Annotated in this window: 57 protein-coding genes (1 of these 57 cut by a window edge); 28 read left to right on the forward strand and 29 right to left on the reverse strand. The window is 63.0% G+C overall.

The features are described 5' to 3' along the window. From IF809_RS27055 to IF809_RS27070, 4 genes are all read left to right on the forward strand, one after another. The coding region (locus IF809_RS27055) for an alpha/beta fold hydrolase (RefSeq protein ID WP_462839014.1) at positions 1–817 on the forward strand (817 nt) is incomplete at its 5' end. 9 nt (positions 818–826) lie between these two features. Continuing rightward, a complete protein-coding gene (locus IF809_RS27060; protein ID WP_462839015.1) occupies positions 827–1,690 on the forward strand; it encodes an alpha/beta fold hydrolase in 864 nt (287 codons plus the stop codon). A 39-nt stretch (positions 1,691–1,729) separates the two neighbouring features. Beyond that, the gene (locus IF809_RS27065) at positions 1,730–1,906 is read left to right on the forward strand and encodes a hypothetical protein (RefSeq protein ID WP_462839016.1); all 177 of its coding nucleotides are present in this window, start codon (positions 1,730–1,732) and stop codon (positions 1,904–1,906) included. A 16-nt stretch (positions 1,907–1,922) separates the two neighbouring features. Beyond that, positions 1,923–2,378 carry a potassium channel family protein gene (locus tag IF809_RS27070; RefSeq protein WP_128964337.1) on the forward strand — a complete coding sequence of 152 codons (456 nt, stop codon included), beginning with the start codon at positions 1,923–1,925 and terminating at the stop codon, positions 2,376–2,378. Here IF809_RS27070 and IF809_RS27075 read toward each other — a convergent pair. Beyond that, positions 2,359–3,039, reverse strand: a complete 681-nt coding sequence (locus tag IF809_RS27075) for a helix-turn-helix domain-containing protein (protein ID WP_453982127.1) — start codon at positions 3,037–3,039, stop codon at positions 2,359–2,361. The two genes, IF809_RS27070 and IF809_RS27075, sit on opposite strands and share 20 nt — an antisense overlap. A 341-nt stretch (positions 3,040–3,380) precedes the next feature. Between IF809_RS27075 and IF809_RS27080 the strand changes: the two genes are divergently transcribed. From IF809_RS27080 to IF809_RS27095, 4 genes are all read left to right on the forward strand, one after another. After that, positions 3,381–4,004, forward strand: coding sequence for a response regulator transcription factor (locus IF809_RS27080; RefSeq protein WP_128964339.1), 624 nt, complete (start codon positions 3,381–3,383; stop codon positions 4,002–4,004). A 117-nt stretch (positions 4,005–4,121) separates the two neighbouring features. Then, positions 4,122–4,568, forward strand: a complete 447-nt coding sequence (locus tag IF809_RS27085) for a response regulator transcription factor (RefSeq protein WP_128964340.1) — start codon at positions 4,122–4,124, stop codon at positions 4,566–4,568. A gap of 113 nt (positions 4,569–4,681) precedes the next feature. Continuing rightward, positions 4,682–4,963, forward strand: coding sequence for a hypothetical protein (locus IF809_RS27090; protein ID WP_128964341.1), 282 nt, complete (start codon positions 4,682–4,684; stop codon positions 4,961–4,963). A 151-nt stretch (positions 4,964–5,114) separates the two neighbouring features. Further along, the gene (locus IF809_RS27095; RefSeq protein ID WP_244659268.1) at positions 5,115–5,327 is read left to right on the forward strand and encodes a hypothetical protein; all 213 of its coding nucleotides are present in this window, start codon (positions 5,115–5,117) and stop codon (positions 5,325–5,327) included. A gap of 125 nt (positions 5,328–5,452) precedes the next feature. On the opposite strand, the gene IF809_RS27100 is transcribed toward IF809_RS27095, so the two are convergent. Beyond that, positions 5,453–5,887: a L,D-transpeptidase gene (locus IF809_RS27100; protein ID WP_462839017.1), complete on the reverse strand. Its 435-nt coding sequence runs from the start codon at positions 5,885–5,887 to the stop codon at positions 5,453–5,455. A 366-nt stretch (positions 5,888–6,253) separates the two neighbouring features. Here IF809_RS27100 and IF809_RS27105 point away from each other — a divergent pair, with 366 nt between their 5' ends. Then, positions 6,254–6,919, forward strand: a complete 666-nt coding sequence (locus IF809_RS27105) for a helix-turn-helix domain-containing protein (protein ID WP_128964343.1) — start codon at positions 6,254–6,256, stop codon at positions 6,917–6,919. A gap of 23 nt (positions 6,920–6,942) precedes the next feature. On the opposite strand, the gene IF809_RS27110 is transcribed toward IF809_RS27105, so the two are convergent. From IF809_RS27110 to IF809_RS27120, 3 genes are read right to left on the reverse strand one after another with little or no spacing between them, the layout of a single operon-like run. Beyond that, positions 6,943–7,518, reverse strand: a complete 576-nt coding sequence (locus tag IF809_RS27110) for an invasion associated locus B family protein (protein WP_128964344.1) — start codon at positions 7,516–7,518, stop codon at positions 6,943–6,945. A 27-nt stretch (positions 7,519–7,545) separates the two neighbouring features. Next, the gene (locus IF809_RS27115) at positions 7,546–8,439 is read right to left on the reverse strand and encodes an alpha/beta hydrolase family protein (RefSeq protein ID WP_462839018.1); all 894 of its coding nucleotides are present in this window, start codon (positions 8,437–8,439) and stop codon (positions 7,546–7,548) included. Positions 8,440–8,449: 10 nt separating this feature from the next. Further along, a complete protein-coding gene (locus IF809_RS27120; protein ID WP_128964346.1) occupies positions 8,450–10,138 on the reverse strand; it encodes an aspartate:alanine exchanger family transporter in 1,689 nt (562 codons plus the stop codon). 140 nt (positions 10,139–10,278) lie between these two features. Between IF809_RS27120 and IF809_RS27125 the strand changes: the two genes are divergently transcribed. From IF809_RS27125 to IF809_RS27145, 5 genes are all read left to right on the forward strand, one after another. Then, positions 10,279–10,962 carry a YoaK family protein gene (locus tag IF809_RS27125; protein ID WP_462839019.1) on the forward strand — a complete coding sequence of 228 codons (684 nt, stop codon included), beginning with the start codon at positions 10,279–10,281 and terminating at the stop codon, positions 10,960–10,962. Then, a complete protein-coding gene (locus IF809_RS27130; RefSeq protein ID WP_462839020.1) occupies positions 10,959–12,656 on the forward strand; it encodes a SulP family inorganic anion transporter in 1,698 nt (565 codons plus the stop codon). The genes IF809_RS27125 and IF809_RS27130 overlap by 4 nt, the downstream gene beginning before the upstream one ends. Positions 12,657–12,791: 135 nt before the next feature. Beyond that, positions 12,792–15,545, forward strand: coding sequence for a decarboxylase (locus tag IF809_RS27135; RefSeq protein WP_462839021.1), 2,754 nt, complete (start codon positions 12,792–12,794; stop codon positions 15,543–15,545). A gap of 12 nt (positions 15,546–15,557) precedes the next feature. Next, a complete protein-coding gene (locus IF809_RS27140) occupies positions 15,558–17,258 on the forward strand; it encodes an aspartate:alanine exchanger family transporter (RefSeq protein WP_462839022.1) in 1,701 nt (566 codons plus the stop codon). A gap of 24 nt (positions 17,259–17,282) precedes the next feature. Then, positions 17,283–17,708 carry a hypothetical protein gene (locus tag IF809_RS27145; protein ID WP_128964351.1) on the forward strand — a complete coding sequence of 142 codons (426 nt, stop codon included), beginning with the start codon at positions 17,283–17,285 and terminating at the stop codon, positions 17,706–17,708. A 73-nt stretch (positions 17,709–17,781) separates the two neighbouring features. On the opposite strand, the gene ppk2 is transcribed toward IF809_RS27145, so the two are convergent. Next, entirely contained in the window at positions 17,782–18,582 is an 801-nt protein-coding gene (gene ppk2 / locus IF809_RS27150) for a polyphosphate kinase 2 (protein WP_453982139.1), read from the reverse strand. Positions 18,583–18,660: 78 nt separating this feature from the next. Next, entirely contained in the window at positions 18,661–19,116 is a 456-nt protein-coding gene (locus IF809_RS27155; protein ID WP_462839023.1) for a hypothetical protein, read from the reverse strand. Positions 19,117–19,267: 151 nt separating this feature from the next. Between IF809_RS27155 and IF809_RS27160 the strand changes: the two genes are divergently transcribed. The 11 genes from IF809_RS27160 (at position 19,268) to IF809_RS27210 (ending at position 28,717) form a co-directional block, all read left to right on the forward strand. Then, a complete protein-coding gene (locus IF809_RS27160) occupies positions 19,268–19,720 on the forward strand; it encodes a hypothetical protein (protein WP_462839024.1) in 453 nt (150 codons plus the stop codon). After that, positions 19,713–20,948, forward strand: coding sequence for an HlyD family secretion protein (locus IF809_RS27165; protein ID WP_462839025.1), 1,236 nt, complete (start codon positions 19,713–19,715; stop codon positions 20,946–20,948). The genes IF809_RS27160 and IF809_RS27165 overlap by 8 nt, the downstream gene beginning before the upstream one ends. 88 nt (positions 20,949–21,036) lie before the next feature. Beyond that, on the forward strand, positions 21,037–21,393 hold the full coding sequence (locus IF809_RS27170) for a hypothetical protein (RefSeq protein ID WP_462839026.1): 357 nt from the start codon (positions 21,037–21,039) through the stop codon (positions 21,391–21,393). Positions 21,394–21,486: 93 nt separating this feature from the next. Continuing rightward, positions 21,487–23,376: a sensor histidine kinase gene (locus IF809_RS27175; protein WP_462839027.1), complete on the forward strand. Its 1,890-nt coding sequence runs from the start codon at positions 21,487–21,489 to the stop codon at positions 23,374–23,376. A gap of 104 nt (positions 23,377–23,480) precedes the next feature. Further along, entirely contained in the window at positions 23,481–25,115 is a 1,635-nt protein-coding gene (locus IF809_RS27180) for a DUF3300 domain-containing protein (RefSeq protein ID WP_462839028.1), read from the forward strand. Next, positions 25,112–26,026 carry a DUF2950 domain-containing protein gene (locus IF809_RS27185; RefSeq protein ID WP_462839029.1) on the forward strand — a complete coding sequence of 305 codons (915 nt, stop codon included), beginning with the start codon at positions 25,112–25,114 and terminating at the stop codon, positions 26,024–26,026. Before IF809_RS27180 ends, IF809_RS27185 begins: the two co-directional genes overlap by 4 nt. Further along, entirely contained in the window at positions 26,010–26,474 is a 465-nt protein-coding gene (locus IF809_RS27190) for a hypothetical protein (RefSeq protein ID WP_128964359.1), read from the forward strand. The genes IF809_RS27185 and IF809_RS27190 overlap by 17 nt, the downstream gene beginning before the upstream one ends. Before the next feature lie 641 nt (positions 26,475–27,115). Continuing rightward, positions 27,116–27,283, forward strand: a complete 168-nt coding sequence (locus IF809_RS27195; RefSeq protein WP_373291540.1) for a DUF2934 domain-containing protein — start codon at positions 27,116–27,118, stop codon at positions 27,281–27,283. A 448-nt stretch (positions 27,284–27,731) separates the two neighbouring features. Then, positions 27,732–28,046, forward strand: a complete 315-nt coding sequence (locus IF809_RS27200; RefSeq protein WP_164938472.1) for a hypothetical protein — start codon at positions 27,732–27,734, stop codon at positions 28,044–28,046. 119 nt (positions 28,047–28,165) lie between these two features. Next, positions 28,166–28,432 carry a hypothetical protein gene (locus tag IF809_RS27205; protein ID WP_128964363.1) on the forward strand — a complete coding sequence of 89 codons (267 nt, stop codon included), beginning with the start codon at positions 28,166–28,168 and terminating at the stop codon, positions 28,430–28,432. A 3-nt stretch (positions 28,433–28,435) separates the two neighbouring features. Further along, the gene (locus IF809_RS27210; RefSeq protein ID WP_128964364.1) at positions 28,436–28,717 is read left to right on the forward strand and encodes a hypothetical protein; all 282 of its coding nucleotides are present in this window, start codon (positions 28,436–28,438) and stop codon (positions 28,715–28,717) included. A gap of 133 nt (positions 28,718–28,850) precedes the next feature. Here IF809_RS27210 and IF809_RS27215 read toward each other — a convergent pair whose 3' ends face one another. The 15 genes from IF809_RS27215 to IF809_RS27285 form a co-directional block, all read right to left on the reverse strand. Further along, a complete protein-coding gene (locus tag IF809_RS27215; protein ID WP_128964365.1) occupies positions 28,851–29,915 on the reverse strand; it encodes a UDP-glucuronic acid decarboxylase family protein in 1,065 nt (354 codons plus the stop codon). Positions 29,916–29,927: 12 nt separating this feature from the next. Then, positions 29,928–31,052: a CgeB family protein gene (locus tag IF809_RS27220; protein ID WP_128964366.1), complete on the reverse strand. Its 1,125-nt coding sequence runs from the start codon at positions 31,050–31,052 to the stop codon at positions 29,928–29,930. Continuing rightward, the gene (locus IF809_RS27225; protein ID WP_128964367.1) at positions 31,049–32,137 is read right to left on the reverse strand and encodes a CgeB family protein; all 1,089 of its coding nucleotides are present in this window, start codon (positions 32,135–32,137) and stop codon (positions 31,049–31,051) included. Before IF809_RS27225 ends, IF809_RS27220 begins: the two co-directional genes overlap by 4 nt. After that, positions 32,134–33,264 (reverse strand): CgeB family protein, encoded by a 1,131-nt coding sequence (locus tag IF809_RS27230; protein WP_128964368.1) that lies wholly within the window; start codon positions 33,262–33,264, stop codon positions 32,134–32,136. Before IF809_RS27230 ends, IF809_RS27225 begins: the two co-directional genes overlap by 4 nt. After that, on the reverse strand, positions 33,261–34,373 hold the full coding sequence (locus IF809_RS27235) for a glycosyltransferase family 4 protein (protein ID WP_128964369.1): 1,113 nt from the start codon (positions 34,371–34,373) through the stop codon (positions 33,261–33,263). Before IF809_RS27235 ends, IF809_RS27230 begins: the two co-directional genes overlap by 4 nt. Next, the gene (locus tag IF809_RS27240) at positions 34,370–35,656 is read right to left on the reverse strand and encodes a TIGR04295 family B12-binding domain-containing radical SAM protein (RefSeq protein WP_462839030.1); all 1,287 of its coding nucleotides are present in this window, start codon (positions 35,654–35,656) and stop codon (positions 34,370–34,372) included. Before IF809_RS27240 ends, IF809_RS27235 begins: the two co-directional genes overlap by 4 nt. Then, positions 35,653–36,717, reverse strand: coding sequence for an NAD-dependent epimerase/dehydratase family protein (locus IF809_RS27245; protein ID WP_128964371.1), 1,065 nt, complete (start codon positions 36,715–36,717; stop codon positions 35,653–35,655). Before IF809_RS27245 ends, IF809_RS27240 begins: the two co-directional genes overlap by 4 nt. Beyond that, positions 36,717–37,829 carry an NAD-dependent epimerase/dehydratase family protein gene (locus IF809_RS27250; protein WP_128964372.1) on the reverse strand — a complete coding sequence of 371 codons (1,113 nt, stop codon included), beginning with the start codon at positions 37,827–37,829 and terminating at the stop codon, positions 36,717–36,719. Before IF809_RS27250 ends, IF809_RS27245 begins: the two co-directional genes overlap by 1 nt. Positions 37,830–38,040: 211 nt before the next feature. Beyond that, complete coding sequence (locus tag IF809_RS27255) at positions 38,041–39,246, reverse strand: phosphopentomutase (RefSeq protein WP_128964373.1); 1,206 nt, start codon at positions 39,244–39,246, stop codon at positions 38,041–38,043. Then, positions 39,234–40,175 (reverse strand): glycoside hydrolase 5 family protein, encoded by a 942-nt coding sequence (locus IF809_RS27260; protein ID WP_462839031.1) that lies wholly within the window; start codon positions 40,173–40,175, stop codon positions 39,234–39,236. Before IF809_RS27260 ends, IF809_RS27255 begins: the two co-directional genes overlap by 13 nt. Continuing rightward, entirely contained in the window at positions 40,175–40,939 is a 765-nt protein-coding gene (locus IF809_RS27265) for a TIGR04290 family methyltransferase (protein ID WP_453995514.1), read from the reverse strand. Before IF809_RS27265 ends, IF809_RS27260 begins: the two co-directional genes overlap by 1 nt. Next, on the reverse strand, positions 40,936–41,745 hold the full coding sequence (locus IF809_RS27270; RefSeq protein ID WP_462839032.1) for a sugar phosphate nucleotidyltransferase: 810 nt from the start codon (positions 41,743–41,745) through the stop codon (positions 40,936–40,938). Before IF809_RS27270 ends, IF809_RS27265 begins: the two co-directional genes overlap by 4 nt. A gap of 2 nt (positions 41,746–41,747) precedes the next feature. After that, entirely contained in the window at positions 41,748–42,851 is a 1,104-nt protein-coding gene (locus IF809_RS27275) for a CgeB family protein (RefSeq protein ID WP_462839033.1), read from the reverse strand. Beyond that, positions 42,848–43,444 carry a histidine phosphatase family protein gene (locus IF809_RS27280; protein WP_462839034.1) on the reverse strand — a complete coding sequence of 199 codons (597 nt, stop codon included), beginning with the start codon at positions 43,442–43,444 and terminating at the stop codon, positions 42,848–42,850. Before IF809_RS27280 ends, IF809_RS27275 begins: the two co-directional genes overlap by 4 nt. After that, the gene (locus IF809_RS27285; RefSeq protein ID WP_462839035.1) at positions 43,444–44,544 is read right to left on the reverse strand and encodes an inositol-3-phosphate synthase; all 1,101 of its coding nucleotides are present in this window, start codon (positions 44,542–44,544) and stop codon (positions 43,444–43,446) included. The genes IF809_RS27280 and IF809_RS27285 overlap by 1 nt, the downstream gene beginning before the upstream one ends. 332 nt (positions 44,545–44,876) lie before the next feature. Here IF809_RS27285 and IF809_RS27290 point away from each other — a divergent pair, with 332 nt between their 5' ends. Together IF809_RS27290 and IF809_RS27295 are read left to right on the forward strand one after the other, a co-directional pair. Further along, positions 44,877–45,164: a hypothetical protein gene (locus tag IF809_RS27290; RefSeq protein WP_128964380.1), complete on the forward strand. Its 288-nt coding sequence runs from the start codon at positions 44,877–44,879 to the stop codon at positions 45,162–45,164. A 36-nt stretch (positions 45,165–45,200) separates the two neighbouring features. Then, entirely contained in the window at positions 45,201–46,091 is an 891-nt protein-coding gene (locus IF809_RS27295) for a glycosyltransferase family 9 protein (RefSeq protein WP_462839036.1), read from the forward strand. A gap of 6 nt (positions 46,092–46,097) precedes the next feature. Here IF809_RS27295 and IF809_RS27300 read toward each other — a convergent pair whose 3' ends face one another. After that, complete coding sequence (locus IF809_RS27300; RefSeq protein ID WP_128964382.1) at positions 46,098–46,880, reverse strand: Crp/Fnr family transcriptional regulator; 783 nt, start codon at positions 46,878–46,880, stop codon at positions 46,098–46,100. Between the two features lie 632 nt (positions 46,881–47,512). Between IF809_RS27300 and IF809_RS27305 the strand changes: the two genes are divergently transcribed. Then, positions 47,513–49,279, forward strand: a complete 1,767-nt coding sequence (locus IF809_RS27305) for an SDR family oxidoreductase (protein ID WP_462839037.1) — start codon at positions 47,513–47,515, stop codon at positions 49,277–49,279. A gap of 18 nt (positions 49,280–49,297) precedes the next feature. Here IF809_RS27305 and IF809_RS27310 read toward each other — a convergent pair whose 3' ends face one another. The 6 genes from IF809_RS27310 to IF809_RS27335 all read right to left on the reverse strand — a co-directional run. Then, a complete protein-coding gene (locus IF809_RS27310) occupies positions 49,298–51,685 on the reverse strand; it encodes a glucose/quinate/shikimate family membrane-bound PQQ-dependent dehydrogenase (protein ID WP_462839038.1) in 2,388 nt (795 codons plus the stop codon). 14 nt (positions 51,686–51,699) lie between these two features. Beyond that, the gene (locus IF809_RS27315) at positions 51,700–52,080 is read right to left on the reverse strand and encodes a c-type cytochrome (protein ID WP_462839039.1); all 381 of its coding nucleotides are present in this window, start codon (positions 52,078–52,080) and stop codon (positions 51,700–51,702) included. 12 nt (positions 52,081–52,092) lie between these two features. Then, positions 52,093–52,731: a c-type cytochrome gene (locus IF809_RS27320; protein ID WP_462839040.1), complete on the reverse strand. Its 639-nt coding sequence runs from the start codon at positions 52,729–52,731 to the stop codon at positions 52,093–52,095. Next, positions 52,728–53,567, reverse strand: a complete 840-nt coding sequence (locus IF809_RS27325; RefSeq protein ID WP_462839041.1) for a substrate-binding domain-containing protein — start codon at positions 53,565–53,567, stop codon at positions 52,728–52,730. The genes IF809_RS27320 and IF809_RS27325 overlap by 4 nt, the downstream gene beginning before the upstream one ends. After that, on the reverse strand, positions 53,551–55,398 hold the full coding sequence (locus tag IF809_RS27330; RefSeq protein ID WP_453995536.1) for a methanol/ethanol family PQQ-dependent dehydrogenase: 1,848 nt from the start codon (positions 55,396–55,398) through the stop codon (positions 53,551–53,553). Before IF809_RS27330 ends, IF809_RS27325 begins: the two co-directional genes overlap by 17 nt. A gap of 105 nt (positions 55,399–55,503) precedes the next feature. Continuing rightward, on the reverse strand, positions 55,504–56,101 hold the 3' portion of the coding sequence (locus IF809_RS27335; protein ID WP_462839042.1) for a heme-binding protein. It continues 191 nt past the right edge of the window; the window shows 598 of its 789 coding nt (coding positions 192–789); its start codon lies beyond the right edge, outside the window — the gene reads right to left on this strand; its stop codon occupies positions 55,504–55,506.

Consider the following 56,101-nt stretch of genomic DNA (forward strand, 5'->3'; position numbering starts at 1 on the left):
ATTTGTGATGGGGTACGCCTTGACCTGGCCGGATGCCGTCCAGGGCCTCGCTCTCGAGGCTCCCTCCGGCCTCGAGGAATATCCGCGCGACATCACGATTGCCAAGGACAAGAAGGCGAGATTGTTCGATCAGTCCTTCGACCACGACTTCGACAAGTGGAAGGCAGCCTGGGGGCCGACCGGAATCCTCGACGCCGAGATCAAGCGCTCGGAGCAGAACGTCCGCGACTTCTTCTATTTCAAGAAGCGCGATCCCGAGACCAACGCGGTCTCTGCGGCCAAGAGCGGCTACTTCTTCAGCGACAGCGAGTACGCCCGTTTCCACACCGAGCAGCGCGTCGGCCTGATCAAGGGCAACCCGAGGGAGCTCGAACAGTGGTGCAACGTGTTCATCTACGACATTTACACTATCGGCGCAGAGCTTCAGCAGGATGATCCGAAGAATCTCTACGAGCGGCTCACCCAGATCAAGGCACCGATCTTCCTCGCCTTCGGTGACAAGGAGCCGTTCATTCCGACGCCCGCCTTCAATGGATTGACCGATCTGGGCCGCGACGCGATCACGCCGTTCATGTCGCGCATGACCAATGCGGGCAATCGGCCGATTTTGAAGATTTACCCAGAGACCGGGCACTTCATCCACACGGACAATCCTGTGGAGTTTCCGGCCGACGTCGTCGATTTCGTGATCAAGGGGACGGTCGACACGTCTTCTCCGATGGGCACGGATCGCATGATCAAGGGTGCCGTGGTCTCGGCCTTGCCGGTGGCGCCGACGCCCCCGGGCGCCGCTCCGACGGCTGGCTTGAACAAGTAGGCCCGGATCATGCCCAGAGTGCAGGCGGGTGAAATCCAGCTGGGTTGGCGGGAGTGGGGACGAGGCGACGTCACAGTCGTGTTCGTCCATGGCAATCTCGCCAGCAAGGACTGGATCGAGCTCGCCGCACCGCTGTTCCCCTCCGGGGTTCGCGTGATCGGCATCGACTGGCGCGGTTGCGGCGACAGCGACCGGCCGAAGCCAGCTGCGGACTACGTCAACTACGCGATGCAGCAGCATGCGCAGGATCTGCTGGCCGCACTCGATGCGCTCGGGATCGAGTTCTGCCATCTCGCCACCCATTCCACCGGCGGCATCATCGCCGCGCGGATGCTGCTGATGCAGCCGCAACGGTTCGGGCGGGTGTTCGCGCTCGATCCGGTTACGCCGCTCGGGATGGCCTTCAATGCTGATCAGATTGGCGTGTTTCGCGCGATGATGGCGAGCAAGGAGGTGACGCGGGCGGTGATGGCCACTGCGGCGTCCTCCCTGTTCGTTCCCGACAGTCTTGCACCAAACGCCGTGCCGCGGTTTCGAGAGGGGCTTGGAGATATCCAGCGCCTGTTCGAGCGTATCCTCGAGCAGACCTTCAGCGTCTCCGAGGGGATTTGGATCGGCACGCCCGTCAATCTCAATCGGGAGTGGGAAAGCAAGGAACTGGAGCGCCGGATGACCGAAATCCGGCATCCGCACCTGGTGCTCTGGGGAGAGCGGGACGGGTGGATCCCGCCGGCGGACTTGAGGGCCATGGCGGCCGCCATGCCGGACTGCCGGCTCGTGATCGTGCCCGGTGTCGGCCATTCGATGAATCTCGAAATCCCGGCGCTCTATGCCGGCTATTTCGGTGCCTGGTTCGGAGGACTAGCGAGGTAGCGGCATCGCTATCGGCAACGGCGGGAAGAGGACAAGATTATGGCCGGCACGACCAAGCTCTCGGTTGAGAAGGCGCTCGAAAAGCTGCGCCGCGACGAATTGCAAAAGACCGGGACGGAACAGCGCGACGAGAAGACCGAGGCGCTGCAGAAGGAGATCAAGCGCATGAGAGCGCAAAGGAAGCGTCTCGACCCGATCTCGCGCGAGCGCAGTTGAGCTGCGTTCGGCCCGGATGGCAGTCCAATTTCTGGCTGGCAGCTTCGTCAGCGCGATCAACATCATGATCCACGCGATTGTGACGGTCGGTGCAATCGGCATCGCTCGCGCCGCCGGGTTGAGGCACACGGGCCGACCGAGGCTGCATCTGATGGCGGTGATGGTCGCGACGGCAGCGGTGCTCATGCTCGCGCACACGCTGGAGGCCCTGGTCTGGGCGCTCGCCTATTTGATGCTCGGCGCTGCACCAATCGGATCCGACCTGCTCTATTTTGCCTTCGTCAATTACACCACGCTGGGTTACGGCGATATCACCCCAGTTCAAGCATGGCGCTTGACCGGGCCGATGACCGCCATGAACGGCATTCTTCTGTTCGGCTGGTCGACCGCCGTGCTGTTCGAAGTCCTGCGCAAGACGCTGGAGCACCTCGCCGCGATCGGCGCCGGCGGATTCAGCCCTGCAGATCGATAGTGGCGAGCTTTTGACGGTCCGACAGCACGATCTGGCGCTGCGTGTTGCCGAGAAAGGCAATGGTGCCAAGCTCGTGCAGCCGCGACAATGCGCGCGAAACAGTTTCGAGCGTCAGGCCCAGATAGTCTGCGATATCGCGGCGCGACATCGGCAGAGCGATCACGTCGGCTCCTGTCAGCCGCTGGTCCATCTCGAGCACGAAGGCAGCGACACGCTCCAGCGATGTCTTGCGCCCCAGCAGCAACATGTGATCCTCGGCGTGCTGAAGATTGCTCGTCGTCATGCTGAGCAGGTTGTTGGCAACGACTGGATCGCTGTCGGCCACCAGCTCCAGGGTTTGCCTGCGGATCAACCGGACGGTGGTGTCTACGATCGCTTCCGCCGTGAAGCGGTGCAAACCGCCATTTTCGAGACCGAAGATATCACCAGCAAGATGAAAGGCGCCGATTTGGCGCCGCCCGTCCGACAGGAGCTTGTAGCTTCGCACCGCGCCCGTCTTGACTTGATAGACGTACTCGGCAGGCTCCTTCTCGCCATAGATCTCCGTTCCCTTCTTGTAGCTGAATTCGCTCAAGCTGACCGCGGGGTTTAGATCGCTGGTCATTCCAAGGTCGCGAAGGGAACTGGAGCGGGAGGTCACATCGCTGTTGCGCACAAACATGGGCCAACTCCTCAACGAAATCGCTGAATTGGTCTCAGATCAGAATTCCATTGCCAGGAATGCGCCGCGCAATCCCACTCCCGCCGAGGTTGATTTACGGCTAAAGAGGATATTCCTGTCCATTGTCTCAAGGGACAATGTACCTTCGCACGGGGGGGCGAAGCTTCGTGCGTGGGATGAGAAGCCGAGAGCGAAATGTATGATTTGAAGCAATGTTTCGTTTGAAAGTTCTGCTAAGCACAATGTCATTCATATGGATGGAATTGCCTTCAGATCTAAACGCTTTGGGCTGCCGTCCGCTCAAGTGGGCTCTGCGGCGACATAGCGGCTGAGAGGTGGAATTGCCCGGCCTGGTTCATGTGGTAGACGACGATGCTTCGTTTCGCACCGCGATAGAGCGCCGGCTGCGATTGGCAGGTTACGACGTCGTCGTACATTCATCGGCGGCGGAGTTGCTCGATCACCTTCCACGCGGTGAAACACCTGCGTGCGTGCTGCTCGACGTGAAGATACCGGGCCTCAGTGGTCCTGATCTGCAAAGCCGGTTGAACGAGCTCGGTTCGACATTGCCGATCATCTTTGTCACCGGGTATGCCGATACGGCAACGACTGTGCGCACGATCAAGGCCGGTGCGGAGGATTTCCTGACGAAGCCGGTATCGTCTGAACAGCTGATTGATGCGATAGAGCGCGCCTTGGCGCGTCACAATGCCGCACAGAGCCAGCGGATCAAGCTCGGCATGTTTCGCGCCCTCCTGGCATCGCTGACGCCGCGCGAGCGGCAAGTCTTCGATCTCATCGTACGCGGCAAGATCAACAAGCAGATCGCTCACGAGCTCGGAACGACGGAGCGAACGATCAAGGCACATCGCCATCAGGTGATGGAGAAGATGCGGGTGAGTTCGTTCGCAGAACTCGTATCGCTCGCTGAGCGACTTGGCATGCTGGATCCGAATAGCCACTGAAAGGTCCTGATGTGCGGCCTCTTGAGGCCGAGAAGTCGTCGCGCCCTGTCCAAAGGGACAATATCGCATGTTATTGACGGACTGGCTTTCCAGGCGCGCAATGCCTCCCGATCTTGGATGGTCAAGCGGATCGTAGCGAAGGTTGCCCGCCCTGATCCTCCTGCCAGGCTCGAAGGAAAGCTGGTTATCTTGCCCGAGTACAAGTCCGTTTACGTCGTCGACGATGATCCCTCCATGCGACGAAGCATGAAGCGGCTGCTCCGCGAGCATGGGTACGAGACGGTGTTGTTCGACTCGGCAGGAGCGTTGATCCGGCACGGCAGATTCGAGTGGGCTCTTTGCATCGTTCTCGACATCGATCTCAATGGCAGCTCCGGAATCGATTTGCGACGTCAGCTTGTGACCCAAGGTATTGCCGTGCCGATCATTTTTGTGACCGGCAACGACAGTGAGGCCTGCCGCTCGGCGGCGGTGGAGTCGGGGTGCGCCGCTTACCTCAACAAACCGTTCATGCCGCAATCATTCATTGCGTCCATACAGGCGGTATGCGGGCGTGCAAATTAGCGAGATATCGGTCTTTCGGCGACAATCGACATTCCATTGATTTTAATCAACGGCCCGATCAAGCGTTTGGGCTCACGTCGTGTTCGATCACCATCAGATCGGGAGAGACGAGCATGACGGGAATTGCCAAGTTCTTCGGACTGATCGCGGCTGCGTCGTTCTTTGCGGCAGCTCCGCTGTCACTCCAATCATCGCAAACAAACCTGCTCACCGTATCGGTGGATCAGGCTGAAGCCAGGGTCGGGCGGCCGCTGACGCCGATGAGCGTGGCCGGCGTCCATCGCCGGGTCCACCGCCGCGCCTATTACGGCGCTGCCGCGGCGGGCGCTGCCGCTTACGGTGCGTACCGTTATCAGCGAGCCTGCGGGTACTATCCCTATCCGCCTTGTTACTGAGGCCTAGTGTGGGGCTCGCCGCAGCATGTCCACAATCGATATGCGCGCTGAGCCTCACGTCCTGCCTTTCGTGTTATGAAAACAGGAGGTGTTCGTGAATTTGTTCTCCAGACCAATCACATCGAGGACGCTTGGCGCGTTCGCGCTTGGCTTGTCACTCGCAATTCCGGGCGCCGTGGTCGGCAGTAGCCCCGCAGGCGCGGTGGTGTACTGCCAATACGTCGACTATCCGCCGAGTTGCATCGCCAGGCCCGGCGTCGTGCTGCGACCGCGCCCGGTCGCCCGTGCGGCGGCTCGAGAAGCGGTGCGGCCCGGAACACCGATGAATCGCGGCGGCCCGGTCGATCGTGTCGGGCGTCGATGAGTTCTCGTTGATAACTTGCACAACATAGCCCCGGCTTCTCAGCCGGGGTTTTGTTTTGTCGGGCGGAGCGAGCAGGCAGCTCAGGAGAATTTCTGCAGCTATCGAGGTGACGCAACGGGTCTGCATCAAGGCGAGATCTCGATCGTTGTATTCTGAGGTCCCTGAGCCTGGATCAATTCGAACAGCGATTGCGCTTGTTCTGGCGCCAATCGGATGCAGCCGTGAGACACGGGGCGCCCGAGATTGCGGACGTCGAATGTCCCATGAATTGCATATCCTCCGTTGAAGAAGATCGAATAGGGCATCGGCGTGAAATCGTAGAGCCTCGAATAATGCATGCTCTGGAGAGAATAAGGCCGGTATGTGCCGATGGGAGTGCGGTATCCCCGCCGGGCCGTCGACACTGGCCAAGTCGCAAAATCGACTCCGTCGACGGCGACCAGCATTGTCTGGGTGGAAAGCTGCACCCGGATTGTCACTGATGCGTGCGCATTTTGAACGTTGAGGCCGAGGAGCAGCAGTACGGCCAAAATCAGGGCCGAGGGTGATCGTGCAGGCATTTCGCTTCTTCCAACTGTTCGCTGGCCCGACGGAAAAGTTGCGCCGGATCTGCGGCCAGGCCGGCCGCCTTCCAGCGTCGAGCATCACGATGGCTGGGAGTGTCCCCACCCCAGCTTTGCTGCAAATTAGGTGAGTTTCGGCGTGCATTGTTGATCCCGCGCAACACATTGCCTCTGCAATTCCTATCGGCTTTCGGCAATCCGGAACTTCTGAGGTGCTTTGGATGGGGGCTTCGCGCAGCCTATGCGACCGGGCCGCTTACGGGCAAATACGTAGGCGGGACCTAAGTTGCTGCAGATCAAATTCGTTCGGCCGCGGCGTGCCTAGCATTCATGCATCGTTAATTCAGTCGGAGTCTTTCCACGATGCTGCTCAGGACCCACACCTCCAGCAGCCGTCCGGTTGACGGGCATCTCGCAGCTCTCGCTGGCGAGCGCGTGTTCTGCAGTGAATTCAGATATCGCAGAGGCACCGAAATCTTCGGAGAAGGAGAGGAGACGGAGTACGTCTACCAGATCATCTCTGGCGCAGTACGCACCTACAAGCTGCTCTCCGACGGCCGTCGTCAGATCAATTCGTTTCATCTGCCAGGCGACATGTTCGGGCTCGAGAATGGCGCAATGCATCGTTTTACGGCGGAAGCGGTGATTGAGACGAGGGTTCGCATCACCAAGCGGCGCAGCCTGCTCGAGACGATGCAAAGCCGGGAATCGGGCGCTTCCAGTTTCCTCGGCCTCGTCACGCGAAGCCTGCAGCACGCGGAAAATCATATGCTTCTGCTCGGGCGGAAGACGGCGCTGGAGCGCGTAGCCGCATTTCTGCTTGAAATCGACGAGCGGCTCGGCCATCCCAAGGTCATGGCGCTGGCCATGAGTCGTCGCGACATCGCCGATTATCTCGGATTGACGCTCGAGACGGTGTCGCGCGCATGCTCAACGCTGCGTGACCGGAAGATGTTGATGTTCGCGGACGCGACACAGCGAAAGATCGTGCTGCTCGACCGCGAGGGTCTCGCGGAGTACGATGCGTGATCCTGGCGGCTCGATGAGCCCGCTCACTCCTCGATGTCCTGCTCGAGCGTCTGCGCCGGCGGTCCAGTGTGAGCGGTGTTGAATTGAGCGAGTGGCAGGGACGTCGTCAGCGACAGCAGATTGGAATCGACGACTTCCAACGTCAGCGTTTTTCCCGCGTCCATTTCCTTGATCAGCTTCGAGCTTGCCACGCCAGCTGCGATGCAGCTATTGCTGAGGCACCAATTGTAGGGAATGGGCTGGTAAGTGCCGTCATCGACTTTCAGCTTGGCGGGTATTCGCAGGTACATGCCTGAGGGCACGAAGATCTGCACGCGTGCGTTGCCGGCTTTCTCTCGCTCGATCAGATCGATGCGAACCGCCATTTGTCCGGTTTCATAGGTTCCCGAGATCGAGGTCCTGCAAAGAAGCGGGGCGCCGGCAGCCTTGAAGCAAAGCTTCTTCCATTCACCGTACGTGATGTCGTTGGCGGCCCGCTGCCCGCGTGGCGCGATTTCGGCAAGCGCGGGCGCTGCGATCGTGAAAGCGATCGATACCAGCGCGGCAAGTGAGATCTTGGCAGTCCGGCTCGATACCAAATTGCGATGGCAAAGAAGCATAGCGTCCTCCTGGCCCAAACAATGCATTCACTTCAGCGCTGCGAGAAATCCGGTCACCAGGGGCGACCAGATCGGAATGGCATCGGGCGAACCAATGAAATAGTGCCCCTCATTGCCGAATGGCGGCATCAGGTGATACTCGGCGCGGCCGCCGGCGGCGGTAAAGGCTTGGTGCATCCGCTTCGACAGATCCGGGCCGAAGAACGTATCGTTCTCGATGTAGATCCACAGCATCGGCACCCGCGAGGTGCGGCCGAACTCCTCTGTTGTTTCGACTAGCCTGTCCGGTGCGCAGTTGTTGTTGGGCTTGCCGCCGACCCGGCCGCCGCGACCGGCGGCGAAGGTGATGATCGCTTTCACCTGCGCCGGGTTCAGGCTCGACAGCGCAATGGAAGCCCAGCCTCCCGCGGATTGTCCCACCACGATCACGCCGTCGGGCAGGACGCGCTTTTCGGCAGCCATGTACGCGATGATCCAGAGGTCGACCTGGGCGACAGCGAGGCCCGCATCGCGGAAATTCGGATTGGTGCACTTGCCGACCTTCGAGAAGAACGGGCCATAGATGCCGCGCTCGGGGATGTCGATCGCGGAAGCGCCGTATCCGGTGCCGACGGGCGCCACCACGAGATAGCCTTGCTTGGCGAACCATTTGGCGGCATCGCGAAACTCGACGAGGGGAAAGAAGCTGCGATCGGTCGGGTTGAGCGAGACGCCATGGTTCATGATCACCAATGGAAACGGACCGTCGCCTACCGGGCGCACGAGATACGCAAACATCGGGAGCGGCAATGGCAGAGCCCAGATCTCCTCTTGAATGCGTCGTGGGGCCGCCTGATCATCGGCATGGGCGGCTCCGATCGACCAGATCAGAACGAGCGGCGCCGCCAGCAACAGCCGTCGCACCGAGGAATTGAAGCGCATCGCATCCTCCTCATCCGGCAAACGTGGCCGCTACGATGATGGGGCCAAGCACCGTCAGGACAACGTTTCCGACGGCATAGGGCACTGCGACGCCGAGCACCGGCGTTTGGCTTTCGGCGACCTCGCAGGCGCCGGTTACGGCGGCATCGACCGTCATCGCGCCGGCCAGCGCACCGCAGGTAACGACAGGGTTCATGCGCAGCACATGGTAAGCGAACAGCGTCGCCACGATCAGCGGCACCAGAGTGACGACGAGACCCATGCCGACCAGGAGCAAGCCATGCGCCTGGATCGCGATCCAGGCGGCATGGCCGTTGCCGAGGCCAATGGCGGCAATGAAGCCGCCGAGGCCAAGGTCGCTCAGTGTTTGCTGCGCGGCGGGCGGCATGGCGCCGAGCGTCGGCCGGCGCGAGCGTAACCAGCCGCAGACGAGGCCCGCGATCAAGGCGCCGCCTCCGCCGCCAAGCGTCAGCGCGATGCCCCCGACCTTGAAGCTGATCAAGCCGGCCAGCAGGCCGGCGGCAATGCCGGCTGCGAGAAAGGCGATGTCGGTACGATCGCCGGCACGCAGGATCTGTCCGACATGCGTGGCGGCGCGCTCGATGTTGCGACTGGTGCCGACCAGCGTCATCACGTCGCCGACATAAATGCGTGTGTCTGCGCTCAGCGGCACCTCTCGCCCCATCCGAGTCAGAGCCCGCAGGAAGACGCCACGTGCATTGCTGCCGACGCGGTCGGCGACATCCTGGACCGAGCGGCCGTGGAGATTGCGGTTATCGACCAGCACGTCGACCACATTGCCCGGCATGGCCTTCAGGATCTCATCGGCGTCGATCTCGGTGCCCAGCACGGGGCGCGCGGCGACGATGGCGGCCGTCCGGCCGGCGATGACAATGTCGTCGCCGGACTCGAGGATCGTGTCGAGATGCGGCTCGATATCCGCGCCTTGACGCACGATGCGCTCGATCACCGTGCGGCTGCCGATCTCGTCCTCGATCGCCTTTACAGTCCGCCCGGCTGCGGCAGAGACGCGGTAGGCGCGGGCCTGGAATTTTCGATAATGCAGGTTCTCTGACTTGGGAGGCTCGCCGCCAGACAGCTCGATCTCGAGCTTTTTGGCCTCGTCCTTGAGATTGACGCCCATCAGCTTGGGCGCGACGAACGGGACATAGATGAGCGTCAGAATATATCCGAGCACATAGGTGACCGCATAGCCGGCTGCGATGTTCGCCTCCTGCTGCTCGAGCAAAGCCTTCGGCAGGCCAATCTGCGCGAGCGCCCCCGAGGCGGTACCAATGACCGAGGATTGCGTCAGGGCACCGGCGGCAAGACCGGAGGCGGTGCCTGGATCAAGCCCGAAAGCGAACGCAAAGGTAAGCACGATGAGGAGACCCGTGCCGCCAAGCACGAGCGCCATGGCAACCTGGGCGAGGGTGCGGAGGCTCAAGGAAGCGAAGAACTCGGGACCGGATTTGTAGCCGATCGTGAACACGAACAGGCTGAACAGGATGACTCTCAACACCGACGGAAAGGCGAAGCTGCCGAGTTGACCGATCAGCACGGCCACGATGAGCGTGCATGCCGTGGTGCCGATCGAAAAGCCCCGGATCTTGACCCGGCCCAGCACGGTCCCGAGGGCGACGGCGATCAGCAGAAAGATTTCCGGAGCGGTGGAGATGATCCACCTGACGGTGTCCATGGTCGCTATTCCCCAGCGCATTGTTCCCCTGGAATTGAATCCCCGAAGCCGCCTGGAGGCTTGATTCAAGTCAAACCTTTTCTCCGCGCGCACGGCGTCAATAGGCGACGGTCAGATCGGTGACATCAGGCGTTCCAGCCATGAGCACATTGCGTATTGCCGCCACTCCATTGCTGCGCCGCGACGAAACGATCACCGTCGCATTGCTGCTGGCTTTCGCCGGCGGGTGTCTCGATGCCTATACCTGGATCATCCATGGTGTCATGGCCAATGCGCAGACGGCGAATCTCGTCCTTCTCTGGGTCCACGGAATGGAAGGCGACTGGATGAGAGCGCTGCAATTCGGCCCCCCGATCCTGGCTTTCGCAATTGGTATTGTGATCGCTGCCTGGCTGCGCCGCGCGACGGGGGAGAGAGCCAGCGCCGTCAGTACGTTGCTGGAGATTGTTTTCCTGATCACTATCGGCGTTCTTCATAATCGAATGCCCGAGGTCGCCGGCACACTGGGAATTTCGCTGGTTGCGGCGATGCAGGCGGCGATCTTCACCAAGGTCGAAGGCGCGACCTATAGCACGGTGATGATCACCGGTAACATGCGCCAGGCGATCGAAGGCATGTTCGCAGCGGCTTCCGGCGGCGTTGCCGCTGGGACATTGCGGCGATCTGGCATTTTCACCGGCGTGTGCTGCGCCTTCGGCCTGGGTGCGGCTCTTGGCGCGCTGACGACGAAGACCGTGCCGGACCTCGCATTGGGTCTTCCGGTCATCGTGCTGCTGATCGTGCTGCTCCGATGCGAAGCCGCGCACTTCGAGGCGAAGTCATGAAGCCGACATTCGAACCATCGGGCGGCTGGACTCGGTTCTTTCCGCCCTTCAACTGGCTCTCGGGTTATCAGATCGCCTGGCTGCCCTCCGACACGGTAGCGGGTTTGACGCTGGCCGCGTACGCGATCCCGGTGTCGCTGGCGTATGCGGCTCTGGCAGGCCTGCCGCCGCAGATCGGCGTTTACGGCTACATTCTGGGCGGCATCGGATATGCGCTGTTCGGATCGTCGCGCCAGCTTGCTATTGGTCCGACCTCAGCCATCTCGCTGATGATTGCCGGCACCGTGGGCTCGCTCGCGGCGGGCGATCCGGCTCGCTACGCGCAAATTGCAAGCCTCGCCGCCTGCGCGGTGGCGCTGCTTTGCCTGATTGCCTGGCTGTTCAAGCTGTCGAGTCTCGTCCGCCTGGTCAGCGACAGCATCCTCGTCGGCTTCAAGGCGGGCGCCGGGCTCACCATTATCATGAGTCAGCTGCCGGCCCTGTTCGGTATTCCCGGCGGCGGCCGCAATTTCTTCAATCGGGCCTTCCACATCGCAGGCCAGCTCGGTGATACGAATCTGCTCGTATTGGCCGTCGGCGCCGTCGCACTCGTGCTGTTGTTGCTCGGCGAGCGGCGCCTGCCGGGCCGGCCCGTCGGCATTACTATCGTCGCGCTCTCCATCCTGGCTGCGACGTTGCTCGGATTGCCCGCCATGGGGGTGCCCGTCACCGGCAAGATCCCCGAGGGCCTGCCGACTCTCGCCTTTCCAACCTTCGGCCTGGTCGAGCCCGAAGAGCTGTTCCCCATTGCCGCCGGCTGCCTGCTGCTGGCCTATATCGAAGGCGTGTCCGCCGCGCGCAGCTTCGCCGCGAAACACGGTTATGCGCTCGACGTTCGCCAGGAGTTTCTCGGCTTGGGCGCCGCCAATCTCGCCGCGGCATTTGGCCACGGTTATCCCGTCGCCGGCGGATTGTCCCAATCGGCCGTGAACGACAATGCCGGCGCGCGGACACCGCTGGCACTCCTGATCTGCTCCGTCGCCCTGGCGCTATGTCTGTTGTTCTTCACTGGCCTGCTCACCAACCTGCCAAAGGCGGTGCTGGCCGCTATCGTTTTTGCCGCGGTCTACCGGCTGGTGGATGTCCCCGCGTTGGTGCGCATGTGGCAAGTCAGCCGGATCGACTTCTACGCCGCCGCCATTGCGCTCGTCTCGGTGCTGCTCCTGGGCATCCTCCAAGGCGTGCTGCTCGCTGCGATCGCGTCGATCTTCCTGTTGCTGGCGCGGGCATCGCAGCCGAACATCGCGTTTCTCGGACGCTTGCCGGGAACCGGCCGCTATTCCGACAGCGCCCGACATGATGGCGTGGAACCTCTAGTCGGCGTGATCGCCTTCCGACCCGAGGCCTCGCTGCTCTACATCAACGCCGAGACGATCCTGTCGGCCGTGCTGAACGCACTGCAAAAATCGGCCGACATCCGGCTGGTCGTCTGTGATCTCTCGGCATCGCCCTATATCGATCTCGCCGGCGCGGGCATGTTGCACGCTCTTTACGACGAACTCGCGTCCCGGCGCATCGCGCTCTGCATTGTCGGCGCCCACGCGCAGCTGCGCGATCTTCTGCGTGCGGAAGGACTGGCAGAAAAGACCGACAGCGCGCAATGGCTGCGGACGCTCGACAATGTTCTGGGTAGTCCTGATGCAAGAGGCGCATGAGCGCGCATTTTGCGTTGCGACATGAGCCTCATGCCGCGGCTGACGAGAAGCCCCGGACCGTTGACTTGAATCAACGAAGCCCGAGCGCGCAAGGCCACGATCCCGCATCATTTGCCGACAGATCGGGAGAGCGACATGTCCAAGGAATCAAAGCCCGCACAGAAGCGTATCGATCGATTCTTCTCCGGTCCCGGCGGACGGGCTGACGATTGGCGCGATCTCGTGGAGGCAGCCAAGATCTGGGCGCGAGTCGGCAATCGCGCGGCCTATGATGCGGCGCTCGCCGAGCTCTCTGTGACTGAGGAGTTCCACGGCTATCCCGGTCTCAATCTGATGGCAGCACTGCGCGAAGCGGCAGCTGCGGGCGACGGACCCACATCGTTTGCGCTTGCAACCAAGATCGCCCAGGCGCTAGCGACGCGCTCTTTCCGCCAGCATGCCGGCGACTGGAACGCGAAGGATGAAGGCAATGGCGACGTGCCCGAGCTGGTGCCGCCGTCGTTCGGCGCGCACACGGCGCGGCGGCCCTATTTCGAAACCCTGATCGTGACGGGCGTGCCGTCAAGTCAGTGGCCGGCACTCGCCGCCGAATGGCGCAAGCTGCGCCGTCCGGTCGATGGCTTCATCTACGAGCCTGTCATCGTCGGTAGCCTCGAAGACGCATTCTGCGCGACCATGCTCAACCCCGACATCGCCGCCGTCATCATCAACGAGGGCTTCGGACTGCGCTCGCGGCATGATGCGCCGGTGCTCCGCTCGATCATGGCCACGGCGGCTCTGAATGACGAATCCGACGCGTCCGCGCTGCGGCTGGCTCAGATCATCAAGAAGGTTCGCCCCGAACTCGACCTCTATATGATCTCGAACCGCGACGTCGAAGAACTGGCCGGCAATCCCGACGCCAGCGTCGTCCGCCGCATCTTCTATTCGGTTGAAGAGCTGCTGGAGCTGCATCTGTCGATCCTCGAAGGCATCCAGGATCGCTACGACACGCCATTCTTCGACAATCTCAAGAAATACGCGCAGCGTCCGATCGGGACGTTCCACGCCCTGCCGATCGCCCGCGGCAAGTCCGTCTTCAAGTCGGACTGGATCCGCGATATGGGCGAGTTCTACGGCCCGAACTTGTTCCTGGCCGAGAGCAGCGCAACCACCGGCGGCCTCGACAGCATGCTGGAGCCGACCGGCAACATCAAGAAGGCGCAGGAGAAGGCGGCGCGCGCGCTCGGAGCCGACCGCGTTTTCTTCGTCACCAACGGCACCTCGACATCGAACAAGATGGCCGTGCAGGCGCTGCTTGCGCCCGGCGACATCGCGATCGTCGACCGCAATTGTCACAAGTCGCACCATTACGGCATGGTGCTGGCGGGTGCCCAGCCGCTCTATGTCGAAGCCTTCCCAATGACGGAATATTCGATGTATGGCGCAGTGCCGCTGAAGACGATCAAGCAGGCGCTGCTCAATGCCAAGGCAGACGGCCGGCTTGACCGCGTCAAGATGATCGATCTCACCAACTGCACGTTTGATGGTCACATCTACAACACGCGCCGCGTGATGGAGGAATGTCTCGCCATCAAGCCGGATCTGATTTTCCTGTGGGACGAAGCCTGGTTCGGTTTCGCGCGCTTCTCGCCGTTCCTGCGTCGGCGCACCGCCATGGGCGCCGCCAACGAGATCGAGGCGTGGATGCACGATCCGAAGTCCGTGGCGGCCTATGAGAAGCAGCAGGCCGAACTCGGCAAGAACCCGTCGGACGAGATGCTGCTCAAGACTAGGCTCATCCCTGACCCCAGGCAGATCCGCCTTCGCGTCTACCAGACCAACTCAACCCACAAATCGATGTCCGCGATCCGGCAAGGCTCCATGCTCTCGCTGAAGGACGTCGAGTTCCATACGGTCGAGCAGCAGTTCAAGGAAGCCGTGTTCACGCACGCTTCCACCAGCCCGAACCAGCAGCTCATCGCCAGCCTCGATATCTCGCGGCGGCAGATGGAGCTTGAAGGTTACGGTCTCGTGGCCAATGCGATCGAGATCGCCTTCGCGATCCGCCACGCCGTCAACAACAATCCGCTGATCTCGAAATACTTCCGCGTGCTGGGCGCAGACGCCATGGTGCCGGCGCAGTACCGCCAGAGCGGCTTCACCGACTATCTCGCGGCCGGCGTGAACTGGGCGAATACGCTGAAAAGCCTCGACGAGGACGAGTTCTGCCTCGACCCGACCCGCATGACCTTGGTGTGCGGAACGGCCGGCTACGACGGCACCCAGTTCAAGGGCATCCTGGCAAGCGAGTACAACATCCAGGTCAACAAGACCTCGCGTAACTCGGTCCTGGTCCAGTCCAACATCAACAACACCCGGAGCGACGTCGCGCATCTCATTCGCGTGCTCGCCGAGATCGCGGGCGAGATCGATCGGGGACTTGCTCAGGGCGGGGCCAATGCGCGGAAGACCTTTGAGGCACGGGTGACGAGCCTGATGAAGGATGTGCCCGATCTGCCGAATTTCTCGCATTTCCATCCGAGCTTCCGTGGCGATGCCGGGGCGAAGACCAACGAAGGCGACATCCGCACCGGCTTCTACACCGCCTATGACGTGGCGGGCTGCGAGCACATTCGCCTCAACGATGCCGAGATCGACCGGCGGCTGAAGGCCGGTCCCGAACTCGTCTCGGCGAACTTTGTCATTCCGTACCCGCCCGGCTTCCCGATCATGGTGCCAGGCCAGGTCATCACGCAGGAAACCATCGACTTCATGCGCAAGCTCGATGTGAAGGAGATCCATGGCTACGACGCCAAGGAGGGACTGAAGCTCGTGCGCACCGAAGCCTTGGCGAAGATCGGCAGGCCCAAGCCTGCCGCAGCACCGAAGCTCAAGGCTGCATCTTAGAGGGGATCGAACATGCAGAGCTTTTTCACATTCCTTCAGCAGTATCCATACCTGCTGCTGTTCTTCGTCGTCGGCCTCGCCGTCTATATCGGCCGGGCCAGCATCAAAGGCTACGGCCTCGGCATGGTCGCCGGCGCCATCGTGGTGGGCGCGGGCCTGTCGGTGTGGGCTTCGACTTACGGGGTGAAGCTCGAACTGAACAACTTCGCCAAGAGCCTATTCTATTATCTGTTCATGTACGGCGTGGGCTTGCGCGTCGGTCCGTCCTTCATCAACAGCCTGAAGGGCGACGGCCTCAAGTTCTGCCTCCTCGCCGTCGTCTCCAGCGTGCTCGGCCTTGCTCTGGTGGTTATCGGTGCAAAGCTGTTTGCTCTCCCGACGGGAGCGGCCGGCGGCATGTTGGCAGGATCCCAGACCATGTCGGCGGCGATCGGCTCGGCCGAGCAGGCCATCACGTCCGGTGTCGTCAAGCTGCCTGCGGGCATGAAACCCGAGGACGCGTCCGGCATGATCGCGCTGTCCTACGGCATCACTTATATCTGGGGCACTGTCGGCATCATCCTGATCTGCAAATATCTGCCGCGCTGGTGGGGCGTCGACGCCAAGGCCGCTGCGAGGCAGTATGAGCAGGAGTTCGGCGTGAGGGATCTCGAAGGCGGCGGCCTCACCGGCTATCGCCAGTTCGGGCTGCGCGCTTATCGGTTGGAGAACCCTGCAACTGCCGGCATGAGCATCGCCAAATTCCGCGCCATGAATCCGGAGTACCGGATCGTCAACGTGGGACGGAACGGCGAGCCGCAAGGTGCCGATGCCGACCTCGTGCTGCAAAAGGGCGACATCGTCGCGCTTGGCGGTTCGACCGAGCATCTTGCCGACAAGATGGGCCTGATCGGTCCCGAGGTCGCCGATGCCAAGACCCTGGGCGTTCCCATGGACCAGGCGGACATCCTCGTGACCAACAAGGAGATGGTTGGGCGCACCTTCGAATCCTTCCGCGACTCGGCGATCGCCGGCCAGTTGCAGGTCACCAAGGTCGAGCGCGGCGGCGTGCAGATTCCGGCCGGTCTCAAGACCAAGCTCGAGCGGATGGACATCGTGTCGGTGGTCGGCCTGAAGTCCGCGGTCAACGAGCTCGGCGACATGTGGGGCCGCATCGCGCGGACCAACACGTCGACGGACCTGCTGACCCTGTCGGTCGGCATGATCATCGGCTTCCTGATCGGCATGGTCGAATTCCCGGCATTCGGGGCCAAGGTCGGTCTCGGCAACGCCGGCGGGCTGTTGCTATCGGGCGTGATCGTGTCCTCGATCGTGTCGCGGCTGCGCTTCTTCGGCAACACGCCGAATGCGGCCCGCAACGTGCTCGAGGATCTCGGCCTCGTCGTCTTCGTCGCCATCGTCGGCGTCAACGCCGGTGCGGGACTGCTGTCGCAGCTCACGGGCGCGATCGCCTTGAAGATCTTCATCGTCGGCTTCATCGCCTGCACGATCCCGCCGTTCATCGTCTGGGCGATCGGCTTCCATGTCTTCAAGATCAATCCGGCAGTGCTGATGGGCGGCGTGGCCGGTGCGCGGTCGCATTCCGGCCCGTGCCGCGAGGCCGCGGTTGAGATCCAGAGCTCCGTGCCCTGGATCGGTTTCCCGGTCGGTTACGCCGTCTCGGGCATCCTGCTCACGATCTTCGGTTACTTCGCAATGCTTCTGGCTCAATAGGTGAGCCAAACTCAGGGGAAAGTCATGAAGAAACTGGTTGCTGTAGCTGCTCTGCTCCTCGGTGTCGCTGCCTTCAGCGCGCCCTCGCGCGCCGAAACCGGCAGCGTCGCCGTGGTCTTCACCAAGGGCGGCTTCATCGTCGGTGTGGGAGGCGGCGAGGGGGTGCTGCACCTTCGCGGCAAGAATTATCCGTTCACCGTCTCCGGCATGAGCGTCGGTTTGACCGTGGGTGCCTCGACGACCAAGTTCGTCGGGCGTGCCTTGAACTTGCGGGGGCCAGCGTCGATCGAAGGCTCCTACGCGGTGGGCGGGGCCGGCGGCGCGGTTGCGGCTGGTGCTGGCGCGGTTCAACTGCAAAACGCGAACGGCGTGATCCTGCAGCTGAGCGGCCCGAAGGTGGGCGCCGAAGTGTCCGCAGCTGTCGGCGGCGTTACGATCCGGCTCAAATAGGCCGCATGCGCAAAGAGAATAGGCCGCGCGTTGGCGCGGCCTATCTATGTTCGGTCAACGTGTCCCACCAAAATCAGTATCGCTCTTCGACGAATTTCCGCCCGCGCAGGCTGGCCTGGTCATTGTAGCGCCCCTTATGAGAGCGTGGCGGCAGCTTGACCTTGTCGCGCTTGATCTTCTTGTAGGGGATCGTTTGCAGGATATGCGAGATGACGTTGAGCCGTGCGCGCCGCTTGTCGTCGGAGCGGATCAATCGCCACGGCGCGTGCTTGGTGTCGGTCGCCTCGAACATCATGTCGCGCGCGCGGGAATAGTCGTACCAGCGGCCGAACGACTCGGTGTCCATCGGGCTCAACTTCCACTGCCGCAGCGGATCCTCGATGCGAGCCTTGAAACGGAGTTCCTGCTCCTCCATCCCGACCTCGAGCCACAGTTTGATCAGGATGATGCCGGCGTCCACGGCGAACTTCTCGACCAGAGGACATAATTCCAGGAAGCGCTTGTGGTCGGCCGGCGAGCAGAAGCCCATGACGTATTCCACGCCGGCCCGGTTGTACCAGCTGCGATCGAAGATCACGATTTCGCCGCCGGCCGGATATTGCTCGATGTAGCGCTGCAGGAATAGCTGGGATTTTTGCCGGTCGGAGGGAGCCGGCAGGGCGCAGACGCGAAAGACGCGCGGACTGACCTTTTCGGTCAACGCCTTGATCGTCCCGCCCTTGCCGGCGGCATCGCGCCCTTCGAAGATGATGATCACTTTCAGTTTTTGGGCCTTGACCCATTCCTGCAGGTGACACAGTTCGACTTGGAGCTTGCCGAGCTCCTTCTCATACTCCTTCCGCTTCATCTTGTTCGCGGTTACGTCCTTGGCCATGCCCGTCCTTTCGCTGCTGCGTTTCATTCAGCCCAAGTCGCGCATTCCACGTCATTCAGGCCGACTTGTTCAGGTAAGTCAGTCGCCCCAGGAGATCGTGACGCCGATGTCGCCCGGCACGCCGCCAGGAAAATCGATGATCTGGTAGCCGATGCGATAGCCGCGCGGCTTCAGATAATCGGTCCAGAGCTGGAAGATTTCTTTCGGGATACCCGTCAGCGTCTTCTCCCAGCCCGCTTCTTGCTGGTTGATGGCACGGCCCTTGTCGGTGCACAGCGTGTTCGGAAAGCGATAGACCAGCACCTCGGTCAGCCCGTTGCGCACCGCACGCTGGATGATGCTGGCGGCAAGCTTGATTTTCTCGTCCTCGGTTTTGCCCGACGGTTTGCTCAGCCGTTCGATCAAGGCATTCTTTTCGGCCTCCGCCGCAGCGGCGAGCTTTGCATATTCCTCCGCCTTTTCGGCCTCCTTGAGGGCCGCTTCCTTGCGGATCTGCATGGCGTTGGGGATCAGGGTGTCGAGATTAGCGGACATTGCCGATGCCTCCTGCTGCTCTTTTGAGTGTTCCAGTGAGGCTAGATCGGAAGGGCGCCATTCCGTTGATTCAAATCAAGCAAAGCGGTGCCCTGGGACGGCAAAGTCGCGTGAAGTCCGTGACTGCTGGACCCCTGATCAGGAGAGCACGTTGAGCGAGCAGCTTCATCCGCTGGCACCACATCACCTGCCCTTCTACATCATCTCGCCTGGCGAGACCGATGTGCTGATGATCGTGACGGGCCTGATCCTGATCGGCGCCGTTTTCGGGGTTGGCGTTTTCTATTGGAATCTGCACAGCCTTCCGGAGCGGATGGCTCACAAGACTCAGAAGCTGCAGTTCGAGATCGTGGCCGTGCTAGGATTGATTTCCCTCTTCACGCACGAACACATCTATTGGATCGCCGGACTGATCCTTGCCCTCATCGATTTGCCGGACTTCAGCACGCCGCTCCGAAGCATTGCGGATTCCGTCGAGAAGATCGCGGACGCGCCGTCGGCCGCGAGCGCACTGACAGAGCGAGAGCCCGGCGCCACGGCAGTTCCGGTCGAGCACGACCGCCAAGACGTGATCGCCGGAGAGAGGGTGCACAGCCATGCTTGAACTTCTCATCTGCTCGCTATTGACCATCGTTCCCGATTACCTCTTTCGCCGCTTTGCCCAGGGCAAGCGGTTCGGCAAGGAAATTACGCTATTCTCGGTCTGGTACGAGCTGCGATGGGGTATCACCGGCTGCCTGATGCTCACCGTCTGCCTGATCACCAGCGTCTTCTTCTTCCACCCAGCCACCACCAATGCCGCGCTGCTGTTCCGGACTATTCCGATTCTGCCTGAGGGCTCAGGGCGTGTCGCGGAGGTCAATGTCGGCTACAGCGAGGACGTTAAGAAAGGACAGGTTCTTTTTCGGCTGGATAATTCGAAACAGGCGGCAGCTCTCGAAACGGCCAGGCGCAAGGTCGCGGAGGTCGACGCGTCAATGGCAACCGCAGCGGCTGAAGTGGTCAAGGCTGATGCGCAGATCCAGGAAGCCAAGGCCAACTACCAGCAGGCCAGGGACGAGCTGGAGGTCAAGACCGAGTTGCAGCGCCGAAATCCGGGGATCGTACCGCAACGGGACATCGAGAAGCTTCAGGTCCTGGTGGACCAGCGCCAGGCTGGCATCGATGCCGCAACCGCCGCCAAGGAGTCGGCGGCCCTGCAGGTCTCGACATTGTTGCCGGCCCAAAGGGCGAGCGCGCAGGCCGTGCTCTCGGAAGCGCAGGTGGAGTTCGACAAGACGTTCATCCGCGCGGGAGTGGATGGGCGTGTCGAGCAGTTCCTCGTTCGTGTCGGCGACGTCGTCAATCAATTGATGCGCCCGGCGGGCGTCCTGATTCCCGAGGGCGCCGGCCGGCAGCGGCTGCAGGCTGGATTTGGGCAGATCGAAGCTGGCGTAATGAGGGAAGGAATGGTTGCAGAGGCAACTTGCGTCTCGAAGCCATGGGTCGTGGTCCCCCTGGTCGTGACTTCGGTGCAGGATTACATCGCTGCGGGCCAGTTCCGCTCGGGCGAGCAACTCATCGACCTGCAGAACGTCGCCAAGCCCGGAACGATTCTCGCCTTCCTCGAACCGCTGTACAAGGGCGGACTTGACGGAGTGACCGCCGGCAGCACCTGCATCGTTAACGCCTACACCAGCAATCACGACGAGATCGTAGATCCGAAGACCTCGACCGGGCGGCGGATCGTTCTCCATGCCATCGATGCGATCGGCTTCGTTCATGCGCTGCTGCTGCGGATCCAGGCTCTGTTGCTGCCGTTCAAGACGCTGATCTTCAGCGGTGGTCACTAAACAAAACTGATTTCAAGGAAATTTTTGGATGTCAAAATTCAGAAAGTCGGTCGTTGCGATCGCGCTGACAATTTCCGCAATCTTTGCGTTGGCCGAACCTGCCGGTGCCGTTGACCTGAACGGTGCCTGGGCCACCAGCGCCGATCAGTGCGAGAAGGTGTTCACCCGTGAAGGAGGCAAGCTCGGCTTTACCGAGATGTCCGAGGTCTATGGCGGCGGCTTCATCGTCGACGGTGATCAGCTGATCGGCAAGTTCGCACGCTGCAAAGTGAAGGCCAGAAAGGACAACGGCTCGAGCGTCAACCTGATCGCGGCCTGCGCCACCGACATCATGCTGTCCAGTATTCAGTTCAGCGTGAAGGCATTGGATGCCGACAGCATCGTGCGGCTCTTTCCGGGTATGGAAGACATGGAGATCCGGTATCACCGATGTTCGTCGCAATAGACGGCTTCCAGCAGCGCGGTTGCAACCTGCACTAGTGCAAGAACGCCCAATGTGCTGTGATGGCGCCGTCCGCAGGACGCGCCGGAGAGAAACATGAGCAGGCGCAATTTCATTGCGTCGACCAAGCGGAAAGTTGCCAAGGTTGCGCTGTTGTGCCTCGGATTGGCGCTTTGGTGGGCCGCTGGAATAGGGCCAGCTCATGCTGACGAGCGCCGCGCACCCAAGCGCGTGTTGTTGTTGCATTCCTTCGGACGGGACTTCCTGCCCTGGAGCGAATACGCGCGCAACATCAAGATGAATCTCGAGCAGCGCTCGCCCTGGCCGCTCGACATTCAGGAGCACACGCTGCTGACCGCGCGGTTCACCGGGCCAGGTCCTGAAGGACCCTTCGTCGAGTATCTGCGCTCGATCTACCAAGGGCGTCCACCTGACATCGTGATGAGCATCGGCGGGCCTGCCGCCGGGTTCGTGCAGAAGCACCGCACGGATTTGTTTCCGAACGCGCCGATGGTCCTTACAACGGTGGAAGAACGGCTGATCGACCGCGCGAGCCTGACCGAGCAGGACACCGTGGTGTCGGTTCGCAACGACTTTGTTGCGGCATTCCGCAACGTGCTTCAGGTGCTGCCGGATACGCGGACGATCGCTCTCGTCATCGGTGCGTCCGAGCTGGAGAAATTCTGGCTCGATGAGGTCAAGAAGGATGTCGAGACGCTCGGAAATCGTGTTTCGTTCGTCTGGTACGGCGATCTGCCGTTCGACGAGATCCTGAAGCGCGCCTCGGCGCTCCCCCCACACACGGTTTTGTTCTGGGGCTTGATGTCTGTCGATGCAGCCGGGGTCGTTCATGACGGCGATCGCGCGCTGCAGCGCCTCCGTGCCGTTGCCAATGCCCCCATTTTCTGCTTCGAGGAGTCGTTCTTCGGACGCCACATCGTCGGCGGTCCCATGCATTCCATTCCCGAACTGGGCGAAAAGACTGCCGATGCGGCCCTGCGCATCCTCGGCGGCGAGAAGCCGGCAGACGTCAAGATCGAGCCTATCGTCTATGCTGCGCCGAAGTACGACTGGCGCGAATTGCAGCGATGGGGAATCAGCGAGAGCAACCTGCCTGAAGGCAGCGAGGTCCTGTTCCGGGAGCCAGGCATTTGGGAAGAATACCGTTGGCAGCTGGCTCTGATCGCCGCGGTGATTCTCATCCAGGCAGGGCTCATCAGCGGCTTGCTTCATGAGCGCCGGGGGCGACGCCTCGCCGAGGTCGAATCCCGACAGCGCCTGGCCGAGCTCGCGCATGTCAATCGTTACGCAGCCGTCGGAGAACTGACCGCGTCGATCGCCCATGAGCTGAATCAGCCCCTTGGTTCGATTTTGACCAACGCGGAGACGGCGGAGCTGATGCTGAAGGGCACTGCGCCCGATCTCGCCGAAATCGGCGAGATTCTTGCCGACATCAGGCGTGACGACCAGCGAGCCGGCGAGGTGATCCGCCGGTTGCGCAGCGTACTCAAGAAGGCGCCGTTCGAGATCAGGGATATCGAACTGAATGAAACGGTGCGGGAAGCGATCGGCCTGGTCGGTGATGTGGCGACAGGGCGCAATATCACGTTGGCGTTTTATGCCCCGCCGGAGATGGAGCTGCACGTCAAGGGCGATCCTGTCCAGCTGCAGCAGGTCGTCCTCAATTTGATCCTCAATGCGTTGGAGGCGATATCGGAAAGCAAGGCAGGCAAGCGCGAAGTCAGCGTCACCATGGGACGCTCGGCAGGGGCTGCCGAAATCCGGGTGGGCGACACGGGACCAGGCATCGCAATTGCCGATCTCAAAACCATCTTCGAGCCCTTCTTCACCACCAAGCCGGAGGGCATGGGCATGGGGCTGGCGATCGTGCGAACGATCGTCGAGGCGCACCACGGCACGATTTCCGCGGAGAACCAGCCGTTCGGCGGTGCTCTGTTCACGGTTCGCCTCCCGATCGCGAGTTAGCATCCCGCGCTGCAATGGGCGACGCTCCCGTTTCGTTGATTTTTGTCAATGAACGTCCCTCTCTCGGTCTCATGCTTATCGGCAGGACTGAAATGGAGGATGCGATGATCCGCTGCGGCAAGACGTTGCTCGCGCTCGCGCTGGTGCTGGCCGCGCCGGTTTGCGTGTCGGCCCAGACAAGCGACAAGTCGGCCGGACCAGCCCCGCAGGCGCAACCGGCCAGTCCCGCAACGCCGACGGCCGAGCTCCTCAAGCCCGAACAACTCGAAGCCCTGGTCGCGCCGATTGCGCTCTATCCCGACGAATTGCTGGCCAACGTGCTGGCCGCCTCGACCTATCCGTTGGAGGTAGTTCAGGCCGACCGGTGGCTGAAGGAACGCAAGAACCTCAAGGGCGACGCGCTGAAGACAGAGGTGGACAAGCAGGGCTGGGACGACAGCGTCAAGGCGCTGGCCAGCACCGCCGACGTCTTGACCATGATGAGCGATCAACTCGACTGGACCAAGAAGCTCGGCGACGCCTTTCTCGCGCAGCAGCCCGACGTGATGGACGCGATCCAGCGGCTGCGCAACAAGGCCTATGACAACAAGAAGCTGGTCACCACCAAGCAGCAGAAGGTCAGCGTCCAGTCTCAGGAAGGCAGGCAGGTCGTCGTGATCCAGCAGGCGGATCCAGCAGCGATGTATGTGCCGTATTACGACCCGGCCACCGTCTACGGCAGCTGGCCTTATGCGGAATATCCGCCGTATTATTGGGGCTATCCGTCCTATATCGGTGCGGGAGTGGTGGCGGCGGGCATCGCCTTCGGTACGGCCTGGGCGGTCGGACGCTGGGGCAATTACTGGGGCGGTGGCTGCAACTGGGGCAACCGCAACGTCTACGTCAATCACCGGACGACGAACATCGGCAACGGCTGGCAGCACAATCCGGCGCATCGACAGGGCGTGCGCTACAACAATGCGAACGTTCAGCAGAAATTCGGCAGCAGCAATCTGAAAGCGGGCGCGTCGGACCGGATGGACTTCCGCGGTCGCGACGGCAACCAGGTGCTGCGGCCCAATCAGGGGACGGGAGACCGAGCGGGCGACCGCGTTGGTGATCGGAATGGACCGGGTGATCGCGGAGGTGATCGCGCGGGGAATCGCGGCGATCGACCCGGCGGTGGTGATCGCGGCGGTGCCGGAGATCGTGCCAAAGGCGGCGGTGATCGCGCCAAGGCCGCTGCCAAAGGAGGCGGCGATCGCGCAAAGGCTGCAAACCGTGCCGGCGGCGGCGGCAATCGCGGCGGCGCGATGAACGTCTCGTCCGGTCGGTCCGCGGCCGCGGCGTCAGCGCGCGGGCGGTCGAGCATGGCAAGTATGCCGCGAGGTGGTGGCGGCGGACCGAGCATGGCTGGCCGAGGCGGCGGAGGTGGGATGGCGATGCGCGGCGGTGGAGGAGGCGGCGGTCGTGGAGGTGGCGGGGGCGGCCGGCGCTCCGATATCGCGCTGAAGCACGACATCGTCCTGCTCGGGCACCTCGCAAATGGCCTCGGCTATTATCGCTTCAGTTATATCGGCAGCGACAAGGCCTATGTCGGTGTGATGGCGCAGGAGGTCGAACAGGTGATGCCTGACGCAGTGGCTCGCGGCAGCGACGGCTATCTCCGCGTCTATTATGAAAAGCTTGGCCTGACATTCCGCACCTACCGCGATTGGCTTGCCGGCGGCGCGAAGATCCCTGCGGAGGTGATGCCATGATCAGTCTGAAATCGCTGCAGCGCGCGGTGTTGCCGGGCATGTTCGTGTTTGCGCTGCTTGGTTCCGTGGCCCAGGCACAGCAATCCTACAAGACGCCAGAGGACGCGGCCGCAGCGCTTGCTGCCGCAGTCAAGAGCGGGCCTCGTGATATCCTCAAAGTGCTCGGCAGGGCAGCCGAGGACATCGTCTCCTCCGGCGATGAGGTTGCCGACAACGACATCCGCCAGCGCTTCAGCTCGATGTACGAGGCCAAGCACGGCATCAAGGCGGAGGGCAACAAGAGCGCAACCCTCATCCTGGGAGCCGACGATTTCCCGTTCCCGATTCCGCTTGTCAACACCAAGGCGGGCTGGGAATTCGACACCGACGAGGGACGCATCGAAGTGCTTCGCCGGCGGATTGGACGCAACGAGCTCGACGCGATCCAGACCGCGCTCTCTTTTGTCGACGCGCAGAACGATTATGCCGATAAGGACCGCGGCGAGGGCGTCGGAGTCTACGCGCAGCACATCATGTCGTCGCCTGGCAAGAAGGATGGACTGTTCTGGCGCGACGACAACGATCCGAGCCCGCTAGGACCCCTGGCGGCGCAAGCCTCGAGCGAGGGCTACAAAGCCGGCGAGAGCATGACGCCCTATCACGGCTATTACTTCCGCATCCTGAAGGGGCAGGGGCCCGACGCCCCCGGGGGCGCCTTGAACTACGTCGTCAAAGGCAAGATGATCGGCGGCTTCGCGCTGATTGCGTGGCCGGCCGAGTACGGCAATTCCGGCGTGATGACCTTCCTGGTCAGTCATGCCGGCGTCGTCTACCAGAAGGATCTCGGCAAACGCACCGACTTCGTCGCCAAGCGCCTAACGCTGTTTGATCCCGACCAGACCTGGAAGAAGGTCGATGCCGCGAAGCCGTGAGATGACGGGCCCGCCGCTGCGGTCGCTCGGCCGCCTTGCCGCGATCGCGTTAATCGCCGTCACGATTCCAGCCGTTCCCGCGCTTGCGCAAGCTGCCGGCCAGGTCCGGGTCAAGATCGTAAAGGCGGGCCTGCTTTTGGGTGGCGGTGCCGGCAGTGGAGTATTGAACTATCGCGGTCGCAGCTATCCCTTCCGGGTCACAGGAATAAGCCTGGGGATCACGGCCGGCGCGACGGCCGGCCGCCTGTCAGGTTGGGCGTCCGGCATCAGGGAGGTCCGCGACTTCGCCGGCACCTACAGTTCGGTTGGTGGTGGCGGCGCTCTCGTCGGCGGTGTGGGTGGTGTTCACCTTCGAAACGACAATGGAGTTGTGATGGTGCTGCAAGGGCCCAAGGCCGGCCTTGAGATGGCCGCCAATCTCAGCGCGATCACGATCTCGCTGAAGTAAGCCAAATGCATTCTCTGCGGGATCATTTGGCCGCGGGCCGTTCAGATCCGGATTCCGGCGCAACGTCTTTCGCGCGATTTTACTCCCGCATCACCCAAATGGGTCATCATTGGGAAGCCTGGTTGGTCTAGTGATTTGTTCGCTTTCGTACCACCAAGCAGGGGTTTTGGTTGAGTCACCTTGGTAAAGATCGGGCGCCTGTCCAGATGAGCCGGAAGGACGGGTCCAGTTACTTCGCGATGTTCGATATCAAAGTCCGGAAGCGCTCCCGCTCCTGGGAATGGACGGTCTGCGCCTTGCCCGGAAAACCCGTGATGCTTGGCCGCGAGCGTAGCCGCGAGGCAGCCAGCTACAAAGGCGCGAGAGCTCTCTTCCTGCTGCTCTCGGCCCAACATACCGCGCCGCGTCGGGACCAGATCCGCTAGTCCCGGCGCGAAGCGTCCCGGACAGCGGCGAGCGCGCCGCTATCCTCACCTGCGTCCTTAAAACGCGTCGGGTCCGTGGCGTGGCCGGCATAGGAACCCTCCTCATCGTCAACGCTTGAATCTCCGGGTCAGCGTCGCCGCCGATGGCTGGCCTGCGTGGCCCCGCCTCCAAGTCCCCCCAGCCCCCCAGGGTGGGGCCGCGCGTCAGGAGAGGAGATGCAATTGTCCGAGCCGAGCGAGCAGGAGATCAGAGAGCGCGCGCACCAGCTATGGGAGCGCGCCGGCAAGCCCGAAGGCCGCGAGGACGAGTTCTGGCACGCGGCCGAGCAGGAGCTGCGCAACGAGGACAGGTCGGACACGATGCGGACGCCGGATACGCTATGAAGACGCCATGTCTGTTCTGCCGCGGTCTGGGCTGGGTTTGCGAAAACCACCCGCTACGCGCCTGGACCGAAGAGGCGGGCGGATGCCAATGCGGCGAAGGCATGCCGTGCACCTGCAACACGGTTGAGGACCCCGAGACGAGGGCCGTCATCGTCACGGCGGACACGACCTGGCACTAGAGGCGAGTGCATTCAACTGCGCTCGGCAATGGCGCTCTCGATCAGAAAAAAGCCGCCGGGCTCTTCACCTCGGCGGCTTCAAAAAGTCCGTAGCTGTTGATCGCCTCCGCAGCCTCGTGCGTACCGCCGTTACCTTGTTTGCGGCCATGCCGGATCCTTGTAGGCAAGGCGGTCCGATTCTGCTGTGACCCAAAGCACACAGAGAAGAAGCATGTCGGCAAGGCGATGTTGCTGCGGAGCCCGGCTGCTATTTCCGGCCGGATCCCGAAGTGCCGGTATTCGGGGCCGCGCTTCCCTGCGTCGTGCCGGCACCCGTCGCGTCCGGCGATGCGGGCGCGGATTTCGCCGGGGCACTCGATCCGCCGCCATTGTTGTCCGCCGGTGTATTCAAGCTCGAGGCTCCGGCGCCTGTCGTGCCGCCGGTGCCGGACGAATTGATGCTGGACCCGGTGTGGGATGCACCCGATCCGCTTTGCGCGCCGGCCGGCGATGTCGTGATCAGGGCCGCGACGAGTGCGACCAGGGCAGGGATCTTCATGTCGGTTCCTCCGGTTGAACGAGCAGGGATGAAAGGCGGCCGCTGAAGCACGATGTTGCGCGCTCATCGAACGGCAACTGCCGCGACGACTGAGAGTGCCTAATCGCGCGCAGCATTAGGAACTGGCGCATGTCTCCCGCGGTTGCCCGCCGAAGGGAGCCGACCATGCGCAGCATCAAGCTCGGACAGGTTCTTCTCATTGCAGCACTGTTCGCCATGCTCGGCCTTGTCGCGTTCGGCATCGCTTGGGCGTGGGATGCGACCAACGGCGTGAACGACGTGCCCATGGAGGCGAACGGCTGGATCGCGCTCGGCCTCGGCTCGTTCTTTTCGCTGCTGATCGGCTGCGGCCTGATGGCACTGATGTTCTTCGGCAGCAGGCGTGGCTATGACGAGGCTGCCGATCCGTTTCGAAACAAGGAGCCAAAATAGATCATGAAGTGCATCGCGATCTTTCTGAGCCTCATGTTCGGCAGCCTGCCGTTCGCCCTCGCGCAGAGCAATTCGGGCGGGTCGGCCGCCGGGCAGACCACGACCAGTTCCTCGAGCGTGCAGGGCACAGCAGGAACCAACGTCGGCGGCACCGTGAACACCAACCAGGGCAACAGCTACGGCAACAACGCCACCGGCGGAGCGAACCCCGGCCACGATCGCACCGGCCAGCCCGCAACCAGCAATTCGACCTCGGGTTCGTCCATTCAGGGCGGCGGCAAATAGCATCGATAGGCGCGCGGTCGTCGCGTGGCTGTCGCGAGCCGCCGCTTGAGGCCGAGCGAGATTATCGCCCTGGACTCGCACCTTCGGATCCCGATTTCACGGATGCTCTTCAACCCGGATCAAATCCAAAGGTCTATCGGTCCTGATCTGCGACCTTGAGCAGGCCGCGCGCCGGACCTTTCTTCCGCGGCGCGAGAGCCGGTACCAGCGTCGGTGTCTCGTCCGCGATGCGCAATGCGAAATAGGCGATCGTGGCTTGAAGACCATCCTTCAGCGCCACGCGTGGGCGCCATCCCAGGAGGCGCGTTGCGGTGTCGATGACCGGCTTGCGGCGCTTCGGATCATCCTTCGGCAGCGCCTCGAAACGGAGCGGTGACGTCGATTCCGTGTATGTCAGGACCTCCCGGGCGATGGTCTCGATGGTGACCTCGTGCGGATTTCCGAGGTTGCACGGGCCGGTCACCGAGGCAGGACTCTCCATCAACAGTTGGAGCCCGCGCACGAGATCGTCGACGAAACAGAAGCTCCGGGTTTGCGTGCCGCCGCCATAGATCGTGATCGGCTCGCCGCGCAGGGCCTGCACGATGAAGTTGGAAACGACGCGGCCGTCGTTCTCCAGCATGCGCGGGCCATAGGTGTTGAATATGCGCGCGACCTTGATCTCGGTTCCGTGTGTGCGGTGGTGGTCGAACATCAGCGTCTCGGCGGCGCGCTTGCCCTCGTCGTAGCAGGCTCGCGGTCCGATCGGATTGACGTTGCCGAGATAGGATTCCGGCTGCGGATGCACCTCCGGATCGCCATAGACCTCGCTGGTGGAGGCCTGCAGGATTCTGGCGCCCTTCAGGCGCGCGAGTTCGAGCATGTTGATGGCGCCGAGCACGCATGTCTTCATCGTTCCGATGGGGTCCTTCTGGTAATGTCGGGGCGAAGCGGGACAGGCGAGGCTGTAGATGCGCTCGATCTGGTCGTCGATTTCGATCGGCTCGCGGACATCGTGATCGATGAAGCGGAAGTGCGGATGATTCAGCAGCGGCCTGATATTGTCGATGCTGCCCGTGAACAAATTGTCCAGGCAGATCACCCTGTGGCCGCGTTGCAGGAGCGAGTCGCAGAGATGAGAGCCGATGAAGCCCGCGCCACCGGCAATCAGGGCGGTCGGCGAGCGATGAAGGGACGGAATGCGGGTCTGGAGCGTCATGGCAAGCTCTCTTTAGAGTTCGGCGACTTGCATCGGGCGGCGGGCGGGAAGCCGCGCGGATTTGCGGCGGCGTCGCGCGGCCGCTTCGGCGTAATAGCTCTCCAGCTGGCGAGCCCGCTGGTCGGAGGTGTGGTCGGTCAGAACGCGCCGGCGTGCACTCTCCGCGATGGCACGGCGACGCTCCTCGGGCATGTCGCGCAGGATCTCGATGACGTCGCGCGCGGTCGAGGCCAGCAGGATTTCGCGCGACGGCTCGAAGATGGTTTCTATGCCCGGCCATCGGTCTGAAATCACGGGCGTGCCGCAGGCTGCCGCTTCGAACAGGCGAACGCTCGGCGAGAAGCCCAGCGCGCGCATGTCGGCGCGGGTCGCGTTGAGGGTAAACCGCTGCTCCGCGTAAAACGCCGGGTGCTGTTTCGGCGGGAGGTGCTCGATCCGCATGACATTGCCGGGCCAGGCGATATCAGCGGGATATTGCGCGCCTGCGACCGCGAATTGGGCCGACGACAGAGTACGCGCTGGCGACAGCAGCAACTGTTCAAGAACCGGCTGCCGGTCTTCGCTATAGGTTCCGAGATAGCCAAGGGCCCATCTCGCCTGCGCCTGTTGCGGCGTGTAGGCTTCCGTGTCGGCACTACAATAGAGAACGCGCGCCATCGGGCTGCCGTACCGCTGTTCGATCATGCCGGGCACCGGACCGCCGGCAAATGACAGATAGAGATCAAAGCGCGGGATCATCGCGGCCGACAAATAGTCGAGGCCGTGGTCGAGCTTCGCCAGCGTCACGGGGGTATCGATGTCGTAGAACGCGGTGATTCCCCGTGCCTGACTCGTGATCCACTCGGAGATCGCGATGCCGTCAGGCACGTAAGAGCCGATCATGACGAGGTCCGCGTCCCGGATCAGCTTGCCGAAGCGGCGAGGCACGTCCTTGGGCGACTGATAGAGCTCGACAGTCCAGGACGACGGCTTCGTGAGATCGCGATGCTGCCGATACCAGGCGACGTCGCGTTCAAGGAACGTGACATGGTGGCCTCGTCGCGCGAGGGCCTCGATCAGGGCGCGGTAGGTCGTGGCGTGACCATTGCCCCATGACGATGTGACCGAGAGACCGACGACGACGATATTGAGGTTCATTCTGCTGCCTCGATGCGCGAGCTGCTTCCGACAAAGAGATCGTTGAATTGACGGGCGCGTTGCCGATAGGTGTGCTGGCCCAGGATGCGCGCGCGGGCTCGGCCGGCGATCGCAGCGGCGCGATCGGGATCGAGGGCGTCGAGATGGCCGGCAATTTCGGCCCCGCTCGCAGCCACGAGCACTTCGCGATCCGGCTCGAGGAAATGGTCGATGCCGTCCCACTTATCGGTGATCAGGCAGGCGCCGGCGCCGATCGCCTCGAACACCCGCGTCGGCGGCGAGAAACCATAACGCGCCATGCTGTCGCGATTGACGTTGAGCGTGGCGAGACCGGAGCCGAAGAAGGCGTTGTGCTCGCTGGTGCCGACATGCCCGACCTTGCGGAGGTTGCCGGGCGTGTCTTTCGTCTCCCAGCCGGAGCCGCCGAGAACGAACGTCTTGCCAGGCAGCTCGCGTGCGACGTCGAGGAAGAAGTGTTCGACCCGCTGCTCGCGATCGGGCAGGCGATTTGCCAGCAGGCTGAGATCGCAGGCGAAGTCCGGCTTGGACGGGGACGGAAAATGCGTCTCGGGATCGAGCGCGTTATAGATCGGCACGCAATCCCGCGCGCCCATAGCGCGGTAGGCCGTTACGACGCCGTCGCCACCGCCATAGGTCAGGACCATGTCGTAGGATAGAATCGCGCGCCGCAGATGATGCGCGGAATCGTTTGCCATCGCTTCGAGCGTCGCGGGAGCATCGACGTCCCAGTAGATCCGCATGGTTCGGGAGGGCAGGGCCGCAACCGCGATCTCCAGCTCCTGATCGAACACACCGACGCCGCTGGCCTTGATCAGCATGTCGGACGAACGCGCAGCTGTCTCGAGCGAGCCGCGCCAGCCATCGGCAGTTGCGGGGTAGACGACGACTTTGGCCCAGTCGGGATCGGCGATGTCGCGATGGGCCTGTCGCTCGAAGGCGTCGGGCTCGAAGAACGTGATGTCATGTCCGAGCGCCGCAATCTGCTTGAGCATACCGCGGTAATAAGTGGCGGCACCGTTCCAGTAGGACGAAACGAGGCTTGATCCGAAGAAGCAGATCTTCATGCGGAAGCTCCGATGTAACGCTCAGGCCGTGACGAGGTGTCGGAGGCACGAATGGCCTCGACAATGCCCACAAGCTGTTGTGCGCGATGGCGGCAAGTATGGCGCTCCCGGATCGTCCGCAGCCCGGTGGCCACCATGGCGGCGGACAGCTCCCGATCATCGAGAACAGCACGGAGTGCACGCTTCATCTCTGCGCCGTTGGCGGCCTGGAGATAAGCGCGATCCGGAAACAGGCTTTCCTCGTCGGACCACGGCGCGGAGACCAAGGGAATGCCGCAGGCGAGCGCCTCGAACACACGGATGGTGGGAATGCCTGGAAGCGACCGCACATAAGGGCCGCGAGGAACGTGGACGGTCGCGCGCGCTCCGGCGAAGGCGACCGGAGCCCAGTGCGCCGGCAGCCATCCACCATATCGGATGCCCGCAGCCTGGATGATCTGGAGCGCATCGTCGGAGTAACGAACGCCGTAGACGTTCGCTCGCAAGCCAAGTTCGGCGACGGGCTCGACGAGGAACTCATTGAGCTCGGCGCTCCGTTCGCCGTCGCCCCAATTGCCAATCCAGACCAGATCGTCGGTGCGCTCGACGTGCGGCAGGGGGTGATACATGGCGGTGTCGGCGGCCTCGTGCCAGGTATAGGCTCGATCCCCCCAGCCGAGCTTGATGTAGATCTGGCGAAGCACCTCGCCGAAGGCGAGCACGCCGTCGAACGCATCGAGGTCGAACTGCGCGAGCTCATCCGGCGCAGTGATCGCGCGATGATGGGTGTCGTGAAACAGCAACGCGAACGGAGCTCCGTGCGCGCGCCTGTATCCGATCTGCTCGATCACCTCGGGCGAATTCCATTCGTGTACGATGACGAGATCGGCACCATCCAGTGCTTCGTCGAAATCGAGTGAAGCATCGTAGCGACGAATTGAGACGCCGGGGAACAGCCGGCCGATGTCTTGCAGCGCCTGGCTGCCGCTCTCGCGGATGGCGTTCAATCGGCTCCAGCCATCGACCGGCTCGAACACGACGACCTCGTGACCGAGCGCATGCAGCTCGCGGGCATAGCCGCGCAGGAAATGAGCGTTGCCGTTGTTCCAGCAGGAGGTGAACGCGTGGTAGAACAGGACGCATTTCATGCGTGCACCTCGACCTGACCGGCTTGGGGCGACGGGCGATTGGAAGCGAGCAGCCCTTGGTAGAGCTTCAGATAGGCGCTGGTCGTGCGCGCCAGCGAATAGCTCAGGGAATGTTCATAGGCGGCGCGCTGCAGGCGCGTTCTCTCGATATCATCGGCGCAGAGTTCGGCGAGTATGCGGTGCAGCGCCTGACTGTCACCGGGCTCAAAGAACCTTGCCGCTCCGCTCCACAATTCCCGGAATGTTGCAATATCCGACAGCACGAGCGCACAGCCGGCAGCGGCGGCCTCCAGAACCGAGAGGCCGAACGGCTCGTACAGCGCGGGGCTTGCAAAGATAGCGGCGTGCTGGAGGTGTCCACGCAAGGCGCTGTGGGACAATGGGCCTAGCCAGCAGATGCTCGCAGACGGATCTGCGTCAGCAGGTCCCGCGACCTGAACCGGCCAATCCAGCCCGGGCGCAGCCGCTGCCAAAACCTCGATGTTCTTGGCACGATCCCACAGCCGGCCGGCCGCGAAGATCAGCTCCCGCTTGCGATTGGGAAAGGCGCTCGCCGCAATCCCGTTCCAGATCACGGCTCCGGGTGAGCGGGGACGATAGATCTCCACGAGGTCATCGTGAAAGGACCGGCTGGGGCAAACCCACGCCTGCGTGCTGTCGAGCGCCGCGGCCACCCGCTCCGTATAACGCGTCCACCGGGGTTCGCCGAGCCAGTCCGAATCCCGGCAGGCCAGCGCCCACGAATTGACGCAGGAATGCGCCACGAGAACGGTCGGCGCGCGCCACGACAAGGTCGCCTCCCGGAAACTGTTAAGGTGGACGATGTCCGGCCTGAACTGCGCTTCGAGCGCGGCGAGGGTGCGGTGGGCATTGGGCAGGTCTCGTCCTTCCGGGTCCTGCCATTCAAGAGCGAGGTCGGTTTCGATCAGGCGGACTCGGGAGTCACACAGCATTTCGTGCTGGTCGGCACGCGCGCGGGGGCCCAGCGTTGCCAAGGTGACTTCGGCGCCCGAGGCGGCAAGGCTCGCGGCGAGGGCGCAGGAATAGGTCCACACGCCGCCCACAGTGTCGGTCGTCATCAGGATCCTGATGTCCGAACCTTGGCTCATGGTGCCACCGGATGTTCGAGGGCATCGAGCGGAATTGGCCGGTCGTTCTGCACGTCGCTGAACTGATCGAACATCCCGAGATAGTGCCGATGCGCGCGCTCCCAGGCGAAATCGTCGGCTTCGCCCCACAGCTTTCGGTAATCCGGCGAGCCGGGATAGGGATACAGCGGGACCGGATCGTTCGCCCAAATGCCGGCATCCTGCATCTTGCGGCGCCAGCGCTGCACCACGGGATCGTCGTCCTCGGGCACCTCGATCAGATTGGCCTGCACGAAGGGAACGTGGCGGCGAGCTTCGACCAGCCGGTCGGCGAGCTGGTCGGTTGTCATCTTGCAGTTCTTGGCGAGCACCGCGCGCCCCTCGACGGTGAGGCTCTCGATTCCGGCCTCGATCGAGACGCAACCGGCGCGGCCGAGCAGTGCAAGCATATCCGGTTTCCAGAGATCGATGCGCGTCTGCACCCCGAACTTGAGGCCGCGCGTGCTCAGCCCTTCCAGGAGCTCGGGGTTTGGCAGGAAGATCTCGTCGATGAAGTAGACATATTCGACGCCTTGCTCGCGCAGGCGATCGATCTCGTCGAGAATGATCGATGGCGGCCGCTTGCGATAGGCGTTGCGAAAATTCTCCTTGGCGCAGAACGTGCAGTTGTAAGGGCATCCTCGCGACGCCTCGACTTCTGCGCCGGGGCCCACCGGCTCTGCCTCGAACCGGTGATGGTGGTGACGATGCCGCCGGATCATCTCGTCCGGCCAGTCGAGCGCTGGCTGATCCCTGAACTCGACGGCCTGCGGCCCGCCATTGACCCTGACCGAAGTGCCGTCCGCAAAGCATAGGCCGGCAAAGTCCCGCTCCCCGTTGGCGAGGCGCAGCAAGGATCGTTCACATTCGCCCATCACGATGATGTCGACGCCGAGCTTCCTGAGGGCCGCTCGCGGCGTGGTCGAGCCGTGCGGACCGACGGCGACGAGCACTGGTGCCAGATCCCGCACCGCCAGCGCCAGCTCCTGCGGAACGCGAAGCTCCGGCGGTGCGCACCGCCAGAACAGGTAGGTCGGGGCTGTCGTGATGACGATCAGGTCGGGACCGAACGCGCGCAATTCGGCCTCGATGTCCTGGCACGACAGATCGAACATGTGCGCGTCGAGCAACAGCGTCCGGTGCCCGGCCGCTTTCAGATAATGCTCGGAGATGCCGAGCTCGAGCGGAAGGTGAGGGGACCTGCAGCCGAAATAGATGCTGCCACCAAAATCCCAATTCGGATTGATCAGGGCGACCCGCGTCATGCGAGAGCCCCACGGTTGCCTTGTGTTTCTCCGAAACGGCCGTCCAGCCAGGCGTGCAGCGAGCGAAGGCCCTCGGCGACCGACACCTGCGGCGCCCATCCGAGGGTCGTCGACAGCGCGCGGGTGTCAGTGACGTACCAGGGCTGATCGCCGGGGCGCCAATCGGCAAAGCCGTAGGTGACCTCGCGGCCGGTGAGTTCGGCAATCTGCTCGATCAATTCCCGCAGGCTGATGGCGTTGGCCGGTCCGCCGCCGAGATTGAACACGCGTCCGCGCGCGAGCGCGACCCGATCGAGCACGGCGAGCCAGGCAGAGGCTGCATCCGACACATGCAGCGCGTCGCGGACTTGATAGCCATCGCCATAGATCGTCAGAGGCTTGCCGCGGATCGCGCTCAGCAGGAAATGTGCGATCCAGCCCTGATCCTCGGTGCCGAACTGGCGCGGCCCATAGATGCAGCTCATGCGCATCACCACGGTCTGGAGACCATAGACCCGCGCATAGTCATGGACGTACTGATCCGCGGTCCCCTTGGAGCAGCCGTAGGGACTGTAGAAGTCGAGTGGCGCATTCTCGGAGATGCCGCCGGCCAGGAGGTCGCTGGTAGGCGTATAACGACGGCCGGTGAGGGCGATCTCACTGTCCTCGATCAGGCGGCCATAGACCTTGTTGGTGGACGCAAACACCACCGGCGCGGTGCTGTTATGCAGTCGAACCGCTTCGAGCACGTTCAGGGTGCCGCGCGCGTTGATCTCGAAATCGGCGGACGGGTCGCTCACGCTGTCGGTCACGGCGACCTGAGCGGCCAAATGCAGCACGGCCCGGGCCTCGCGCACGGCGTCGATCACCGGGATCGGCTCGCGAATGTCTGACATCGTGATGGTGACGAGATCGCCATGCCTGGATTTCAGCCATTGTGCGTTCTCGCGCACGCCGGCGCGGGCCATATTGTCCAGCACCAGCACGCGCTCGCCGCGCCCTGCCAGCCTGTCCGCAAGATTGCATCCGATGAAGCCGCAGCCGCCGGTGATTAGGACGGGCTTGTTGTCTCGCTCATTCATCACGCAACCAATCCTCGTTGCAGCAGCTCCTGGGTGGCCCGTTCGGCCTGGTCATCGGCGATCTGGTCCGCGAGATAGTCCGCGAGCTCCTCGAGGCCGTCCTTGAAGGTCACCTGGGGCTCGAAGCCGAGCAGGTCGCGCGTTTTGCCGATATCCGCAAAGCAGTGCCTGATATCGCCGGCGCGGTATTTTCGCGTGATCTCGGGCGCGATGTCGCGCCGCCCCATGACCTCTGCGAGGTCCTCGGCAACAGACAGGATGCTCCGGCTTTGGCCGGAGCCGACATTGAAGACGTCCTGCGCATGCTCCGCTTCCAGCGCGATGCGGCAGGCACGGGCGACGTCATGCACATGAACGAAGTCGCGCCGCTGCTCGCCGTCCTCGAACACCAGCGGCGGTCGTCCGTTGAGCAGCCGCGCGGCAAAGATCGCGAGTACGCCGGTGTACGGGTTTGACAGGGCCTGGCGCGGACCGAACACATTGAAGAAGCGCAGCGCCGCGGTGGGGATGCCGTAAGCCTTGCCCGTGATCAGGCACATGCGCTCCTGCGCAAATTTGTTCAGCGCGTAGACCGAGCTCAGGGAAGGCGGCTTGGTCTCCGGCGTAGGTACGGGCTGGAGCGGATGGCCGGCCGTGTCGCACAATTCCCATTCGCCGCGGCGGAGCTGTTCGATTGATCGCTCGTCGCAGGCAACGACGCTCTGATCGGGCCGCCGATAGAGGCCTTCGCCGTAGACGCTCATCGAGGAGGCGACGACCAGCCGTTCGACGGGACGCCTCGACAACGCCTGGAGGAGAACGGCGGTGCCGAGCTCGTTGGTCCGCACGTAAGGCTCGATATCATACATGCTCTGGCCGACGCCGACGGCGGACGCAAGATGCAGGACCATGTCGGCCCCGCGCAAGGCGTGCTCTACGGCGAGGCTGTCGGTGACGTCGCCGACAACGAGTTCGGCATCGTCGGCGAGGTAGGATGGACGCTGGCGGTTGCCGCCGTGGACCTGCGGCGAGAGATTGTCGAGCAGGCGAACCTCGTAGCCGGCGGCAAGCAGCACATCCGTCGCATGAGAGCCGATGAAGCCCGCGCCCCCTGTGATCAATACTCGCGTCATTCACCGCTCCGTACAATCGTGAGACCGATCCGTTCGGGATCGCTCGATGATGTGAGGTGAAGCGCACCTGTTGGGTGGTCGGACGACCTGCGCGCTGGTCACGTTTGGAGTCAGAAGCGATGCAAGGAATGTTCGTTCCTCGAAACTGTACAAACGAATATTTCTCTAACCTGGATCAATAACCCAGGTGAATCGGGGGCGCTGCCGCCGACTAAAAATGCGCGCCCTGCATCGGTTCGGGCAGGCCCAGATGCCTTGCCGCGGTTGCGCCCATATCGGCGAAGCCGGCGCGACGGCCGATCCGAGAAGATGATTGCGTCGACCAGGCGAGGATGGGCACCTGCTCGCGGGTGTGATCAGTGCCGCTCCAGGTCGGATCGCAGCCGTGATCGGCGGTGATGATCAAGAGGTCGTCGCTCCGTAGTCGTGACAACAGCTCGGGAAGGCGATTGTCGAAGGCTTCGAGTGCTGCCGCGTAGCCGGCGACGTCGCGGCGATGACCATGGAGCGTATCGAAGTCGATGAAATTGGCGAACAGAAAGCCGCTGTCCGCAAGGCTAGCTAGCCCGTCGAGCGTGGCGTCGAACAACGCCATATTGCCGTCGCCGCGCATGTTCCGCCCTGTCCCCCGATGGGCAAAGATGTCATCGATCTTGCCGATGGTGACGACGTCGCGACCGGCGCCTGCGGCGTGGTCCAGGATGGTGTCTTCGGGAGGCGGTACGGAAAAGTCGCGCCGGTGGGACGTGCGCCTGAAGTCTTTCGAGCTTGTTCCGACAAATGGACGGGCAATGACGCGGCCAATGTTGAGAGGGTCGATCAGTCGCCTTGCGATCGCGGAGATCTCATACAGACGTTCGAGCCCGAAGGTCTCTTCATGCGCTGCGATCTGGAACACGCTGTCGGCCGAGGTGTAGCAGATCGGCATTCCGGTTCGCATGTGACGCTCGCCGAACTCGGCGATGATCTCCGTGCCGGAGGCGTGGCAATCTCCGAGGATGCCGGGCAATCCAGCTTGCTCGCAGAAGGCCCTTGTCAGCTCTGCGGGGAAACATGGCGTCGTGCGCGGGAAATAGCCCCAATCGAACGGGACAGGCACTCCGGCGATCTCCCAATGACCCGACGGGGTGTCTTTGCCCTTCGAGACCTCGCAGGCGCAGCCGAATTGCCCGCGTTCCACCCGACCCTCGAGCCCGGGCGGCACGCGGCCGGTAGCCAGCCGGCAGGCTTCGCCAAGACCGAGCGCGACGAGATTGGGAAGCCGGAGCGGTCCCTCGCGGGCGGAGCTGTCGGCGCGACCGGCCATGCAGGCCTCCGCGATGTGACCGACGGTGTCGGCGCCTTCGTCGCCATAGCGCTCGGCATCCGGCGCGCCGCCGATGCCCACGGAGTCCATCACCAGGATCAGGGCACGCATGTGGGCTCTCTGGCGGATGTTGGGGAGGATGCAACGCCGGTTCGCATGCAATAGCGGTCGACCATCGATGCGCAGAAATCGGCGAATTCGTTGACGTCCAGCGGCGGGCTGGTGTGATGTGGCTCGATGCCCCGATGCTCGGGGGTGAAGCAGAACGTCACCGTGACCTCAAATTCCGCCAGCGCCTCCATCTGGCGGTCGAACCAGTCGTGCGCGTTGGGACGGAAGCTGTCGGCCCATGACAGGCCTGTCCTGAGATGGGTCACGCCGAGACGACGCATCCAGCGGACTGCTTCGTCGAGTCGATGATCCTCGAAATGGAACCACTGGCACAGCCCCATGGCGGGCGCGTAGGCTCCAAACAGATCGGCGGCCGCTTTCGGCGTGCCGTCCTCACGCAGCAGGCCCATGTGGAAATGTCGGTAATAGGACGAGCCTTCGGCTTCCTTGTGCCGTGTCGTTGCTTCCCAGGCGGAGGGAAGGTCGTAGAGGCTGTACCAATGGATGCGCGGTGCACGGCCGATCAGGAGCTCTGCGGTGCGCGACAGCCCCCAGGCCTGCACCTCTTCGGCGCCGAACGAGGAGACGCCGACCTCCGTCACCCACACCGGCAGGTGGGTGACGGCCTTGATCTCCTCGAGCTTCGCCGGCCATTCGCCGATCTGCCACAGGTTCCAGTCGAGCGGAAAGCCGTGCACGGCGACTGCATCGAAGTGGTCGAGCACGCCACGGTTCTGCATGTTGCGCATGAAGGAAGGATCGATCGGCGAGATGCCGCCGAGGACGATCGGCAATGCGGGGCGCGCGCCGCGGATCGACTTGCCGGCGGCGATCGCCAGGTTTGCGAACATCGCCCAATCCGGATCGATCAGCAGGTCCCAATGCGACTTGTTGTTGGGTTCGTTCCAGATCTTGGCCGCCTCGATCATCAGCTTGTGCTCCGGGATGGATAGACGGGCCCGTCGGCTTGTGGCCGCCCGGTGCGTTTGCAAAGATAGACTTCCTCTTCCGGATGGGCGGTGATCGCGAAGCCGGCGCTGCGCAACATGGCCTCGACGCAGGCCCGGTTCGGGACCCACCAATTGGTGGGATCGTCGGCATATTTGTGCTCGATGAAGTGCAGCTTGGGATAGCCCGCGGAATCGAACTGATCGGTGGTCCAGAAATCGTAATTCTTCTCGACGATGTCGACATGGCTGGCGCCGCGCTGCATCGACTGGAACAGCAGGAGATCGGTGGCGACATGCTCGTGGATGAGATCCAGCGCCAGAAGCGGATGACGCAGATGATAGAGCACGCCCATGAAGATCACGAGGTCGAACTTCTCGCGGAGTTGTCCGACGTCGTAGGCCGACATCTGGCGGAATTCGATCCTGAGGCCGTTCACCTCGGCGGCGAAACGGGCCTGCGCCAGATATTCTTCGTCGGTATCGAGGCCGAGCACGCGTTCGGCGCCCCGCCGCTTCATCTCCATGGCGTAGAATCCGGCGTTGCAGCCGATATCGAGGACGGTCTTGCCATCGAGGCGGTCCGGGATAATTCCGGCGAAGCGGCGCCATTTCACGTTGGGATAGTCGCCGAGGAAGTGGGTGGGCGCGGTCGGCACGCCCTTGAGGTCGAGATTGTGAAACCAGGGCCCGAGCGCGTCGACGCGCCGGCGAATTTCGTCACGCGTGAGCAGCGCTCCGGTCATGCAGTTGCTCCATTCTCCATTGCGGGGATCGGTCGAGCCCCATCGCTCGAGCTGCCGGCCCGCAACCTCGACCTGCCGTCGGCGCCGGCGCTTTCCGCGAGCAGGGCCATCGCGGTGCGATAACCGCCGATGGTCCCGACGTCGACATAGGATTCGCCGGCCTTGACCCCGATGCCGAGGCCGCCTCCTTCGATATAGGCATTGACCAGAGTCCCGAAATATTCGTCTCGCCGCTCTCGTGCGTGCCAGAGCTCATGTAACTGGCGAAATCCGGTCGCGGACATCTTGAAAGCACCCCATATCCATCGCGAGGTCGGGTTGGGTTGCTTGACCTGGATTTCCCTTACGCTGTCGCCATCGAGAACGACGGCGTCGAAGAATTCCGGTCGCTCGACAGGGAAGAGTAGGAAGGAGAGGTCGGCATCGGGCAGAGCCTGCAATGCGACTTTGGGAAACCAGATGGTGTCGGGCAGGCCCACGATGACGTCCTCGTCATGGCCGACCACGGTGCCCGCCCGAAAGACGGCATCGCAGAGGCCGGAGGCGTCGGGCTGGACGACATAGGCGAGCTGCGCGCTGCCGTAATGATCGCCGAAATATTCCAGAATATCGGACTTGCCCGGCGAGATCACGAAGCAGATCTTGTCCGCGCCGCCGAGGATCAGGCGCTCCAGCAGATATTCGGAGACCGCACAAGGACGCTCGGTGCCGTCGTCGCGCCGGCTGCCGACGGGCAACAGCTCCTTGGAGAACGCCAGCGGTTGGATGCGGCTGCCGCGACCCGCGGCCGGAACGATGCCCCACATGGTCAGGCCTCCTCGGATTGCTGCTGATGTGCGCCGCTGGAGTCCGCCTGCTCGAGCAGCGACACCAGCTCGCGCGCGCGTTTATCGGATGTGTGCTGATCCATCGTCCGCTCATAGGCGCACCTGGCGATGGCTTGCAGCTCGGCGTTCGACATCGCCAGCGCGGCCAAGGTGTCCTGCGCGTCGCGCGCGATCAGGATCTCCCGGCCGGGCGTGAAGAACGCCTCGATGCCCGGCCAGTCGTCGCTCAGGAGCGGGACACCGCAGGCCGCTGCCTCGAACAGGCGGCCGGAGGGGCACCAGCCCATCTCCGCCATGGCCTTGCGCGTGACATTGAGGGTCAGACGGGAGGACGCAAAGAAAGGCGCATGCTCGGACGGCGGCAGATGCCGCACGAAGTAGATGTTGGACGACCACGGAAAGTCGTCGGGATATTGCGCTCCGCCGATCAGGAACCGGAGGTCCTGCCGGGCTCGTGCCGGTTCGACGAACAGAGCTTCGAGCCCTCGCTGGCGGTCCTGGGAGTAGGTGCCGAGATAGGACAGATCCGCGCGATAGTGCGGTTGGGGCGGTACCGGGCGATGAATATCGCTATCGACGTGGCCGTATAGGGGATGAATGTCAGCGGCGCCGAGCCGATCGCGGAATTCTTGGGTCACGCGCGGTCCGCCGGTAAAGCTGAGGACAAGCGCAAAATCCCGCAGGCCTCGCGGGCCGATGTAAGGAACGGATTCACCCGCGAGGAGCCGCGCCAGTGTGATGGGCGTATCCAGGTCATAGAAGACGGGGATAGCGCGCCCTTGGGACATGATCAGGTCGGTCGCCGCGATCGCATCGGGACAGTACGACGTCACGATCGCGACATCGGCATCACGGACGTCGTCGCGGGCGAGGGAGCGGGTCTCCTCCCAATGCGAAAACAGCCGTAGCCGGCCACCCGGCAGCTCATTGAAGTCGCGGGCGCCGGCGTAATAGGGCACGTCGCGCTCGTAGAAGACGACGCTGTGGCCGAGACGCGTCAGGTGCTTGCAGAGGCCGCGCCAGAGCGTCGCGTGGCCGTTGCCCCAGGAGGAGGAGATGGTCAGGCCGAAAATGACGATCTTCACGCCGGCACCCGCTGATTGACTCCGGTTATTCTGTATCCGCCCCTGCCTGCGCTGAGGGTACTGATGCTGGACGGGTCGATCTCGATGGCAAGGAAGTCGTCCAGCCGCATGCGCGCGTAGTGCAGCAGCGCGGCGCGGATCGGCTCGGCATGGCTGACGACGATGGCTGTGCCCGCAGAACGATCGTTGCGCAACTGCTCCAGATGGTCGACGATACGATTCTGGAGCGACCGCATGCTCTCGCCGTCTGGTGGACGGGCGCTGCCACGCTCCCTGTTCCAGCGCGACCACTGCGGGTCCCGACCGAGCTCCTCGAAGGACCGGCCGGTCCATTCGCCATAGTCGAGTTCGTCGAGAGCGGGAACGATCTCGACCGGCAAACCGAAATGCGCGGCCAGGATGCAGGCTGATTGCATGCAGCGCCGCTGCGGGCTCGATTGGATCAGGTTCGGCCGCGGGCGCAAATTAGCCGCACAGCGCGCCATCTCCGCGCAGCCGACGTCGTCGAGCGTGACGCCATTCATCCGCCCGCATAATGTACGGCCGAGCAGGGCGTGATGACCATGGCGGACAAGATGGATGATTGCGGCCATCAGGTGTAGGCCTTGTCATCGATAAAGGCGCGCGTTCGCCGTCCAGCCTCCTCGTCGGTGAACTGTTGCGGCGGCGACTTCATGAAATAGCTGGAGGGACCGGTCAGGGCGCCGCCCTGACCCCGATCCATCGCCAGCTTGGCGCAGCGGACTGCATCGATCACGACGCCCGCCGAGTTCGGTGAATCCCACACTTCGAGCTTGACCTCGGCGCTCAGGGGCACGCCGCCGAAGGTCGTGCCTTCGAGCCGGATGAAGGCGAGCTTGCGGTCGGTCAGCCAGGGCACGTGGTCGCTCGGCCCCACGTGAATGTTGTCTGGGTCCATCGGGACGTCGAACTGGCTGGTGACGGCCTGGGTCTTCGAGATCTTCTTCGAGCTCAATCGTTCTCGTTCCAGCATGTTCTTGAAATCGGTGTTGCCCCCGACATTGAGCTGGTAGGTGCGATCGAGCCGTACGCCGCGATCGCGAAACAGATTGGCAAGCACGCGATGCATGATGGTCGCGCCGACCTGGCTCTTGATGTCGTCTCCGATGATCGGAAGTCCTGCGTCCTCGAACCGCCGCCGCCAGTCGGGATTGGAGGCGATGAAGACGGGAATGCAATTGACGTAGCCGCAACCGGCTTCGATGGCGCGGGCCGCGTACCATTCGCTTGCGCGCTGCGAGCCCACAGGCAGGTATGAGACCAGAACGTCGGTTCGCGACATCGCCAGAACTTCCGAAACGTCGGCCTCTGGGACGTCGGCGACCGGAACGTCGTCTTGGAGATAGTGCCCGATGCCATCCAGCACCGGACCGCGCTGGACAATCACGCCGGTCTCGTCGACGTCCGCGAAGCGATGCGTGTTGTTCGGCCTGGCAAAGATGGCCGCGGCGACATCGCGACCGACCTTGCCCGCGTTGACATCAAAAGCCGACGCAATCTGAATGTCGCTGATGTGATATCCGCCTAGATCAACGTTCATCAGGCCGGGCACAGGCTCGTTCGACTTGGCGTTACGATAATAGGTGAGCCCCTGGACGAAGGAACTTGCGCAATTGCCGACGCCGACGATGCCGACGCGCACGCGGCGCCTGTCCTGAAGACGGGAATGCATGGACGAAAACCTCCGGGAAGACGCGTGGCAGCAGTGTAAGTAGATCGGCGAACGTATCGGAAGGTATGTTCGTTCCTGCGTTGGAGACGCCACGCCGCGGCTGTGGATCGATTCCGGGCAACAAAATGCAGCGGGCTTAACCTGGGATAGAATCCGCGGCTGCACGCAGGGAACGAAGATCTTCCTGGAAGAAGATGAAGAAGATGATGCAGGTTGCCCGGCTTCAGCCACGGCGTGCCGCGAAGAACGAATCCCGGCCGCCCGCGTTTCACCGCAAATGGTCCAGGCGATGACAATGTCATTGCCGGCCCGGTCAGCGAGCGAGGTGCCACATGACGTCCAAGACGCAGAACAGCGAAGCCGAAGCGACCACCGATCACGCCGCGATCCGCAAATGGGTGGACGAGCGCGGCGGGCGGCCGGCAACGGTCAAGGCGACCGAAGAGGATGGACATGCCGGCATCCTGCGCATCGATTTCGATCCGCCAGATGAAGGGCTCGACCGCATCGGCTGGGACGAGTTCTTCGAGAAGTTCGACGAGGCGGGGATTGCCTTTCTCCACCAGGATCGGACCAAGGACGGCAAGCTCAGCCGTTTCCACAAATTCGTCCGCCGCTAGTCAGTCTCGGACGTGGCGAACGAGTGGGTAGAGGCGATGCGCGCGGGCGATTTCGAGCGCGCCTGGGCCGTCAACGACCGCGATCTCGCGGAGTCGTCGCATCCGCCCAAGCACACAGGACCGCGGCATCTGCAGCGGATCTGGCGAGGAGAGCCGCTCGCGGGCAAGCACGTGCTGGTGCGCTGTTATCACGGGCTCGGCGACACGATCCAGTTCCTGCGCTTCATGCAGCCCCTTCGGGGCGTGGCGAGCAGCGTGTCGATCTGGTGCCAGCGCGAATTGTTGCCGCTGGTCGAGCGGGCCGCAGGCGTCGATCGCGCGCTGGCTCTCCATGACGGTACGCCGGAACTGGAGTTCGAGGTCGATATCGAGATCATGGAGGTTCCGCACGCGCTCAAGGTCGGGCGAGAGCAGATCGAGATGGGAGCGCCGTATCTGAAGCTGCCGCCGAGGAGCATGCCCGTCTCGCTCGATCGCGAGGGTCTGGCCGTGGGTCTGGTTTGGGAGGTTGGCCAGTGGGATAAACGGCGGGCCATTCCGCCTGAATTGCTCCGACATCTCGCAGTTCGTGGCGTAGCGCTCCACTCGCTCCAGCGGGATGCCACGATTGAAAGCCTCACAGGGATCGGCGCGCGCGACATCAGTACGCCCGAGATCGCAACGCTTGGTCATCTGCTCCGCGAGCTCGACCTTGTCATTTGCGTCGATACCATGGTCGCGCACCTCGCGGGCGCACTTGGGTGCGAAGCCTGGGTGCTGCTGCATGCCGATTGCGACTGGCGGTGGCCTTCAACCGGAGGCCGCTCGTTGTGGTACCCGAGCGTGCGGCTGTTTCGCCAAACGACGGCCGGCGACTGGTGCACCGTCATCGCGGAGGTGAGCGAAGCGCTGCAGGAGCGAGTGACGGCCGAGCAAAGGGTCGCATGAACATGATCAGGCCGGCACATTTTCGACTTTAGCTGGTTCCGATTGCGCTGGACGGGCACCCGGCTCGCGAGCACGGATGCCGAGATAGGCGGGATCGAAACCCGCCAGCCGGACCAATCCGGGCCAGTTCGAGATCACCAAGGTGTTGCCGTGCCATTGCAGCAGGTTGGAGCGGCGTAGTTCCTGGATAGTGCGATTGGCGTGGACGGGGGAGATGCTGCAGGCTGCGGCGAGGTCGGCCTGGGTGAAAGGCGAGGACAATCTGAAATCCTTCGCGAGCCCGACATTCTGCAGCCGTGTCGTGATTTCGCAGAGCAGATGCGCCACGCGCGTCAAGGCGTTCCGGCTGCCGAGATTGATCGTCCAGTTCCGCTGCATGGCATGGTCGGCGAGCAGCATGAGCAACAAGGCGCGAGACATTCGCGGCGACCGCGCCGACAATTCGCGAAAGAAGCGATGAGGAACCTGCGCCACGACGGCTGGGCCGAGCGCAATCAGATTACCGGTGATGCGCGGCTGGTACAGTGTCTGGAGATCTGCGATGTCGCCGGGGACCGCGATCGACGTGATCTGCCCGTCCGCCCCTTGGGCATCCTGCCAGGACAAATAACCCTGGAGCAGCAGGCAGCATTGATTGCCCTCGTCGCCCTGACGCAGGATCGCCTGACGCGAGCTGAAATGCGCAATGGTACTGGGCATTTCGGCCAGCAGATCGAGATCCTCGGTGGTCACGTCAGCAAGACTCGCCAGGTGATCGGCGAGTTTGGAAAAAGCAAAACCGGTCTGCATTGGTTACCCGATCGCCCCGCCACCGGCATCATTCTGACCTAGTGGCGAAGAGAAGACATTAACTCTTGATAACGTCCGCCCGAACTCAGAGGATGCATCAATGGATACAGATCGACGTCCGCCCGTCTTCAACGTTCCTATTCATCGGAGCTAATTCCGACTGCAATCGAGCTGCTGATCGTCGCGTTCGAACACGACGTTCGAAAGCGCCCTCCGGAACTCGTGGGCATCCCGATCAAGTCCATTCCCGGCGGATGAGGGCCGACCGAGAGGCGAAGCAGAAGCGATAGGCACAATCACGATATCCGGCGTTCAAGAGCCTTCACGATGATCAGAAGGGTCAGGACGGCGATCAGAAAGCTTCCGGCAGATATCGACCGCTGACGGTCCGCTCTTGGGCTTGCTCGCATGAACATGGTCCGGATGGTTGCCTACCAAGGAATCGGGTGAACTTCGGTTCCTACGCCCGGCAAAATCCTGGTGAGCTCAGTGGATGGCTTCGCCACGCGGGGACCTCAACTAAGATACCGCGAGCCCGCGCACCCCGAGATCCCGCCGCTCGCTTCGATGACGATTGCAGGAACGAGCGTCATTCCCGGGATTTGCACCGGGGTACTAACGGGAAGGCGCTCATGAACAGTTCTGATGCCCTATTGTCGTCCGTCCTCCTGACCAGGGTGACTGATGATATCTGGATCGCGGATGACGCGCCGATCAGTGCGGCCGGCCTGCGTTTGCCCATCCGTATGACGGTCATTCGGTTGCCGAATGGCGATCTCTTGCTGCACTCGCCGGTGCGATATTCGCCGGTTCTGCGCGAGGAGTTGGAGCGGTTAGGCCCCATCAAATATCTGCTCGCACCCAATGTCGCGCACTGGATGTTTCTACCGGAATGGCAGAAGCAATTGCCGCAAGCACGGATCTTCGCGGCGCGGGGACTGGCTGCGCGGAAGCAGGTGCGCGAGGCCGGTCTTCGTATCGACCGCGAATTGGGCGACGTCACCCCTGGCGAATGGGCTGCCGAGCTCGAGACCATCTCCGTGACTGCGCCGATGTTCTCGGAGGTGGAGCTATTCGACAAGCGAAGCCGCACATTGGTCCTGACGGATCTCGTGCAAAATCTGGACCCGAAGCATCTCTCCCCGCCAAATCAGGCTGCGGCAGACCTGCTCGGCAACGCCAAACCTGACGGCAAGGCGCCGGTTTATCTTCGGCTGCTGTTGCGGCTTGGCGGCCGTTCGACGCAGGCCGCGGCGGAGCGACTGGTGAGCCTGGCACCCGAGCGGGTCATCTTCGCGCATGGCGACTGGTTCGCATCTGAAGGAACCGAGCGGCTCCGTCAGTCACTGCGCTGGCTTCTTCCCGCCGGCGTTTCGGAAACCACATCGCGGTCAATGAAAGGCACACGCGTCGTCATCACGGGAGCGTCGAGTGGAATCGGTCGCGCCGCAGCGCTGGCGTTCGCGCGAGAAGGTGCGAGCGTAGCTCTCGCTGCGCGGCGCGGTGGGATCCTGAAAGACCTTGCGGCGGAGTGCGGGGCTCTCGGAGGTCGTGCCGTGGCGATCCCGACCGATGTCACCGATGCCGATGCGGTGCAGCGATTGGCCCGGGAGGCGGAAGATGCGTTCGGCGGCATCGACGTCTGGATCAACAATGCCGGCACGGGTGTGTTCGGCGCCTACCAGGACGCCGATCTTGCGCTTCATCGGCGAACGATCGAGGTCAATCTGCTTGGGACCATGCATGGCGCTTTCGCGGTGCTGCCGATCTTTCTCCGTCAGAAGCGGGGGATCCTGATCAATAACATCTCGCTTGGAGGGTGGACGCCCACGCCGTTTGCTGCCGCGTACACCGCGAGCAAGTTCGGCCTGCGCGGGTTCACGGCAAGCCTGCGCCAGGAACTCGGCGCACATCCCCAGATCCACGTCTGCGGCGTCTTCCCGGCGATGGTGGATACGCCGGGTTTCATCCACGGCGCCAACATGTCCGGAAAGAGGCTCGATCCCGGCCCGCTTCTGTACCAGTCCGAAGATGTCGCCCAAATCTTCTTGAGCCTCGTTCGCGCGCCGCGCGATGAAGTGGCCGTCGGATGGCCGGCCCGCGCGGGCCAGATCGGTTACGCTCTCGCGCCGAGATTGACCGAGTATCTGACGGGAGGTGCATTTCGATTTCTGCTGTCGCGCGCCCGGCGCGCCCCGATCAGCGAAGGAAGCATGATCGAGGCGTCGTCACCAGGCACATCCGTCGACGGAGGATGGCTGGCGCGAAAGCAGCTTCCGCCGGCCGGGGTCATCAGCAAAGGGCTTGCGGTGGTTGGAATAGCTGCGTGCGCTGCTTTGGTCGCCTCGGCAGTTGCTCGCCCGCGCCGGCCAATCGGGACAAGACGCCGCCGAGCATAAAGGGCGTGCTGACGGACATCATGGCAGCGCGTAGGCCCGCACGTAGTCGCCGAGCTTGGTGCCGAATGAGCCGTGGCCGCCGTCGACCGTCACGACGTATTGCTTGCCGCCGACTTCATAGGTCATCGGTGTCGACTGACCGCCGGCCGGAAGCCGGTCCTCCCAAAGCTGCTTGCCGTCCTTGATGTCGAAGGCCCTGATATAATAGTCCATCGTTCCCGTGATGAAGGCGACACCGCCCGCGGTCACGATCGGCCCCCCCAGCATGGGGACGCCCAGCTTGAACGGCAGCGGTAGCGGCGCCTCATCGCGGATCGTGCCGATGCGATGCTGCCAGACGATCTTCTGGGTCTTCAGATCGATGGCTGCGATATTGCCCCAGGGCGGTTCGAGGCAGGGAATGCCGAGCGGCGAGAGGAAAATGCCGAGATCGACGCCATAGGGAGCGCCATACATCGGCTGCACCCCGAGTTCGGTGCCGGGTGGATGCGCCGCGTTGGGCGCAGCCGGATTGTCCTTTCCGCGCGGCACCAGGCGCGAGATGAAGGGAATGGATTGCGGATTTGCGATCGCGATCTGGCGCTTGGGATCGACGGCGATGCCGCCCCATTCGAACATGCCGAAGTCACCAGGGAACACCAGTGTGCCTTGTTCCGAGGGCGGCGTGAACGGTCCTTCGTAGCGCAGGCGCTTGAACTTGATGCGGCAGGCGAGCTGATCGAACATCGTGCTGCCCCACATCTGCGCATCCGTCAGCATGCCAGGTGGACGGAAGCTCAATTGCGAGAAGGGCTGGGTCGGCGACAGCCGGTCTCCGGGCGCGGGCCCTTGCGGCACCGGCTTCTCCGGCGTGGGCACCAGTTGATGCCCGTCGCGGCGGTCGAGCACGAAGATGTCGCCGGTCTTTGCCGGGATATAGATCGCCGGCGTGACGCTGCCGTTCGAGCGCAGATCGACCAGGCTCGGCTGCGACGGCATATCCATGTCCCATAGGTCGTGGTGCACGTTCTGGAACGACCAGCGCAGCTTTCCCGTGCCGATGTCGAGTGCGATCAGAGCCGAATCGTAACGCTCTTCGTCGGCGGAACGACCGCCGCCCCAGATGTCCGGCGAGCCCGAGCCGAGCGGCACGTAAACCAGACCGAGATTTTCGTCGACCGCGGAAATGCTCCACGAATTGGGCGAGCCGGCGGTGAAATGATGCGACTCCGACGGCATCTCGTTCGGGTCGGGATTGCCGGCATCGAACGCCCAGATCAGCTTGCCGGAATAGATGTCGAAGCCGCGGATCACGCCTGACGGCACGCGATCGGAATAATTGTCGATCACGGCCCCGCCGACGATCAGGACTTTGTCGGTCACGACGGGGGGCGACGTCCCCTCATAAAAGCCGAGCGTCTGGATCTCGCTACCTTGCTTGAGGTCGATCTGGCCGTGATCGCCAAAGCTCTCGCAGGGCCTGCCGCTCTGTGCATCGAGCGCGAACATTCGCCCGTCATTGGTGGGGATGAAGATGCGCGCCGGACAATCGGAGGGAGCGGGCGCGCCGCCGGCAGTCACCGCGCCGGGCTTGGTCGCGTGATAGGACACGCCGCGGCAGGTCATGTGCTGGAATGCCTTGTTGTGCTTGACCTCAGGGTCGAACTTCCAGCGAAGCTTTCCGGTCGCAGCCTCCAGCGCGAACACGATCTGGTGCTGCGAGCAGGTGTAGAGCAGGTCGCCGATCTTGAGCGGGGTTGCCTGGTTGGTGATCTCGTCGGGGTCATCAGGCCCCTTGTGGTCGCCCGTGCGGAATTCCCAGGCGAGCTTGAGGTCCTTGACGTTAGCGTCGGTGATCTGGCTGAGCGAGGAATAGCGCGTGCCGAAGCCGGTGCTGCCGTAAGCCGTCCAGTCCTGGCCGGCAGCAGGCGCAGACGAGGCAGAGGAGGCGGCGTCCGACGTATTGTTCTCGGGCAGCGTTCCGGCAATCGCACGGCGATCCCTGGCAAGAGAAACGCCGAGCACGACAATGGCGATGATCAACACGAAGCCAAGCGCCGCTCGCGCCATCCGCACGCGCGGCATCAGACGTGACGATACGAACGGCAGCAGCAGCCACACGCCGAGCGGCGCCAGGATGTCACCGCGGGGTGCGAGCGACCAGAAATCAAGCCCGACCTCCCACACCGCCCAACCCATCGTGCCGAGCAGCAGCAGCGCATAGACCCAGAGCGCCGCAGCGCTGCGGTTCGCAAGCAACCAGCAGGTGAGCAGGAGAGCGATCCCGGCAATCACATAATAGGCGGAGCCACCCAAGGTTGCGAGCCAGACGCCGCCAAGGAGCAGATACAGCGCGATGAGCGCAAGGACCACGATGGTGACGGCAAGCCAAGGCGTTTCGCGGAATAAGGTCTTGATGGAGATCATCGGGGACTGCTCGGCTATTTGAGCGTGTAGAGAAAGGCGGCGATGTCGCGCGCGTCCTTCTGCGGGATTCCCATTCTGGGCATGGCGTTACCGGGTAACGCTTTCTGCGGATCTTCGATCCAGGCGGCCATGTTGTCGGGAGAGTTCCGGATGTACCCGGCGATATAGGTTCGCGTGCCGACCCGGTGCAGCGGCGGGCCGACGTTTCCGTCCGCGCCGGCAATGCCGGGAATGTCGTGACAGCCGCCGCAATGATAATTCTTGACGAGGTCGGCGCCGCGCCTGGCGTCGCCGACGAAATTGTCAGGGCCCGCGGCATCGGCCTTGCCGCAGCCGATCATCGCCAGCCCCAGCAGCGAGGCGATCATCAACCGTGCGGCAAGATTGTCGCCCATTCGCCGCTCCGATCAGGGCTTCTGGCCGAAATTGAAGGTCTTGGTGGCGGACCATGGATCGGTCGTCGAGACCTGCTCGCTCGGGACCTGCTCCACGTGGGGCGACAGCGGATTGGCCGCAAAGGTGCGGCCCCATTGCCGGTTCGGCTCATTGCTGATCTTGCCGATATAGGTGACGAGGTCCCAGATCACGCTGTCGGGCAGCACGCCGCCCCAGGCCGGCATGCCATTGGGCCGCCCCTGGTAGATCGACAGGTAGATGTTCTCGGGTTGCGAGCCATAGGTGAAGAGATTGTTGCTCAGCGCCGGTCCCATGCCGCCGCCGCCATTCGGCGCATGGCAGCCGACGCAATTGAAATTGACGAAATAGGTCATCCCGCGCTGCTCGGCATTGGGATCGCCCTGGACGGGGTTCTTGATCTCGGGTGGATCGGGCTGAGCGCCGGGGAAAAGATGGGTGACGGGCACCTGCATGAAGACGCCCGGCCTGCCGTTTCCCACGCTGCCACCGAAATTCGGACGCGGCGCCAGGGTAGGCAATTGCGCCTTCTGGGATTGCGGCAGAGTTTGTTGCGCGAACACGGCGCCGCTCGGCGTGGTCGCCAGCAGCAGCGCGATGGCGCTCGCGCGCAGCGATGGGGCAGACGTCATTCGTGTCCTCCTGATGCCGTCACTGACTCGTCGACCAGAGGAACGCAGTAGCTCCGCAGCAGCGCGGCGATCTCGGATCGATGCTCGTCGATGAACGTGTTTAAGCGGTCGCGCAGAGCGTGGTCTCCCTTGCGAACCCCCATAGCGATGGCGAACTGGAATTGCTGCGGCGTGAAGCGCGCGCCGTCCTGAATGGGGGTGACCGTCAGCGGCACCTTGGAATGCTCCGCGAAATAGCCGCCCAGCGGCCCCCATGCGGCGGCAACGTCGATCTCGCCGCGTTCGACCGCCTCGATCAGGCGCGCCGGCGGGTCGGCCTGGCGATAGTCTCCATAGATCGAGTAGCCGCGGACATTGTCGACGATGCCGAGCTGGCCAAGGGCCTGCGCCGGTGGGGGATTGTTGCCGTCGTCGCCGACGAGGTGCACGCCGATCACGAGACGATGCAGGCGCGGGTCGAGCAGCGAAGACAGGTCAAGATGCTCGTCCTGACGACTTACGAAGACGTAGGTCGAGCGATAATAGGGCTTTGTGGTTTCGACCAGATGGTAGCCGGAGGGCACGCCGATCACGAGGTCGCATTTATCGGCCTTCAGCGTGTTGCGGATGAAACCACGACGCTGCGCCCACCAGGTGTAGGACAGCGATCGTCCGAGGGACTCGGCGATCATCGCCGCGAGCTTGTTCTCGAAGCCGGCCTCCGCACTGTTGGAGAACGGCAGATTGTTCGGATCGGCGCAGACGCGAAGCTCGCCATTCGGCGCGGCCGTTGCCGGGGACACGATCCCGACCAGGCAGGCAAGCACAACAGCGGTACAATCACTGCGGAGGCGCATGGCTGTTGTCCTGACCGTCGGCGCTGCCGAGCTTGAACACCAGGAGTTCGCTGCCGCCAGTGGTGTAGAACGGCAGATCCTGCATCGCGCCGGTGAAGCCCAGCGCGGCATTGCGCACGCGCTGATCGACCTCCGCATTCGCCACCACGCCGGGCCAGCCACCGACGCCCGAGAGGATGGCGATGTATTGCTGCCCGTCCGAGCCGCGGTAGGAGATCGGCTGGCCTATGAATCCCGAGCCTGCACGAAACTGCCAGAGCACTTTGCCCGTCTTGGCGTCCACCGCCTTGAACAAGCGGTCCATCGTTCCATAGAACGCGACATCGCCCGCCGTCACCAGCGCGCCGCTCCAGACCGGCAGCTTCTCGTGGATCTCCCACACCTTCTTGCGCGCGACCGGATCCCACGCCATGAACTCGCCGCGATGCCCCCCGGGGCCGGCATACATATCGACATCGGCGCCGACATAGGGCGTGCCGGCGATGTAGCCGACCTGCGACGCCTTGAAGTTCATGCAGAGATGCTGATGCGGAACGTAGAGCAGCTTCGTGCGCGGTGACCACGCCGTTGGCTGCCAATCCTTGGCGCCCGGCGCGCTCGGGCAGATGTTCTCGACCGTCTTGCCGGCCAGCGGCGTCTTCTCCTCGTTGGGGATGATCTTGCCGGTCTTGAGGTCGACGCCCTTGTAGGCATTCACGAATTCGAAGGCATCGGCGGAGATCACTTCGCCGGTGGCGCGGTCGATCACGTACATGTAGCCGTTGCGGCCGGGATGGATCAGCACCTTGCGCGTCTGGCCATTCAGCTCGAGGTCGACCAGTACGTTCTCGTTGATCTCGTCATGGTCGAACAGATCGTGCGGGTTGACTTGGTAGGCCCATTTGGCATGCCCATTATCAGGATCGCGCGCGAAGATGGTTGTGCTCCAGAGATTGTCGCCGCTGCGCTGGTTCGCATTCCAGGGGCTGGGATTGGCGGTCCCGTAATAGATCAGGTTGAGATCGGCATCGTAGGAGATCCATCCCCACATGGTGCCGCCGCCGACCTGCCATCGGTCGGCAGGCCAGCTCTTGACGCCGAGATCCTTGCCCTTGAGGCTGTCGTAAAACGGCTTGAAGTCATCGCCGATCAAGACGTCCTTGTCGGGGCCGGTCGCATACGCACGCCAGGCGATGGCACCGGTGTTCTCGTCGAGCGCGGTGACCCAGCCGCGCACACCCATCTCTCCACCGCTGTTACCGATGAGAACCTTGCCCTTGACTATGACCGGCGCCATCGTGATGGTCTCGCCCTTGTTGATCTCGCCGAGCTTCGTATGCCAGAGCTCCTTGCCGGTCTTCGCGTCGATCGCGACGGAATGATTATCGAGCGTATTGAGAAACACCTTGCCGTTGTCGAAGGCGAGCCCGCGATTGACGACATCGCAGCAGGCAACGCCTGCCGCGGCAGGTTCGGGTTTCGGTGCATACGACCATTTCAACTCGCCCGTTGTGGCATCGAGCGCGAACACGCGGTTCGGATAGGGGCCGGCATAGGGCCCAACCACGTACATGGTCCCGTCGACGACGAGTGGGGCGGCCTCCTGGCCCCGATCGGCTCCGATCGAAAACGTCCAGGCGAGCTGCAGGCGTGACGCATTGCTTGCGTTGATCTGGTCGAGGGCGCTGTAACGGGTGTTGGCATAGTCACGCGCAGCCATCGGCCACTGGCCGGGATCTTTCATGCGGCTGGCCAGATCGGTCTGGGCAAAGCCGGGAGACTGCGATGCGCAGCAGGCGCAGATCAGGCTCAACGTCCCCCACAGCAATTGCCTGAGGCCGGGCATTAACATAGGTGAAGATCTCCACGGCATTGATGAGGCCCTGCCGCGTTGCAGGCCGGATTGCGAACGTACAAACGTTGCACGCGCGCTTGGTTCCTAAGTGCTCGACTGCACCTATCTCACGACATTCCCCGAGACGCCGGCGCCGAGATCGACGGCGATTTCGTCTTCCTTGCCGTTGCATTTCGGATGGCCAAATCCCGATGGGCTTTTGCCGTCCGGGCCGATGTCGTAGATGATGGCGTCCTTCGCGTTCGGGCTGACACCGGCCGGCACGTGATCGAGGCCGAGGAGGTGACGCACGCGCCAGGCGACGTTGTGGTCCGCGCAGGAGCTGTCGCCGCTCACGCCGAGCGCGCCGGCGATGCCGTTGCCGTCATAGAGCGCGAGCCCGCCGCCGAACACGATGACGCCGCCGACGGGCTTGCCGACCATCGGATCATGCGCGGTTCCGAATTCCTCCGGCGTGCCCGCATAAATAACCTCAGGGGAGGGTGGATTGCTGAGCGCCGCACCGAACAGAAAGCCGCCGGGCTGTGCGCCCGCATAGAGGTTTGCGCTGGCCATCGCCTTGTTCGTCAGGCTGAACGCATTCGCCGTGTTGGCCTTCTCGGCGGCGATGGCACGGCTGCCCGGCCATTGGTCGTCGGCCTTGCTGCCGCTGTAGGCGACGGCGCAGACCACGCCCTGCCGGTTCACGACGGCAGCCCAT

Source organism: Bradyrhizobium sp. UFLA06-24, assembly GCF_054967145.1.

Coding starts and splice junctions, on each gene's coding strand:
- IF809_RS27310 (WP_462839038.1), bottom strand. CDS start 51,685: ATGATCTCCATCAAGACCTTATTCCGCGAAACGCCTTGGCTTGCCGTC.
- IF809_RS27215 (WP_128964365.1), bottom strand. CDS start 29,915: ATGACGCTCCAGACCCGCATTCCGTCCCTTCATCGCTCGCCGACCGCC.
- IF809_RS27225 (WP_128964367.1), bottom strand. CDS start 32,137: ATGAAGATCTGCTTCTTCGGATCAAGCCTCGTTTCGTCCTACTGGAAC.
- IF809_RS27120 (WP_128964346.1), bottom strand. CDS start 10,138: ATGGACACCGTCAGGTGGATCATCTCCACCGCTCCGGAAATCTTTCTG.
- IF809_RS27070 (WP_128964337.1), top strand. CDS start 1,923: ATGGCAGTCCAATTTCTGGCTGGCAGCTTCGTCAGCGCGATCAACATC.
- IF809_RS27190 (WP_128964359.1), top strand. CDS start 26,010: ATGCCGCGAAGCCGTGAGATGACGGGCCCGCCGCTGCGGTCGCTCGGC.
- IF809_RS27305 (WP_462839037.1), top strand. CDS start 47,513: ATGAACAGTTCTGATGCCCTATTGTCGTCCGTCCTCCTGACCAGGGTG.
- IF809_RS27165 (WP_462839025.1), top strand. CDS start 19,713: ATGCTTGAACTTCTCATCTGCTCGCTATTGACCATCGTTCCCGATTAC.
- IF809_RS27115 (WP_462839018.1), bottom strand. CDS start 8,439: ATGCGCTTCAATTCCTCGGTGCGACGGCTGTTGCTGGCGGCGCCGCTC.
- IF809_RS27125 (WP_462839019.1), top strand. CDS start 10,279: ATGAGCACATTGCGTATTGCCGCCACTCCATTGCTGCGCCGCGACGAA.
- IF809_RS27315 (WP_462839039.1), bottom strand. CDS start 52,080: ATGGGCGACAATCTTGCCGCACGGTTGATGATCGCCTCGCTGCTGGGG.
- IF809_RS27100 (WP_462839017.1), bottom strand. CDS start 5,887: ATGCCTGCACGATCACCCTCGGCCCTGATTTTGGCCGTACTGCTGCTC.
- IF809_RS27135 (WP_462839021.1), top strand. CDS start 12,792: ATGTCCAAGGAATCAAAGCCCGCACAGAAGCGTATCGATCGATTCTTC.
- IF809_RS27140 (WP_462839022.1), top strand. CDS start 15,558: ATGCAGAGCTTTTTCACATTCCTTCAGCAGTATCCATACCTGCTGCTG.
- IF809_RS27325 (WP_462839041.1), bottom strand. CDS start 53,567: ATGCGCCTCCGCAGTGATTGTACCGCTGTTGTGCTTGCCTGCCTGGTC.
- IF809_RS27110 (WP_128964344.1), bottom strand. CDS start 7,518: ATGCTTCTTTGCCATCGCAATTTGGTATCGAGCCGGACTGCCAAGATC.
- IF809_RS27255 (WP_128964373.1), bottom strand. CDS start 39,246: ATGCGTGCCCTGATCCTGGTGATGGACTCCGTGGGCATCGGCGGCGCG.
- IF809_RS27220 (WP_128964366.1), bottom strand. CDS start 31,052: ATGAACCTCAATATCGTCGTCGTCGGTCTCTCGGTCACATCGTCATGG.
- IF809_RS27145 (WP_128964351.1), top strand. CDS start 17,283: ATGAAGAAACTGGTTGCTGTAGCTGCTCTGCTCCTCGGTGTCGCTGCC.
- IF809_RS27130 (WP_462839020.1), top strand. CDS start 10,959: ATGAAGCCGACATTCGAACCATCGGGCGGCTGGACTCGGTTCTTTCCG.
- ppk2 (WP_453982139.1), bottom strand. CDS start 18,582: ATGGCCAAGGACGTAACCGCGAACAAGATGAAGCGGAAGGAGTATGAG.
- IF809_RS27185 (WP_462839029.1), top strand. CDS start 25,112: ATGATCAGTCTGAAATCGCTGCAGCGCGCGGTGTTGCCGGGCATGTTC.
- IF809_RS27235 (WP_128964369.1), bottom strand. CDS start 34,373: ATGAGCCAAGGTTCGGACATCAGGATCCTGATGACGACCGACACTGTG.
- IF809_RS27090 (WP_128964341.1), top strand. CDS start 4,682: ATGACGGGAATTGCCAAGTTCTTCGGACTGATCGCGGCTGCGTCGTTC.
- IF809_RS27205 (WP_128964363.1), top strand. CDS start 28,166: ATGCGCAGCATCAAGCTCGGACAGGTTCTTCTCATTGCAGCACTGTTC.
- IF809_RS27060 (WP_462839015.1), top strand. CDS start 827: ATGCCCAGAGTGCAGGCGGGTGAAATCCAGCTGGGTTGGCGGGAGTGG.
- IF809_RS27300 (WP_128964382.1), bottom strand. CDS start 46,880: ATGCAGACCGGTTTTGCTTTTTCCAAACTCGCCGATCACCTGGCGAGT.
- IF809_RS27085 (WP_128964340.1), top strand. CDS start 4,122: ATGGTCAAGCGGATCGTAGCGAAGGTTGCCCGCCCTGATCCTCCTGCC.
- IF809_RS27065 (WP_462839016.1), top strand. CDS start 1,730: ATGGCCGGCACGACCAAGCTCTCGGTTGAGAAGGCGCTCGAAAAGCTG.
- IF809_RS27195 (WP_373291540.1), top strand. CDS start 27,116: ATGCAATTGTCCGAGCCGAGCGAGCAGGAGATCAGAGAGCGCGCGCAC.
- IF809_RS27280 (WP_462839034.1), bottom strand. CDS start 43,444: ATGGCCGCAATCATCCATCTTGTCCGCCATGGTCATCACGCCCTGCTC.
- IF809_RS27320 (WP_462839040.1), bottom strand. CDS start 52,731: ATGACGTCTGCCCCATCGCTGCGCGCGAGCGCCATCGCGCTGCTGCTG.
- IF809_RS27105 (WP_128964343.1), top strand. CDS start 6,254: ATGCTGCTCAGGACCCACACCTCCAGCAGCCGTCCGGTTGACGGGCAT.
- IF809_RS27245 (WP_128964371.1), bottom strand. CDS start 36,717: ATGAATGAGCGAGACAACAAGCCCGTCCTAATCACCGGCGGCTGCGGC.
- IF809_RS27265 (WP_453995514.1), bottom strand. CDS start 40,939: ATGACCGGAGCGCTGCTCACGCGTGACGAAATTCGCCGGCGCGTCGAC.
- IF809_RS27155 (WP_462839023.1), bottom strand. CDS start 19,116: ATGTCCGCTAATCTCGACACCCTGATCCCCAACGCCATGCAGATCCGC.
- IF809_RS27295 (WP_462839036.1), top strand. CDS start 45,201: ATGCGCGCGGGCGATTTCGAGCGCGCCTGGGCCGTCAACGACCGCGAT.
- IF809_RS27230 (WP_128964368.1), bottom strand. CDS start 33,264: ATGAAATGCGTCCTGTTCTACCACGCGTTCACCTCCTGCTGGAACAAC.
- IF809_RS27175 (WP_462839027.1), top strand. CDS start 21,487: ATGAGCAGGCGCAATTTCATTGCGTCGACCAAGCGGAAAGTTGCCAAG.
- IF809_RS27290 (WP_128964380.1), top strand. CDS start 44,877: ATGACGTCCAAGACGCAGAACAGCGAAGCCGAAGCGACCACCGATCAC.
- IF809_RS27250 (WP_128964372.1), bottom strand. CDS start 37,829: ATGACGCGAGTATTGATCACAGGGGGCGCGGGCTTCATCGGCTCTCAT.
- IF809_RS27180 (WP_462839028.1), top strand. CDS start 23,481: ATGATCCGCTGCGGCAAGACGTTGCTCGCGCTCGCGCTGGTGCTGGCC.
- IF809_RS27270 (WP_462839032.1), bottom strand. CDS start 41,745: ATGTGGGGCATCGTTCCGGCCGCGGGTCGCGGCAGCCGCATCCAACCG.
- IF809_RS27330 (WP_453995536.1), bottom strand. CDS start 55,398: ATGTTAATGCCCGGCCTCAGGCAATTGCTGTGGGGGACGTTGAGCCTG.
- IF809_RS27240 (WP_462839030.1), bottom strand. CDS start 35,656: ATGACGCGGGTCGCCCTGATCAATCCGAATTGGGATTTTGGTGGCAGC.
- IF809_RS27285 (WP_462839035.1), bottom strand. CDS start 44,544: ATGCATTCCCGTCTTCAGGACAGGCGCCGCGTGCGCGTCGGCATCGTC.
- IF809_RS27210 (WP_128964364.1), top strand. CDS start 28,436: ATGAAGTGCATCGCGATCTTTCTGAGCCTCATGTTCGGCAGCCTGCCG.
- IF809_RS27260 (WP_462839031.1), bottom strand. CDS start 40,175: ATGATCGAGGCGGCCAAGATCTGGAACGAACCCAACAACAAGTCGCAT.
- IF809_RS27075 (WP_453982127.1), bottom strand. CDS start 3,039: ATGTTTGTGCGCAACAGCGATGTGACCTCCCGCTCCAGTTCCCTTCGC.